The sequence below is a fragment of the Streptomyces sp. Je 1-4 4N24 genome (assembly GCF_026239515.1).
GTDB lineage: Bacteria > Actinomycetota > Actinomycetes > Streptomycetales > Streptomycetaceae > Streptomyces > Streptomyces nigrescens.
The window spans coordinates 3,940,718-3,997,835 of the sequence record NZ_CP110836.1 but is presented as its reverse complement, the minus strand read 5'-3'; the positions used below and the strand labels follow the sequence as shown (position 1 = coordinate 3,997,835).

49 protein-coding genes (1 of these 49 only partly in view) are annotated in these 57,118 nt (G+C 71.4%); 34 read left to right on the top strand and 15 right to left on the bottom strand.

The window, feature by feature from the left end:
• The 5 genes from SLV14N_RS17140 to folE form a co-directional block, all read left to right on the top strand.
• Positions 1-233, top strand: the 3' portion of a protein-coding gene (locus SLV14N_RS17140; protein WP_018092952.1) for a zinc-dependent metalloprotease. Its footprint begins 913 nt before the window's first position; the window shows 233 of its 1,146 coding nt (coding positions 914-1,146); the start codon falls outside the window, past its left edge; the stop codon is at positions 231-233.
• A gap of 191 nt (positions 234-424) precedes the next feature.
• Entirely contained in the window at positions 425-1,483 is a 1,059-nt protein-coding gene (gene tilS, locus SLV14N_RS17135) for a tRNA lysidine(34) synthetase TilS (protein ID WP_208681756.1), read from the top strand.
• A gap of 86 nt (positions 1,484-1,569) precedes the next feature.
• Complete coding sequence (gene hpt / locus SLV14N_RS17130) at positions 1,570-2,109, top strand: hypoxanthine phosphoribosyltransferase (protein WP_030077134.1); 540 nt, start codon at positions 1,570-1,572, stop codon at positions 2,107-2,109.
• Between the two features lie 281 nt (positions 2,110-2,390).
• Entirely contained in the window at positions 2,391-4,403 is a 2,013-nt protein-coding gene (gene ftsH, locus SLV14N_RS17125) for an ATP-dependent zinc metalloprotease FtsH (protein ID WP_208681755.1), read from the top strand.
• Between the two features lie 120 nt (positions 4,404-4,523).
• Entirely contained in the window at positions 4,524-5,129 is a 606-nt protein-coding gene (folE, locus tag SLV14N_RS17120) for a GTP cyclohydrolase I FolE (protein WP_018092956.1), read from the top strand.
• Positions 5,130-5,270: 141 nt separating this feature from the next.
• Here folE and SLV14N_RS17115 read toward each other — a convergent pair whose 3' ends face one another.
• Entirely contained in the window at positions 5,271-6,386 is a 1,116-nt protein-coding gene (locus SLV14N_RS17115; protein ID WP_208681753.1) for an esterase family protein, read from the bottom strand.
• A gap of 141 nt (positions 6,387-6,527) precedes the next feature.
• Here SLV14N_RS17115 and SLV14N_RS17110 point away from each other — a divergent pair, with 141 nt between their 5' ends.
• From SLV14N_RS17110 to SLV14N_RS17085, 6 genes are all read left to right on the top strand, one after another.
• Positions 6,528-8,375, top strand: a complete 1,848-nt coding sequence (locus SLV14N_RS17110) for a phosphatidylglycerol lysyltransferase domain-containing protein (RefSeq protein WP_208681752.1) — start codon at positions 6,528-6,530, stop codon at positions 8,373-8,375.
• Positions 8,376-8,498: 123 nt separating this feature from the next.
• The gene (folP, locus tag SLV14N_RS17105; protein WP_263269967.1) at positions 8,499-9,437 is read left to right on the top strand and encodes a dihydropteroate synthase; all 939 of its coding nucleotides are present in this window, start codon (positions 8,499-8,501) and stop codon (positions 9,435-9,437) included.
• Positions 9,438-9,442: 5 nt separating this feature from the next.
• Entirely contained in the window at positions 9,443-9,922 is a 480-nt protein-coding gene (locus SLV14N_RS17100) for a nuclear transport factor 2 family protein (RefSeq protein ID WP_208681750.1), read from the top strand.
• A gap of 419 nt (positions 9,923-10,341) precedes the next feature.
• Positions 10,342-10,701, top strand: a complete 360-nt coding sequence (gene folB, locus SLV14N_RS17095) for a dihydroneopterin aldolase (RefSeq protein WP_208681749.1) — start codon at positions 10,342-10,344, stop codon at positions 10,699-10,701.
• Positions 10,698-11,345: a 2-amino-4-hydroxy-6-hydroxymethyldihydropteridine diphosphokinase gene (gene folK / locus SLV14N_RS17090; RefSeq protein ID WP_259670379.1), complete on the top strand. Its 648-nt coding sequence runs from the start codon at positions 10,698-10,700 to the stop codon at positions 11,343-11,345. The genes folB and folK overlap by 4 nt, the downstream gene beginning before the upstream one ends.
• A gap of 123 nt (positions 11,346-11,468) precedes the next feature.
• Entirely contained in the window at positions 11,469-11,954 is a 486-nt protein-coding gene (locus tag SLV14N_RS17085; RefSeq protein ID WP_208681747.1) for a DUF3180 domain-containing protein, read from the top strand.
• 110 nt (positions 11,955-12,064) lie between these two features.
• Here the strand turns inward: SLV14N_RS17085 and SLV14N_RS17080 are convergent, their stop codons facing one another.
• Positions 12,065-13,303 (bottom strand): ABC transporter ATP-binding protein, encoded by a 1,239-nt coding sequence (locus SLV14N_RS17080; RefSeq protein ID WP_263269964.1) that lies wholly within the window; start codon positions 13,301-13,303, stop codon positions 12,065-12,067.
• Between the two features lie 176 nt (positions 13,304-13,479).
• On the opposite strand from SLV14N_RS17080, the gene SLV14N_RS17075 reads away from it, so the two are divergent.
• From SLV14N_RS17075 to SLV14N_RS17060, 4 genes are all read left to right on the top strand, one after another.
• Positions 13,480-14,214: an ABC transporter permease gene (locus SLV14N_RS17075; RefSeq protein WP_263269963.1), complete on the top strand. Its 735-nt coding sequence runs from the start codon at positions 13,480-13,482 to the stop codon at positions 14,212-14,214.
• A gap of 3 nt (positions 14,215-14,217) precedes the next feature.
• Complete coding sequence (locus tag SLV14N_RS17070; RefSeq protein ID WP_263269961.1) at positions 14,218-14,970, top strand: ABC transporter permease; 753 nt, start codon at positions 14,218-14,220, stop codon at positions 14,968-14,970.
• A gap of 69 nt (positions 14,971-15,039) precedes the next feature.
• Positions 15,040-16,002 (top strand): ABC transporter substrate-binding protein, encoded by a 963-nt coding sequence (locus tag SLV14N_RS17065; RefSeq protein ID WP_263269959.1) that lies wholly within the window; start codon positions 15,040-15,042, stop codon positions 16,000-16,002.
• 64 nt (positions 16,003-16,066) lie between these two features.
• Complete coding sequence (locus tag SLV14N_RS17060; protein ID WP_263269957.1) at positions 16,067-17,299, top strand: hypothetical protein; 1,233 nt, start codon at positions 16,067-16,069, stop codon at positions 17,297-17,299.
• Positions 17,300-17,489: 190 nt separating this feature from the next.
• Here the strand turns inward: SLV14N_RS17060 and SLV14N_RS17055 are convergent, their stop codons facing one another.
• Together SLV14N_RS17055 and SLV14N_RS17050 are read right to left on the bottom strand one after the other, a co-directional pair.
• Positions 17,490-18,632 (bottom strand): NADH-quinone oxidoreductase subunit D, encoded by a 1,143-nt coding sequence (locus tag SLV14N_RS17055; protein ID WP_018092969.1) that lies wholly within the window; start codon positions 18,630-18,632, stop codon positions 17,490-17,492.
• A 44-nt stretch (positions 18,633-18,676) separates the two neighbouring features.
• Positions 18,677-19,711, bottom strand: a complete 1,035-nt coding sequence (locus tag SLV14N_RS17050) for an SAM-dependent methyltransferase (RefSeq protein WP_263269955.1) — start codon at positions 19,709-19,711, stop codon at positions 18,677-18,679.
• A gap of 172 nt (positions 19,712-19,883) precedes the next feature.
• Between SLV14N_RS17050 and SLV14N_RS17045 the strand changes: the two genes are divergently transcribed.
• Entirely contained in the window at positions 19,884-21,089 is a 1,206-nt protein-coding gene (locus tag SLV14N_RS17045; RefSeq protein WP_263269953.1) for a sensor histidine kinase, read from the top strand.
• Positions 21,090-21,199: 110 nt separating this feature from the next.
• Complete coding sequence (locus SLV14N_RS17040; RefSeq protein ID WP_018092972.1) at positions 21,200-21,883, top strand: response regulator transcription factor; 684 nt, start codon at positions 21,200-21,202, stop codon at positions 21,881-21,883.
• Positions 21,884-21,953: 70 nt separating this feature from the next.
• Here SLV14N_RS17040 and SLV14N_RS17035 read toward each other — a convergent pair whose 3' ends face one another.
• Positions 21,954-23,063 carry a DUF5937 family protein gene (locus SLV14N_RS17035; RefSeq protein ID WP_208681733.1) on the bottom strand — a complete coding sequence of 370 codons (1,110 nt, stop codon included), beginning with the start codon at positions 23,061-23,063 and terminating at the stop codon, positions 21,954-21,956.
• A 100-nt stretch (positions 23,064-23,163) separates the two neighbouring features.
• Here SLV14N_RS17035 and SLV14N_RS17030 point away from each other — a divergent pair, with 100 nt between their 5' ends.
• Positions 23,164-23,409: a hypothetical protein gene (locus SLV14N_RS17030; RefSeq protein WP_208681731.1), complete on the top strand. Its 246-nt coding sequence runs from the start codon at positions 23,164-23,166 to the stop codon at positions 23,407-23,409.
• Between the two features lie 68 nt (positions 23,410-23,477).
• Here SLV14N_RS17030 and SLV14N_RS17025 read toward each other — a convergent pair whose 3' ends face one another.
• On the bottom strand, positions 23,478-24,614 hold the full coding sequence (locus SLV14N_RS17025) for a low specificity L-threonine aldolase (protein ID WP_263273197.1): 1,137 nt from the start codon (positions 24,612-24,614) through the stop codon (positions 23,478-23,480).
• Positions 24,615-24,993: 379 nt separating this feature from the next.
• Here SLV14N_RS17025 and SLV14N_RS17020 point away from each other — a divergent pair, with 379 nt between their 5' ends.
• From SLV14N_RS17020 to SLV14N_RS16975, 10 genes are all read left to right on the top strand, one after another.
• Positions 24,994-25,986, top strand: a complete 993-nt coding sequence (locus tag SLV14N_RS17020) for a Rossmann-like and DUF2520 domain-containing protein (protein ID WP_208681729.1) — start codon at positions 24,994-24,996, stop codon at positions 25,984-25,986.
• Between the two features lie 95 nt (positions 25,987-26,081).
• Positions 26,082-27,239, top strand: coding sequence for a pantoate--beta-alanine ligase (gene panC / locus SLV14N_RS17015; protein ID WP_263273196.1), 1,158 nt, complete (start codon positions 26,082-26,084; stop codon positions 27,237-27,239).
• Positions 27,236-29,062 carry an L-aspartate oxidase gene (locus tag SLV14N_RS17010; protein WP_208681727.1) on the top strand — a complete coding sequence of 609 codons (1,827 nt, stop codon included), beginning with the start codon at positions 27,236-27,238 and terminating at the stop codon, positions 29,060-29,062. Before panC ends, SLV14N_RS17010 begins: the two co-directional genes overlap by 4 nt.
• A gap of 71 nt (positions 29,063-29,133) precedes the next feature.
• Positions 29,134-30,201 carry a carboxylating nicotinate-nucleotide diphosphorylase gene (gene nadC / locus SLV14N_RS17005; protein ID WP_263269951.1) on the top strand — a complete coding sequence of 356 codons (1,068 nt, stop codon included), beginning with the start codon at positions 29,134-29,136 and terminating at the stop codon, positions 30,199-30,201.
• 5 nt (positions 30,202-30,206) lie between these two features.
• On the top strand, positions 30,207-31,004 hold the full coding sequence (locus SLV14N_RS17000) for a type III pantothenate kinase (protein WP_042150267.1): 798 nt from the start codon (positions 30,207-30,209) through the stop codon (positions 31,002-31,004).
• 152 nt (positions 31,005-31,156) lie between these two features.
• Positions 31,157-31,774 (top strand): hypothetical protein, encoded by a 618-nt coding sequence (locus SLV14N_RS16995; protein WP_263273194.1) that lies wholly within the window; start codon positions 31,157-31,159, stop codon positions 31,772-31,774.
• Between the two features lie 46 nt (positions 31,775-31,820).
• The gene (locus tag SLV14N_RS16990) at positions 31,821-32,000 is read left to right on the top strand and encodes a hypothetical protein (protein WP_127152394.1); all 180 of its coding nucleotides are present in this window, start codon (positions 31,821-31,823) and stop codon (positions 31,998-32,000) included.
• A 148-nt stretch (positions 32,001-32,148) separates the two neighbouring features.
• A complete protein-coding gene (locus SLV14N_RS16985) occupies positions 32,149-32,652 on the top strand; it encodes a BlaI/MecI/CopY family transcriptional regulator (RefSeq protein ID WP_259670377.1) in 504 nt (167 codons plus the stop codon).
• Between the two features lie 9 nt (positions 32,653-32,661).
• A complete protein-coding gene (locus SLV14N_RS16980; protein ID WP_127152396.1) occupies positions 32,662-33,180 on the top strand; it encodes an amino-acid N-acetyltransferase in 519 nt (172 codons plus the stop codon).
• Between the two features lie 156 nt (positions 33,181-33,336).
• Positions 33,337-33,675 (top strand): Lsr2 family protein, encoded by a 339-nt coding sequence (locus tag SLV14N_RS16975; RefSeq protein WP_018092985.1) that lies wholly within the window; start codon positions 33,337-33,339, stop codon positions 33,673-33,675.
• On the opposite strand, the gene SLV14N_RS16970 is transcribed toward SLV14N_RS16975, so the two are convergent.
• Positions 33,606-34,286: an SCO3374 family protein gene (locus SLV14N_RS16970; protein ID WP_221174692.1), complete on the bottom strand. Its 681-nt coding sequence runs from the start codon at positions 34,284-34,286 to the stop codon at positions 33,606-33,608. The two genes, SLV14N_RS16975 and SLV14N_RS16970, sit on opposite strands and share 70 nt — an antisense overlap.
• 498 nt (positions 34,287-34,784) lie before the next feature.
• On the opposite strand from SLV14N_RS16970, the gene SLV14N_RS16965 reads away from it, so the two are divergent.
• The gene (locus tag SLV14N_RS16965; RefSeq protein WP_127152398.1) at positions 34,785-37,310 is read left to right on the top strand and encodes an ATP-dependent Clp protease ATP-binding subunit; all 2,526 of its coding nucleotides are present in this window, start codon (positions 34,785-34,787) and stop codon (positions 37,308-37,310) included.
• A gap of 173 nt (positions 37,311-37,483) precedes the next feature.
• On the opposite strand, the gene SLV14N_RS16960 is transcribed toward SLV14N_RS16965, so the two are convergent.
• Both SLV14N_RS16960 and SLV14N_RS16955 read right to left on the bottom strand, forming a co-directional pair.
• Positions 37,484-40,189, bottom strand: a complete 2,706-nt coding sequence (locus SLV14N_RS16960) for an NACHT domain-containing NTPase (RefSeq protein WP_263269946.1) — start codon at positions 40,187-40,189, stop codon at positions 37,484-37,486.
• 60 nt (positions 40,190-40,249) lie between these two features.
• Positions 40,250-43,492 carry an NACHT domain-containing NTPase gene (locus SLV14N_RS16955; protein ID WP_263269944.1) on the bottom strand — a complete coding sequence of 1,081 codons (3,243 nt, stop codon included), beginning with the start codon at positions 43,490-43,492 and terminating at the stop codon, positions 40,250-40,252.
• Between the two features lie 720 nt (positions 43,493-44,212).
• On the opposite strand from SLV14N_RS16955, the gene SLV14N_RS16950 reads away from it, so the two are divergent.
• Positions 44,213-44,884, top strand: coding sequence for a M23 family metallopeptidase (locus SLV14N_RS16950; RefSeq protein ID WP_208681718.1), 672 nt, complete (start codon positions 44,213-44,215; stop codon positions 44,882-44,884).
• On the opposite strand, the gene SLV14N_RS16945 is transcribed toward SLV14N_RS16950, so the two are convergent.
• Positions 44,866-45,477 carry a TetR/AcrR family transcriptional regulator gene (locus SLV14N_RS16945; protein ID WP_208681717.1) on the bottom strand — a complete coding sequence of 204 codons (612 nt, stop codon included), beginning with the start codon at positions 45,475-45,477 and terminating at the stop codon, positions 44,866-44,868. The genes SLV14N_RS16950 and SLV14N_RS16945 overlap by 19 nt on opposite strands.
• A gap of 255 nt (positions 45,478-45,732) precedes the next feature.
• On the opposite strand from SLV14N_RS16945, the gene SLV14N_RS16940 reads away from it, so the two are divergent.
• Positions 45,733-47,262, top strand: coding sequence for an MDR family MFS transporter (locus SLV14N_RS16940; protein WP_263273192.1), 1,530 nt, complete (start codon positions 45,733-45,735; stop codon positions 47,260-47,262).
• Positions 47,263-47,587: 325 nt separating this feature from the next.
• Here SLV14N_RS16940 and cseC read toward each other — a convergent pair whose 3' ends face one another.
• The 5 genes from cseC to SLV14N_RS16915 form a co-directional block, all read right to left on the bottom strand.
• Positions 47,588-48,892, bottom strand: a complete 1,305-nt coding sequence (gene cseC / locus SLV14N_RS16935; RefSeq protein ID WP_208681716.1) for a two-component system sensor histidine kinase CseC — start codon at positions 48,890-48,892, stop codon at positions 47,588-47,590.
• A gap of 8 nt (positions 48,893-48,900) precedes the next feature.
• The gene (gene cseB, locus SLV14N_RS16930) at positions 48,901-49,611 is read right to left on the bottom strand and encodes a two-component system response regulator CseB (protein ID WP_208681715.1); all 711 of its coding nucleotides are present in this window, start codon (positions 49,609-49,611) and stop codon (positions 48,901-48,903) included.
• Positions 49,612-49,620: 9 nt separating this feature from the next.
• A complete protein-coding gene (locus SLV14N_RS16925; RefSeq protein WP_259670376.1) occupies positions 49,621-50,208 on the bottom strand; it encodes a hypothetical protein in 588 nt (195 codons plus the stop codon).
• 286 nt (positions 50,209-50,494) lie between these two features.
• On the bottom strand, positions 50,495-51,049 hold the full coding sequence (locus tag SLV14N_RS16920) for a SigE family RNA polymerase sigma factor (RefSeq protein WP_208687937.1): 555 nt from the start codon (positions 51,047-51,049) through the stop codon (positions 50,495-50,497).
• A 407-nt stretch (positions 51,050-51,456) separates the two neighbouring features.
• On the bottom strand, positions 51,457-52,416 hold the full coding sequence (locus SLV14N_RS16915) for an A/G-specific adenine glycosylase (RefSeq protein WP_259670375.1): 960 nt from the start codon (positions 52,414-52,416) through the stop codon (positions 51,457-51,459).
• Between the two features lie 546 nt (positions 52,417-52,962).
• Here SLV14N_RS16915 and SLV14N_RS16910 point away from each other — a divergent pair.
• The 3 genes from SLV14N_RS16910 (at position 52,963) to SLV14N_RS16900 (ending at position 56,596) form a co-directional block, all read left to right on the top strand.
• Entirely contained in the window at positions 52,963-53,781 is an 819-nt protein-coding gene (locus SLV14N_RS16910; RefSeq protein WP_263269940.1) for a hypothetical protein, read from the top strand.
• A gap of 471 nt (positions 53,782-54,252) precedes the next feature.
• Entirely contained in the window at positions 54,253-55,074 is an 822-nt protein-coding gene (locus SLV14N_RS16905; RefSeq protein WP_263269939.1) for a hypothetical protein, read from the top strand.
• Positions 55,075-55,609: 535 nt separating this feature from the next.
• Complete coding sequence (locus tag SLV14N_RS16900) at positions 55,610-56,596, top strand: SDR family oxidoreductase (RefSeq protein WP_263269937.1); 987 nt, start codon at positions 55,610-55,612, stop codon at positions 56,594-56,596.
• Positions 56,597-57,118: the final 522 nt, after the last annotated feature.

Sequence of the window (57,118 nt, the reverse complement as noted above, 5' to 3'; positions counted from 1 at the left end):
CCAGCGGTGCCGGCCGGCTGGACCAGGCGCTGCGCAAGCTGCTCGGCCTGGACGCCAAGCTGCGGCAGTACCGTGACGGCGAGCGGTTCGTCAGCGCGGTCGTCGAGGAGGTCGGCATGGACGGCTTCAACCGGGTCTGGACGTCGCCGAACACCCTGCCGACCAAACAAGAGATCGCCAAACCGGCGGACTGGATCGCGCGGGTGCACCGCAAGGCGGACGGGGCACCGTAAGCGAACGGCGTGAGCTGGGCACGCCGCGTGGCAGTAGAGCGCCCCTTCAATCACCCGTCTGAGGGACCGATACCGATGGATAGGCGTGCAATGCTCGGGGAACCGCTCGCCTCTGTCACCATCTAGGCACTCTGTGTGACGAAGTGCCGTCCACGGCCCGAGGCTCCCCAGCTGAACGATTGGAAACGGACATGGGTCCCCATCCAGCGGTCGCCGCGATACGCCTGGCGGTCCGCCGCGTACTCCACGACGTGCTCAACCACCACTGCGCGCAGGACCGGCACGAGCCCCCGCTCGTGCTCGTCGCGTGCTCCGGCGGCGCCGATTCCATGGCGCTCGCCTCCGCCCTCGCCTTCGAGGCCCCCAAGCTGGGGGTCCGTGCCGGGGGCGTCACCATCGACCACGGCCTCCAGGAGGGCTCGGACCTCCGCGCCTCCGAGGTCGCCCTGCGGCTGCGGGCCCTGGGGCTCGACCCCGTAGAGGCCGTCGCCGTCGACGTGGGCGAACCGAACAAGGTGGCGCACGGCACCGCGTACCGGGGGAGCGGCAGCCGCCCGGCCGGCGGCCCGGAAGCCGCCGCCCGTGACGCCCGCTACGCCGCCCTGGACGCCGTCGCCGAGCGCCATGGCGCCACCGCGGTCCTCCTCGGCCACACCCGCGACGACCAGGCGGAAACGGTGCTGCTCGGTCTCGCCCGCGGCTCCGGGACCCGCTCGCTCTCCGGTATGGCCGCGACCAGCGGCCGGGACGGGCGCTATCGCCGGCCCTTCCTCGACGTGGACCGCCAGACCGCCCGTAAGGCCTGTCTGATCCAGGCGCTGCCCGTCTGGGACGACCCGCACAACGCCGACCCCGCCTACACCCGCTCACGGCTGCGCCACGAAGGTCTGCCCGCCCTGGAGAAGGCGCTCGGCAAGGGCGTCGTCGAGGCGCTGGCCCGTACCGCCCAGCTCTCCCGCGACGACGCCGACGCCCTGGACGCCTGGGCCGCCGACGCCGAGGGCTCGGTGCTCGACGACAGCGGCTCCCTCGACATCGCCGCCCTGTTCGCCCTGCCCCCCGCGGTGCGCCGCCGGGTGCTGCGCCGGGCCGTCATCGGCGCCGGCGCACCGGCCGGTTCGCTCTTCGCCCGCCACATCGAAGAAGTGGACCGGCTGATCACGGCCTGGAGGGGGCAGGGGGCCATCAACCTCCCCGGGCGCGTAGGTGTGCGACGGCAGGGTGGCAGACTGGTGATTCGGCAGGGCTGAGCCGCAGACGCTGCCCCGCATCCGAAGTCTCACGACTGACGCGAACACCGAACAGAGCGAGAGTGGCACGGGTGGACGACAAGGACATGGGTTCCGACCTTCAGTCGGTACTCATCAGCAAGGAAGAGATCGACGCGAAGCTGGCGGAGCTGGCGGCGAAGATCGACGCGGAGTACGCGGGCAAGGACCTGCTCATCGTCGGTGTCCTCAAGGGCGCCGTGATGGTGATGGCGGACCTGGCGCGCGCGCTGTCCACCCCCGTCACGATGGACTGGATGGCCGTGTCGTCGTACGGCGCGGGCACCCAGTCCTCCGGTGTGGTCCGCATCCTCAAGGACCTCGACACCGACATCAAGGGAAAGCACGTCCTGATCGTCGAGGACATCATCGACTCCGGTCTGACGCTGTCCTGGCTGCTGTCGAACCTCGGCTCGCGGGAGCCGGCCTCGCTGGAGGTCTGCACGCTGCTGCGCAAGCCGGACGCGGCCAAGGTCGCCATCGACGTGAAGTGGATCGGCTTCGACATCCCCAACGAGTTCGTCGTCGGGTACGGGCTCGACTTCGCGGAGAAGTACCGCAATCTGCCGTTCGTCGGTACTCTCGCGCCGCACGTCTACGGCGGCTGAGGGCGTCCCCGCGCTCGTCCGGCCGGTGTGGCCGGGCGAGCCTCGGACCGTCCGCTGCGGCCCGGCGGGAACCCTTCGGGGCCGCCCGGCGTTGGAGCAGGGAGAACGGAATCCTCGGCTGCATGTTCACCGTCGGCGCAGGCGCCGGGTGACAATGCTGGGGTACCGTCCGAAGGCAGTTCTTTTTCGGGCCAGTAATACACCGTACGCACGACCAGCCCTCCCAAGGGCGTTGTGCCTCACTGTGGCAGGAGGGACGGGGCCTCAGCGGCTCCGTATGGATGGACGTGAAGCGATACTTCCGTGGGCCGGTCATGTGGATCGTGCTGGCCGTCCTCGCCGTGGTCGTGTTGATGCAGGTCGTCGGCTCGTCCGGCGGCTACAAGACGGTGGACACCGGTCAGGTCGTCAAGGCGATCGCTGACAACAAGGTGAAATCCGCCGAGCTGACGACCGGTGACGAGAACAAGATCAAGATCGAGCTGTCGGGCTCCAACAAGATTGAGGGCTCCAACAAGCTCCAGGCGAGCTACATCGGCGACCAGGGCGTCGACGTGGCCAAGAACCTGCAGGCCAAGTACCAGACCGGCGAGATCAAGGACGGGTACACCGTCTCCCCGTCGAAGCAGAACCCGTTCGTCGGTGTGCTGCTTTCGCTGCTCCCCTTCGTCCTCATCGTGGTCGTCTTCCTGTTCCTGATGAACCAGATGCAGGGCGGCGGCTCCCGGGTGATGAACTTCGGGAAGTCGAAGGCGAAGCTGATCACCAAGGACACCCCCAAGACGACCTTCACGGACGTCGCGGGGTCGGACGAGGCCGTCGAGGAGCTCCACGAGATCAAGGAGTTCCTCCAGGAGCCGGCGAAGTTCCAGGCCGTCGGCGCCAAGATCCCCAAGGGCGTGCTGCTGTACGGCCCGCCCGGAACGGGCAAGACGCTGCTGGCGCGCGCCGTCGCCGGCGAGGCGGGCGTCCCGTTCTACTCGATCTCCGGTTCCGACTTCGTCGAGATGTTCGTCGGTGTCGGTGCCTCCCGGGTCCGTGACCTCTTCGAGCAGGCCAAGGCGAACGCCCCGGCGATCGTCTTCGTCGACGAGATCGACGCCGTCGGCCGGCACCGCGGTGCGGGCCTGGGCGGTGGCCACGACGAGCGTGAGCAGACCCTCAACCAGCTCCTGGTCGAGATGGACGGCTTCGACGTGAAGGGCGGCGTGATCCTGATCGCCGCCACGAACCGTCCGGACATCCTCGACCCGGCGCTGCTGCGCCCCGGCCGTTTCGACCGGCAGATCGCCGTCGACCGTCCGGACCTGCAGGGCCGTCTGGAGATCCTCAAGGTCCACCAGAAGGGCAAGCCGGTCGCCCCGGACGTCGACCTCTCGGCCGTCGCCAAGCGCACCCCCGGCTTCACCGGTGCCGATCTGTCCAACGTCCTCAACGAGGCCGCGCTGCTGACGGCCCGGAGCGACGAGAAGCTGATCAACAACCACTTCCTGGACGAGGCGATCGACCGCGTCGTGGCCGGCCCGCAGAAGCGGACCCGGATCATGTCCGAGAAGGAGAAGAAGATCACCGCGTACCACGAGGGCGGACACGCCCTGGTCGCGGCGGCCTCACCGAACTCCGACCCGGTGCACAAGATCACGATCCTGTCCCGCGGCCGGGCCCTGGGCTACACCATGGTCCTGCCCGACGAGGACAAGTACTCCACCACCCGCAACGAGATGCTCGACCAGCTGGCGTACATGCTGGGCGGCCGCGCGGCGGAGGAGCTGGTCTTCCACGACCCGACCACGGGCGCCGCGAACGACATCGAGAAGGCCACCGCCACGGCCCGCGCGATGGTCACGCAGTACGGCATGACCGAGCGGCTCGGTGCGATCAAGTTCGGCACCGACAACTCCGAGCCCTTCCTGGGCCGTGAGATGGGTCACCAGCGCGACTACTCGGAAGAGGTCGCCGCGCTGGTCGATGAGGAAGTCAAGAGGCTCATCGAGACCGCGCACAACGAGGCGTGGGAGATCCTGGTCGAGAACCGCGATGTGCTCGACAACCTGGTGCTGACGCTGCTGGAGAAGGAGACCCTCAACAAGGAGGAGATCGCCGAGCTCTTCAAGCACGTGGTCAAGCGCCCGGCCCGCCCGGCGTGGACCGGCTCGTCGCGCCGTACGCCCTCCAGCCGCCCGCCGGTGCTGTCGCCGAAGGAGCTGGCCCCGGCCAACGGCTCGGTGACCACGACCGCCACCGTTTCCACGGAGAAGGTGGAAGCACCCGAGGAGCGGCGCCCCGAGAGCTGATCCCGGCGGTCCTCCCGGGGCCCCGGAATAAATGCCGCGCCCCCCAGGTTTAGCCTGGGGGGCGCGGCATTCCGCGATTCCACCGCGATTCGAGCGGGCGCAGAAGGAACGAGGCACCACATGACGGACCCTGTGACGCTGGACGTCGGCGGCAAGATCGGCACATTCGACGAGAAGCGCGCCGAGAACGCCGTACGCGAGCTGCTCATCGCGGTGGGCGAGGACCCGGACCGTGAGGGGCTGCTGGAGACGCCGGCACGGGTGGCACGGGCGTACAAGGAGATCTTCGCCGGCCTGTGGCAGAAGCCGGAGGACGTGCTGACGACCACCTTCGACCTGGGCCATGACGAGATGGTGCTGGTCAAGGACATCGAGCTGGTCTCCAGCTGCGAGCATCACCTGGTGCCGTTCGTGGGTGTGGCCCATGTCGGCTACATCCCGTCCACCGACGGCAAGATCACCGGCCTGTCCAAGCTGGCCCGGCTGGTCGATGTGTACGCCCGGCGCCCACAGGTCCAGGAGCGGCTGACCACGCAGATCGCGGACTCGCTGATGGAGATCCTGGAGCCGCGCGGCGTGATCGTCGTCATCGAGTGCGAGCACATGTGCATGACCATGCGCGGAGTGCGCAAGCCGGGCGCCAAGACGACGACCTCGGCCGTGCGCGGCCAGCTGCGGGACGCCGCCACCCGCGCCGAGGCGATGAGCCTGATACTGGCCCGCTGAGGCACCGGGCCCCCGAGGCCCGTACGGCCGGCCCGTCGAGTGCCCTCGGACGGCCGGCTCCGCACACGTAACCGGACGGCCGGGCCCCTCGCAGGAGGGACCCGGCCATTGCCGTGTCCGGGGCGTGCGGGCGCCGGCCCGTCAGGCCTTGAGGTGGTTGCCCAGCCACTCCAGGGCGGCGGGGATCTCCCGGCGCCAGGTGTTGAAGTTGTGGCCGCCGCTGTCGAGGATGATCGACGAGACCCGGCTCGGCGACTTCGTCTGCTCGATGAACCGCAGCGTCTGCTGGTAATTCCCCTCACCCTGCTTGCTGCTGGTGACCAGCAGGTTCACCGGGGGCGCGGGCAGGTTCCGCTGACGCCACAGCAGGTTGTTCTCGCGCTCCAGCTGCTGGTTGCCGCCGAAGAGGTCGCCGGTGGTGGCGTCGCGCGGGGCCTTGTAGGCGCCGGAGAGGGCGACGGCGCTGGAGTACGCCTCGGGGTGCCGCATGGTCATCTTCAGCGCGCAGTAGCCGCCGGTGGAGTCACCGATGACACCCCAGCTCTTCGCCTCGCGGCCTATTCGGTAGTGCTCGGAGATATCCGCGCGCAGGTCCTTGGTGAAGAAGGTCTCGGTCTGCGGGCCGTTCGGTATGTCCATGCACTCGGTGTCGCGCGGCGGTGCGACGGTCGGGCGCATCATGACCAGGACGGTCGGACGCATCTTGTTCTGCTTGAGCAGCTTGTGCTGGGTCTGCGGGAAATGCAGCTTCTTGTAGAGCGCCTCGGCGGTGCCGGGGTAACCGGTGAGCACCAGGGCCGCCGGGAATTTCTGGTGGGCGAATTTCTTCTGGAAGTACTGCGGCGGCAGATAGACATATGCGGGGCTGGCGATCCGCGAGTGTTCGCCGCGGACCAGCACCTTGTCGATGCGGCCGCCGGCCGCCGGCCGGGCGCCGTTCTGGACGCTGACCCGCTGGGTGCCCAGCATCCGCAGCTTGGTGCCGTCCGGACCGGTCTGGTATTCGGTGACCACGCCCGGCTCCTGCTCCTGACCGAAGAGGTCGGCCCAGGACGCGTAGAAACCGAAGGAATTGTTGGCGTACAGACCGATCGTGGCGAAGAGGGAGAGCTGCGTCGCCACCAGGAGCCCGATACGACCGAGAACGGCGCGCCAGTTCTTCCTGGACAGGCGCGGCCAGAGCCAAATGGTGAGGACGAACAGTGCCACCGCGACGAGGACGGCAAGAAGCAGCACTTTCTTGCTGGTGAGACCCATGTGGTGCTTTCTTCCGGGCGGCCGGGCCATCCGTACCGCTAGTGGAACCCCGAGCCCTGAAACGCCGTCATACAGGGCGCAAAAAGTCCAGATGCTGCGACAAGGCTCGCACGTTCTCTCGACCGGGGCGACGGGAAAGTGATGTCTGACAGGCTAGATGGCGAAAACTCGGAGACGGTTGCGTGGCGAACACCACGCTGGCTCCGCGGCCCGCGGCCCGAAGCGGTGCCCGCGTGCGTCGGTACGGCCGGCGCGGTCGTCGGCCTGCTGAACCTGGCGGCAGGGGTGTTCCCGCGGTTCCGGCACAGCCGGATGCACGCCCTGGCGGAGGTGCTGCCGGGCGCGGTGAGCCCCTTGGCGGCCGCCGCCTCCATCGTCGTCGGCATCCTGCTGCTCCTTCTGGCCCACGGGCTCAAGCGGCGTAAGCGGCGGGCCTGGGGAGCGGCCGTGGCGCTGCTTCCGGTGGGGGTCGCCGCCCAGCTCGTGTACCGCCACTCCGTCTTCGGAGCGGTGCTCTCGCTGGCGCTCCTGGTGTTTCTGGTGTGGCACCGGCGCGAGTTCGCGGCGCTGCCCGACCCGCGCAGCCGCTGGAAGGCCGTGGCCAACCTCGTCGTCCTCGGCGGGGTCAGCTTCGCCATCGGCATGGTCATCGTCAGCTCCCACCCCCACAAGACGGTCGGCTCGCCCTCCGTCTGGGAGCGCGCCCAGCACGTCCTGTGGGGCCTGTTCGGCTTCGAGGGCCCGATCGGCTACACCCACCACGTCGACTACACCGTCGGCTACTCGCTCGGCGCGCTCGGCCTGCTGACCGTCGCCACCACCGCGTACCTCGCCTTCCGCCCCGAGCACCCGGCGGCCCGGCTGACCGACGACGACGAGCAGCAGCTGCGGGCGCTGCTCGAACGGCACGGCGCCCGGGACTCGCTCGGCTACTTCGCGCTGCGCCGCGACAAGGGCGTGGTCTTCTCCCCGACCGGCAAGGCCGCGGTCTGCTACCGGGTGATCTCCGGTGTGATGCTCGCCAGCGGTGACCCGATCGGCGATGTGGAGGCCTGGCCGGGCGCCATCGAGCGCTTCATGGCGGAGGCGAAGGCGCACTCCTGGACCCCGGCGGTCACCGGCTGCAGCGAGACCGGCGGCCAGGTGTGGACCCGGGAGACCGGCATGGACGCGCTGGAGCTCGGCGACGAGGCGATCGTGGACGTCGCCGACTTCACCCTCACCGGCCGCGCGATGCGCAACGTACGGCAGATGGTCAAGCGCATCGAGCGCAACGGTTACGAGACCCGGGTGCGGCGGGTGCGCGATCTGGCGCCGGCCGAGCTGGAGCGGATCCAGAAGGCCGCGGACGCCTGGCGGGACACCGACACCGAGCGCGGCTTCTCCATGGCACTGGGCCGGATCGACGCGGTGGCCGACGGCGACGCGGTGATCGCCACCGCGCATCAGCCGGCGGCCGAGGGCGAGGAGCCGGGCCCGTACGGCGACCTCAAGGCGATGCAGCACTTCGTGCCGTGGGGCGACAGCGGAATCTCCCTGGAGCTGATGCGGCGCGACCGCAGCGCCGACCCCGGCATGAACGAGCTGCTGATCGTCGCCGCGCTGCAGGCCGCCCCGGACCTCGGGATCAAGCAGGTGTCGCTGAACTTCGCGGTCTTCCGCTCCTCCCTGGAGCGCGGCGAGAAGCTCGGCGCGGGGCCGGTCATCCGCATCTGGCGCGGGATGCTGATCTTCCTGTCCCGCTGGTATCAGATCGAGTCGCTGTACAAGTTCAACGACAAGTTCCGGCCGCGCTGGGAGCCCCGCTTCGTGGTCTTCCGCAACAGCCGCGACATCCCCCGGATCGGCCTGGCGGCGCTGCAGGCCGAGGGCTATCTGGAGCTGGGCCTGCCGCGCGTGCTGCGGCGCAGGAAGGCCGTGGAGCCCCGGCCGTGCGCGCATGTGCCGCGGCCGGTCACCTCGCCGGGCACCGTCGAGCGGGCCGCCTGACGGGGGACCGGACGGCCGGGCGGGCAGACCGTCCCGTAGGGCGTCCGGCGGGCCGGCGCCCCTGACGTCCCCGCAAGCGGTGGCCGCAATCCGGCCGGTCGGCACACGGCCTACGCTGGTGCCATGAGTACCTTGCGTGGCCGGGTGGCCGGACTGCCGGACTGGGAACGCTGCGCGGTGATGGGCGTCGTCAATGTGACGCCCGATTCGTTCTCCGACGGCGGCGACTGGTTCGATACCGAACTCGCCGTCAAACACGGTCTCGACCTGGTGGCGCAGGGCGCCGACATGGTGGACGTGGGCGGCGAATCGACCCGGCCGGGCGCGGCACGGGTGGACGAGGCCGAGGAGCTGCGCCGGGTCGTTCCGGTCGTCCGGGAGCTGGCCGCCGCCGGTGTCACGGTCTCCGTGGACACCATGCGCGCCTCGGTCGCCGAGCAGGCCGTGGCGGCCGGTGCGCGGCTGGTCAACGACGTCAGCGGGGGCGCCGCCGACCCGGCGATGGTGCCGGCGGTGGCCGCGCACCACGTGCCGTTCGTTGTGATGCACTGGCGCGGCCAGTCCATCGACATGAACAACCGTGCCGTCTACGGGGACGTGGTCGCCGAGGTCGTCGATGAGCTCGGGCGGAGCATGGAGCGCGCGGTGTCCGGCGGGATCGACCCGGACCGGATCGTCATCGACCCCGGCCTGGGCTTCGCCAAGGAAGCCGGGCACGATCTCGCCCTGGTCGCCCAGCTGTCGCGGCTGCGGGCGCTGGGCCGGCCGCTGCTGGTGGCCGCATCGAGGAAACGGTTCCTGGGCAGGGTGCTGGCGGGTGGCGAGGGAGCCGCCCCACCGCCGGCCCGGGAGCGGGATGCCGCGACGGCGGCGGTGTCGGCGATCGTGGCGCGAGAGGGGGCCTGGGCGGTGCGGGTGCACGAGGTCAGGGCGAGCGCGGATGCGGTACGGGTGGCCCGTGCCGTGGAGTGCGCGGCAGCGGCCGGCAGTGGTGGCACGGCGGTGACGGCCGCCGGCAGTGAGGCGAGCGGGACGACGGCGAAGACGACGGGAACGGTGTGAGCGGCTTGGGCCCACGGACGGACATCGAGCTGGTCGAGCAGGCGAACACCACCCTGTACGAGACCATCGAGCGCGGTGATCACGAGGCGCTGTCCGGACTGTGGCTGGACGGCCAGGTGAGCGTGGTCCACCCGGGGTGGCCGGTGTTGCGGGGGCGCGGCGAGGTGCTGCGCTCGTACGCCCTGATCATGGCGAACACCGAGTACATCCAGTTCTTCCTCACGGACGTGGAGATCGACGTCATCGGTGACACCGCGCTGGTGACCTGCACCGAGAACATCCTCAGCGGCGGGCCCGCCGAGGACGACGGTTCGGTGGGGCCGCTGATCGGCCAGCTGGTCGTGGCGACCAATGTCTTCCGGCGTACGGAGGACGGCTGGCGGGTGTGGTCGCACCACGGCTCGCCGGTGCTGGCGGACCGCGAGGACGAGGATGAGGACGAGGGGAACGGGGGAGCCGGCGAGGGCGGCGAGGAGGCCCTCTGAGCGCTTTCCGGGAGGCGGCGCCGGACCGGGGGCGGATCCGGGCGCGGGCGGGGTGTGAGCCTTGCCATGGCCACGCGCCCTTGCATCGGGAGCAAGGGGCTGCGCCACCGTCAGTGGTCGGCGTCAGCCATTTGGGTGAGGGCGCACCCGTTCGAGCCAAGTGCGGCACGGGTAGGGGTGGGGCGTGGGCAGGGGGGTAAGAGGGCCGCGCGGACGATCTCCCGGCCTGCTGGCTGCTGTCCCGCGGGGCAGCGCTTAGCAGCAGGACGGGGTCTTGTCCATAGCCCCCGTGGGCGAGGACTGTCGGTACTCGAAGGTAGATTCGACGGCGGGGCAGTGTTGCCGGATCGCTCCGGCGGCTGCCCGGATCCGACGAACAGTGGCGCCAGAGGTGCCGTGGACCAGTGGGAGTGATTCGCGTGGATCGTGTCGCGCTGCGTGGGCTGAAGGCCCGGGGCCACCACGGGGTGTTCCCCCGGGAGCGCGAGGAAGGCCAGACCTTCATCGTCGACCTGGCGCTCGGTCTGGACACCCGCCCGGCGGCCGCCAGCGACGATCTCGCGAAGACCGTGCACTACGGCGTCGTGGCCGAGGAGGTGGTGGCCGTCGTGGAGGGCGAGCCCGTCGACCTCATCGAGACCCTGGCCGAGCGCATCGCCGACCAGTGCCTCAAGCACGAGGGCGTGCAGGAGGTGGAGGTGGTGGTGCACAAGCCGGACGCACCGATCACCGTCCCCTTTGACGACGTGACCATCACCATCACTCGGAGCCGAGTATGAAGCCCACCCGCCACCCGACCGCCACCCCGCACGGCGCCGCCGCGCACCGCCCCGGCCTGGGTGACCCGACCGTGCAGCCGGTGCCCGCCTCCGTAGTGGAGCAGGTGGACGCCGCCGATGTGACGCTCTCCAACCCCAAACGCGCCGTGATCTCCCTCGGCAGCAATCTCGGCAACCGCCTGGAGACACTCCAGGGCGCCGTCGACGCGCTGGAGGACACGCCCGGTCTGCGGGTCAAGGCGGTCTCCCCGGTCTACGAGACCGTGCCGTGGGGCGTGGACCCCGGCTCCCAGCCGACGTACTTCAACGCCGTGGTGCTGATCAAGACGACGCTGCCGCCGGACTCCCTCCTGGAGCGCGGGCAGGCGATCGAGGAGGCCTTCGAGCGGGTCCGTGACGATCGCTGGGGCCCCCGTACGATCGACGTCGACATCCTGGCGTATCAGGACGTGATCTCCGACGACCCGCGGCTGACGCTGCCGCACCCGCGCGCCCACGAGCGGGCGTTCGTGCTGGTGCCGTGGCACGACATCGACCCGGAGGCCGTGGTCCCCGGGCGGGGCGCGGTGGCCGAGCTCCTGTCCGCGGTCGGCCGCGACGGTGTGGAACCGCGGGCGGACCTGGAACTGCGGCTGCCGGAGTAGTCGTTAGGGTTGCGGGCCGGCTCCCTGCGGGATGCATCCGTACGGAACGGACACGGCGGCCATGACGACAAGGATGGTTGTGACGGCAGGGAAGGGCATGACGGCGCGAGGGGCGATCGCTCGGTGAAGCAGCTACACATCAAGGTGCTGGTCGGGCTGTTCCTGGCGGCCGGGGTGCTGGCCTGGGGCGGCGCCCGGCTGTGGGACTCGTTCGGCACCCTGCCCAGCGTTCCGGTGGCCGCCCCGATCGTGCTGGCGCTGATCGCCGCGGTGCTCGCCGCCACCGCGTTCTCGCTCCGGTCGCGGCTGCGCGCACAGCGCGAGCGCCGGCCGGGCGCCAAGGGCGTCGATCCGCTGGTGGCCGCCCGTGCGGTGGTCTTCGGGCAGGCCAGCGCGCTGGTCGCGTCGCTGGTCGCCGGGCTGTACGGCGGTGTCGGCGTCTTTCTGCTGACCGCCGGGCTGGAGGTCACGGCGCGCCGGGACCAGGCGATCTACGCCGGGCTGTCCGTGTTCGCCGGAGCGGCGGTGGTCGCCGCGGCGATCTTCCTGGAGCGGGTGTGCAAGCTGCCGGACGATGACGGCAACGGCGGGGTGGACGCGGCGGTGTGACGCCGGTCCGGGCCCGCGGTCCGGGCCCGCGGCGCGGGCGGTGACGCCGTGCGCCGTGGCGGACCGCGGTGTCCTGGCGGGCCGGGGGCCGCGGCGGGCCGCCGCCCCGGTCAGCCGGCCGGGTCCGGGGCCGGGACGCCGGGGCCCGGGACCGTATCGAGCGACACCTCGCCGCGCGGGACGTTCGCGGCGTCCGCGGTGGTGGCACGGCGCAGCGCGGTGTGCAGCCGCGCGGGGGTGAGGACCCCCAGGAAACGGTCGCCGTCCTGGACCGCCACCCAGCCCGCATCGTGCTGCAGCATCGTGCTCAGCGCCTGCCTGAGCGGGGCGCCGAGCGGCAGCCGGGCATCCATCCGCCGGGCGTGATCGCGGACGGTGGCGCCCTGCGGGGCGCGCTTCTTCAGGCCCGGCCCGGCGCCGTCCGCCGGCGCCGCGGGGGCGGCCGTGAGCGCCGCGGCCGGGACCCAGCCGTGCAGTGCGCCGTCGGCGTCCAGGACGACCGCCCAGGAGGCACCGTCGGCGGAGAGCCGGCCGGCGGCGCGGTCCGCGGGGTCGTCGAGGCGGACGACCGGGGGCCGTTCCAGGTCGCCGGGTTCGACGGGCGTGACGGAGAGCCGTTTCAGGCCCCGGTCGGCGCCGACGAACTCGGCGGTGTACGGGGTCGCGGGGGCGCCCAGCACCGTCGCGGGGGTGTCGAACTGCTCGATGCGCCCCGCCCCGTAGACGGCGATCCGGTCGCCGAGCCGCACGGCCTCCTCGATGTCGTGGGTGACGAAGAGGACCGTCTTGCGCAGTGTGGACTGCAGCCGCAGGAACTCGTTCTGGAGGTGCTCGCGGACGACCGGGTCGACCGCGCCGAACGGCTCGTCCATCAGCAGGACGGGCGGGTCGGCGGCGAGCGCACGGGCCACCCCGACCCGCTGGCGCTGGCCGCCGGAGAGCTGCTCGGGGTAGCGGTCGCCGTAGGTGGACGGGTCCAGGCCGACCAGGTCGAGGAGTTCGGCGGCGCGTGCTCTGGCTTCCCTGCGGGGCCGGCCGAGGAGGTGCGGGACGGTGGCGGTGTTGTCCAGGACGGTCTTGTGGGGGAACAGGCCGACCTGTTGGATGACATAGCCGATACGGCGCCGCAGCTGAACGGGGTCGAGGGTGGATATGTCCTCGCCGTCGAGGAGGATGCGGCCGCCGGTGGGCTCGATGAGCCGGTTGACCATCTTCATCGTCGTGGTCTTGCCGCAGCCTGACGGCCCGACGAGCGTGACGAGTTCGCCCTCGTTGACCTCGAAGGTGAGGTCGTCCACGGCCGTGGTGCCGTCGGGGTAGCTCTTGGTGACGTGCTCGAAGCGGATCATGCTTCCCCCCAGTGGTGTGCGGCCCATTGTGGCCGGGCGGTCGTGAACGCGGTGTTGCGGGTGGATGGCGAAGTGGCCGGTGAGCTGCGGGAGCGGGCCGATTGTCAGTGGTCGGGCTTAGGGTCGCAGACAGTCACCGGATCGGTGAGCGACCGGGGCGGGGGAGGTGACGGGCCATGCCGGGCAGTGCTGCCGGGCCGAGCTGTCTGGAGACGAACGACTGGATCTGCGGTGAGTATCTGCGCACCCGCAGCCAGGAATTGGTGGACGCGACGGTCCAGCATCTCGGCATCACGGCCGTGTCCGTGGCGATCGGCCTGCTGATCGCCTTTCCGCTGGCGCTGGTGGCCCGGCGGTGGCGGGGCGCCGCCGGACCGGTCCTGGGGCTGACGACGGTCCTCTACACGATCCCCTCGCTGGCGATGTTCGCCCTGCTGACCCCGGTGTTCGGGGTCTCGGCGGCCGTGGTCGTGACGGGTCTGGTGCTGTATTCGCTGACGATCCTGGTGCGCAACATCCTCGCCGGTCTGCAGGCCGTGCCCGCCGAGGTGCGGGAGGCCGCCCGGGGGATGGGGTACGGCCCGGCGCGGCTGCTGTGCGAGGTGGAAGTCCCGCTCGCGCTGCCCGCGTTGGTGGCCGGGCTGCGGATCGCCACGGTCTCGACGGTGGCGATGACGACCATCGGCTCCGTCGTCGGCTACGGGGGACTGGGCAATCTGATAGCCAGCGGTATGGCGGGCTTCTTCAAGGCGGAGGTGCTGACGGCCTCGGTGCTGTGTGTGCTGCTGGCGCTGCTCGCCGATCTGCTGCTGATGGGGCTGCAGCGGCGGCTGACGCCCTGGACGAGGGCGCAGGGGCGGGCGACGGCCCGTGCGCGGCGCGGCGCCCGTGTGGCGAAGGCGGGGGGCTGAGCGATGGGGGCGATCGCGGGCGCATGGCAGTGGCTGACGACGGCCGCCCACTGGGCCGGGGAGAAGGGGGTGTGGCACCGGCTGGCCGAGCATCTCTGGCTCAGCGGGCTGTGCCTGGCCCTCTCCTGCCTGATAGCCCTGCCGGTGGCGCTCTGGCTGGGACACCTCGGCAAGGGCGGAGCGCTGGCCGTCAATCTCTCCAACGTGGGGCGCGCGGTACCGACGTTCGCGGTCCTGGTGCTGCTGACGATCGGTCCGCTGGGCACCCGGGGCGACTGGCCGACGATCATCGCGCTGGTGCTGTTCGCGGTGCCGCCGCTGCTGACCAACGCCTATCTGGGCATGCGGGAGGCGGACCGCGATGTGGTCGAGGCGGCACGCGGGATGGGCATGTCGGGGCCGCAGCTCCTGCTGCGGGTCGAGATACCGCTCGCCTATCCGCTGATCATGACCGGTCTGCGGTCGGCCACGGTGCAGGTGGTGGCGACCGCGACGCTGGCCGCGCTGGCCGGCGGCGGAGGCCTGGGCCGGATCATCACCGCCGGCTTCGGCAACTACGACACCGCTCAAGTCGTCGCGGGCGCACTGCTGGTGGCCGTGCTCGCCCTGACCGTGGAGGGCGTCCTCGTCCTGGCGGAGCGGCTCCTCGACCCGATGCGGGGCCGACGGCGTGCCGCGCGCAGGGCCCCGTATCCGGCCAAGGGCACGGGGCCTGGCGGGACCCGTGCCGCTCCGGCCTCGGCACCCGTCCCGTAGGCGACGACCCGACCCTGATCCGGCACGACTGGGCCGGACCCGATCCGAACGGACTGAATGGTGGCATCCATGAGCAGCAGGTCGCGTGTGGCGCGCACCGCGGTGGCCGCGGCCACAGTGATCACCCTGGCGGCCGGTCTGGCCGCCTGCGGGGGCAAGAGCCTGGAGGAGAAGGGCGGCGGCAAGGGCGGTGGGAAGGGCGAGCTCGTCATCGGCTCGGCCGGTTTCACCGAGTCGAAGGTGCTCGCCGAGATCTATTCCGGGATCCTGGCCGATGCCGGTTACCGCACGCGGGTACAGACCCTGGCCAATCGCGAGCTGTATGAACCGGCCCTGGAGAAGGGCCAGATCGATGTCGTTCCGGAATACGCCTCCACCCTCGCCGAATTCCTCAACGCGAAGAAGAACGGCAGCAAGGCGAAGCCCGTCGCCTCCAGTGACATCGACAAGACGGTGACGGCCCTGGAGATGCTCGCCTCCCCGCGCGGGCTGAAGGTACTGCCGGCGGGCCGGGCGACGGACCAGAACGCGTTCGCGGTGAGCAAGGAATTCGCCGCCGAGAACAAGCTGAAGACCCTCTCCGACCTCGGCGCATCGAAGCAGAAGATCAAACTCGCCTCGGGTGAGGAGTGCGAGACCCGGGTGTTCTGCAAGCCGGGCCTGGAGAAGACGTACGGCATCGACATCACGGCGCTGGACCCCAAGGGCGTCGGGACCCCGCAGGCCAAGCAGGCGGTCAAGGACGGCACCGACCAACTGGTGCTCACCACCACCACGGACGCCACGCTCGACAACTTCGGTCTGGTGCTTCTGAAGGACGACAAGAAGCTGCAGAACGCCGACAATGTGCTGCCGGTGGTGAATGCCAAGAGCGCCGGTGGCAAGGAGATAGCGGCCGCTCTCGGGAAGCTCACCCGTGCGCTGACGACGGAAGACCTGATCACCTTGAACCGCAAGGTCGATGCCGAGCGGCTCAAGCCCGCGGATGTCGCGCAGGCCTATTTGGAGTCCAAGGGACTGGTCAAGAAGTAACCAGCGGGAAACGGATCGGCGTGCGGGGCCCCATAGATCCCGCACGCACGGTAAGTTTCTGGCCATGCCACGAGGACGCCACCGTCATTCACCACCCCTCCACCGGCTGCTTCCTCCCTCGACGGTCGCCGGTGCGTCAATCGCCTGCGCCGCGGGCGCGTGGTTTGTCGGCGACGACCTGGTGCAACGGGTGCTCGCCGCGGGCGCGGCGGCCGCCGCGCTCACCGGCGCCGTCCTTCTGCGGGTCTGGGACCGCAAGGCCGGCCGGCAGGTCGCCGAACTCAACCGCGCCCGGGTGCGCGACGAGTGGCGCACCGAGGAGCGGATAGCGGAGCTCGAAACGGACGTCGAGGAATCCCGCGAGCTCCGGGCCGGCCTGGAGACCAAACTGCGCGCCAAGCGCGCCGAATTGGCCCGGCTGCGCAGCGAACACGCCGAGCTGCTCCGCCGTTACGCCACCGCCGAGACCGAGCGGGCCAGCGCCCTGGAGGGCCGCCGCCTCCTCGCCATCGAGGCCGCCGCCCCGGCCAAGGCGCTGCCGGCCGTCGCCGGACTCTCCCCGGCGCTCCAGCCGTCCCTCAAGCTCTCGGCTCCTCCCCCCAGCTCCCGGCTCCGCTCGGACAAGGGCGAGGGCCCGGCCCAGGGGGAAGCGCCACGCACGGAGGAAGCCACCGTCCCGGCCCGGCGCGAGCCCACCACCGCGGACCGCCCCGCCGCCACCTTCGCGCAGGCCGACCAGGCGCTGCGCCGGCTGGCACGCAACGCCGCCCGGCAGCGCGCCGCCCAGAAGTCCGGGCGCTCGCCGAAGGACGGTGCCGGGGCCGCCCGTTCCGGACCGTCCGCCGGCCGCGATGCCCAGGGCGGCCAGGACGGTGAGAAGGGCCGGGGGAAGGCCCCGGCGGCAGCCGCACAGCGCACGGGCGGGACCGACCACGCCCGTACGGCCACCGCCGCCGGACCCGCGCTCCGCCCGGTGCCGGCCACCGCCGCTGCCCTCGCCCCGTCCCGCCCCGCCGCGTCCCGTGCGATGGGCGGTTTCGACTTCTTCGGCAATGCGACCGCCGCCGGCCCCCGGCAGCTGACCGGGCCGCTGGAGGAGGATCTGGCGGACGTCGTCGGGGACGAGGCCCTCGCCGAACAGTCGGCCCGTACGCAGCCGTCCGCGGAGCAGGCCGCGGACCAGGCCGTGCAGACCGAGGGGGAAACGACCACCGGCAGCGGCGAGGTCATCGACCTGACCGCGCACGACGAGACCGAACAGCTCGACCTCGGCGCCCTGCGCACCGCCATCTCCTGACCCGATCGGACAGCGGTCCGGCCCCGGAGCGTTCCCCGGCTCCGGGGCCGGACCGCGTTCCGGGCAGCGGCACCGCGCCCCGGGCCGGCGGCCGGCCGTGCCCGACGGCCATCCGTGCCCGACGGCCCCTCGTTGTCCACAGGGTGTGGATACCTGTCGCGGCAGGACCGCCGCCCGCCCGGACCGCCGCCTACTTGTCGATGTCGCCGACGACGAAGAACAGCGAGCCGAGAATGGCGACCATGTCGGCGACCAGCGTCCCCGGCAGCAGCTCCACCAGCGCCTGAATGTTGTTGAACGACGCCGACCGCAGCTTGAGGCGGTAGGGGGTCTTCTCGCCCTTGGAGACGAGGTAGTAGCCGTTGATGCCGAGGGGGTTCTCGGTCCAGGCGTACGTCGCGCCCTCGGGCGCCTTCAGGACCTTGGGGAGCCGCTGGTTGACCGGCCCAGGCGGCAGCTCCGCGATCCGGTCCAGACACGCGTCGGCCAGATCGAGCGCATTGTGGCTCTGCCCGAGCAGGCACTCGAAGCGGGCCAGGCAGTCGCCCTCCTCCCGGGTGACGACCCGGAGCGTGGACTGCAGCTCCCCGTATGCCAGATACGGCTCGTCGCGCCGCAGGTCGAAGTCCACACCGGAGGCGCGGGCGATCGGCCCGGACACCCCGTACGCATGCACCGTCTCCGGCGCGAGCACACCGACCCCGCGGGTCCGGCCACGGAAGATCTCGTTGCCCAGGACCAGGTTGTCGTAGACGTCCATCCGGGACCGCACATCGGCCACGGCCTGCCGCGCCCGGCCGAGCCAGCCCGCCGGCAGGTCCTCCTTGAGGCCGCCGACGCGGTTGAACATGTAGTGCATCCGGCCGCCGGAGATCTCTTCCATGACGGTCTGGAGCTCCTCCCGCTCCCGGAAGGCGTGGAAGACGGGGGTGATGCCGCCCAGCTCCAGAGGGTACGAGCCGAGGAACATCAGATGGTTCAGCACGCGGTTCAGCTCGGCCAGCAGGGTCCGCAGCCAGACGGCGCGCTCGGGCACCTCCATGCCCAGCATCCGCTCGACGGCCATGACCACGCCCAGCTCGTTGGAGAACGCCGACAGCCAGTCGTGCCGGTTGGCGAGCATGATGATCTGGCGGTAGTCGCGCGCCTCGAAGAGCTTCTCGGCGCCGCGGTGCATATAGCCGATCACCGGCTCGGCGTGCTGAATGCGCTCGCCGTCCAGGACGAGGCGCAGCCGCAGCACGCCATGCGTCGAGGGATGCTGCGGGCCGATGTTCAGCACCATGTCGGTGCTCTCCGCCGCGCCGCCGATGCCGACCGTCGTCTCCGTCATGGGAACAGTCTTGCAGCACGCCCTCCCGGCGCCCGCCCTGGCCCTCAGGCGCCCCCGGCCCCCAGCAGCCCCGCACACGCCCCGCCCACCGGCTCCAGCAGCCAGCCGAAGCCGCCGAGGCCCGCCGGATCGGTCAGCTCCGCCGCCGACCCGGCCGCGCTGAGGGCCCGTACGTACCCGGACGGGTCGGTGGCGGCCAGGGTGAGCGGCGGGCGCCGGCCGTCCACCCCCAGGGCGTGCAGCGCCGCGCGCTGGGTCAGCCGCTCGGCCGACGGCCCGGCGCAGGCGTCCAGCGCCACATGCGCCGTGATGTCGCAGCTGCCGTCGGGGACGGGGCGCACCTCGCGACCGTCGCGGAAGCCGGTGAGGGTGCCGAACAGCGGACGGTCGCCCCGTTCGTGCGCATAGTCGGCGGCGACGGCCAGACCGGCCCGCAGTGTCCCGACGGCCCGTGCCCAGGCCTCGTCCCGGGGGCGGCCGATTTCGGCGCGCAGCCCGGGGGAGCCGCCTCCGGTGGCGTCGGGGGCCAGGGGCGGCGCCCACCAGCGGCGGAGCCACTCCGCGTCCGCGCCGTCCACCGGCGTGCCCAGCCGCTCCGTGCCGTCGGCGCGGACCAGCACCCGGCGCGGCACCCCGTCGTCATCCGTCTCGACGACCTCGACCGGCACATTGTCGAGCCACTCGTTCGCGAACAGCAGCCCGGTGACCGAGCCCGGCGCGGGCAGCTCGCTCCGCCAGTCGATCCGCTGATCGAGCCCCTGGGGGCGCGCGGCGCGCTCGACCGCGTACGGGTGCACCCGCGCGGACACCTCCGCGGGCAGCGCGGCCAGCACGCCGGTGAGCAGTTCGCCGCGCCCCGCGCCCACATCGACCAGCGCCAGCTCGTCCCGATGGCCGAGAGCGGCGTCCACACGGCACAGGAGGGTGGCGACGGCGCCCGCGTAGAGCGGGGAGACATGCACGGAGGTGCGGAAGTGACCGGCCGGGCCGGGGCCGCCGGGCCGGGTGTAGAAGCCGTCATCCGGGCCGTACAGCGCCCGCTCGGTGGCCTCGCGCCACCCGCACCACTCGTTCATCATCTGCCCCACGGTACGGGCGGGCGCCGGACCGGCCGGCGGCACGAGGTGCCGCCCCTCCAGCGGTCCGCCACATTTGGCGCAGGGATTCTCCACCTTGGGGAGTAGGCCCGGCGCACAGGATCGCTCGCTCGGTTGACTCGTACACGTATTCACGATGCCTACGCTGGGTTACGTGCAGCGCCTCTACGACTTCCTCCGCAGGCACCCGACAGGGGTGGACACCTTCTGGGCCCTCCCCCTGTTCGGGATCACCAGCCTGTGGGTCGGCAGCCGCACCGATGGGTACCAGCAGCTCATCGCCGCGATCTTCACGATCGGCCTGTGCCTCGTCGTCGCGCTGCGCCGCAAGGCCCCCGTGAAGATGCTGCTGCTGACGGCCGCCATCGGCGTCGGCCAGCTGGTCTTCCGCATCGAGACCAACCCCGGCGACGCCGCGATGTTCGCGATCACCTACACCGTCGCGTCCGGGCCCACCGTGCCCCGCTGGGCCTCCCGCTGTGCGCTCGCCGGCGCCGTCTTCGGCCCCGCCCTCTCCTTCTGGCGCTTCAGGGACGAGGAGGGCGGCCAGCCGGTGGGGGAAAGCCTGTTCATCACCGTGCTGCTCACCGTGCCCTTCGTGCTCGCCTGGGTGCTCGGCGACTCCATGCGCACCCGCCGCGCCTACTGGGCGCAGCTGGAGGAGCGGGCCGCCCGGCTGGAGAAGGAGCGCGAGGCGCAGTCCCGGATCGCGGTCGCGGCCGAGCGCGCCCGTATTGCCCGCGAACTGCACGACGTCGTCGCCCACAACGTCTCGGTCATGGTCGTCCAGGCCGACGGCGCCGCCTATGTGCTCGACGCCGCGCCCGAACAGACCCGGCAGGCCCTGGAGACGATCTCCGGCACGGGGCGCCAGGCGCTGGCCGAAATGCGCCGCCTGCTGGGCGTACTCCGCACCGGCGAACAGCCCGAGGGCGGCGAATATGTCCCCCAGCCGGGCGTCGAGCAGCTCACCGACCTCATGGACCAGGTACGCAGCGCGGGACTGCCGGTCGACTTCCGGACGGAGGGCGAACCCCGCGAACTGCCCAGCAGCGTCGCCCTGACCGTGTACCGCATCGTCCAGGAAGCGCTCACCAACACCCGCAAACACGGCGGCCCCGACGTCGGTGCGACCGTCCGGCTCTCCTACCGGGACGACGATCTCGATCTGCTCGTCGAGGACGACGGACGGGGCGCACAGCGCGAGCTCTACGAGGACGGCGGGGCGGACGGCCTCGGCCACGGCCTCATCGGGATGCGCGAGCGGGTCGGCATGGTCGGCGGCACCCTGACCGCGGGGCCGCGGCCGGGCGGCGGCTTCCGGGTCAGCGCCGTACTCCCGCTCAAACCGGCCCGGTGAGGGCGCCAACCGGCCAGGACCGGACGGCGTCCTACCGGGGAGGACTACCGACCCACCCGCACCTCACCCCGTACGCTCAGCCCCACTCCTGCTCGAAGGGACCCCTTGCCATGACCATCCGTGTGATGCTCGTCGACGACCAGGTGCTGCTGCGCACCGGTTTCCGGATGGTGCTGGCCGCACAGCCCGACATGGAGGTCGTCGCGGAGGCGGGCAACGGTGTGGAGGCCCTGGAAGTGCTGCGCGGCACCCAGGTCGATGTGATCCTCATGGACGTACGGATGCCGCATCTGGACGGTGTGGAGGCCACCCGGCGGATCTGCGAGGGCGGGCAGAAGGAGGGCGCCCCGAAGGTGCTCATCCTGACCACCTTCGACCTGGACGAGTACGCCTTCTCCGCGCTGAAGGCCGGGGCCAGCGGCTTCATGCTCAAGGACGTGCCGCCGAGTGAACTGCTCGCCGCGATCCGGGCGGTGGAGAGCGGCGACGCGGTCGTCGCACCGTCCACCACCCGCCGGCTCCTCGACCGCTTCACGCCGATGCTGCCCGCCACCTCCGGCGAACCGTCCCGGCCCGAGCTGGAGCGGCTGACGGACCGCGAGCGGGAGGTGCTGCTGCTGGTCGCCCAGGGCCTGTCGAACGGTGAGATCGCGGCGCGGCTGGTGCTCTCCGAGGCCACGGTCAAAACCCATGTGGGCCGCATCCTGACCAAGCTGAGCCTCCGGGACCGCGTCCAGGCGGTGGTGCTGGCGTACGAAACGGGGCTGGTGCGGGCCGGGGGAGCGGGGGCCTAGGCCCCCGCACCGGTCGAGCGCCGCTCCGCCGCGGTCAGCCGCCCGGACCGGCGCCGCCGGGTGGTCGGCCTCAGCGCAGTACGCCCTCAAGGAAGTCGCTGCCCAGCCGGGCCACCACCTGGAGGTCCAGCTGGTGCAGCACATAGCGCCCCCGGCGCCGCGTCTGGATCAGCCCGGCCTTCTTCAGCGTCGCGATGTGCCGGGACACCTCCGGCGAAGTGATGCCGAACGCGATCGCCAGCTCCCCCGTCGTGTGCGGTCCCCGCGACAGCGTCCGGCACAGCTGCATCCGCATCGGGTGGCCCAGCGCCTCCAGCCGCTGCTGGACGAGTTCCAGCGCGGCCGGAGCCGGCAACTCCGGGCCGGCGACCGGGTACTGGAGCACCGGGCGCCAGCCGGGGGCGTGGCTGAACAGCAGATGCGGCCAGCCGAACGACGTCGGCAGGAAGGTGACGCCCGGATCCCCCGGGCTCGCGAAGGCCGTCGTACGTCCCCGGGCCAGCTTGTCGACCAGGATGCGGGTACCGCCGCTGCCGTCCTGCGCGTCCTCCAAGGACAACGCCTTCGACGTCGCGGACAGCGTCTCGGCCAGGCCCTTGCGGCGCAGCAACTCGGTCTTGTGCCGGGCATCGGCCGCCAGCTGGATGCCCACCCGCCGCCAGATGTCCCCGAAGAACGCCTCCTCACAGTCCTCGAACAGACGCCGCAGCCACACCCGCAGGCCGTCGGGGTCGGTGAGCATCCGGTCGGTGAAGGCCGCCTGCCGCGGGCCGCGCGCGGCGGCCATCTCCCGTACCCGCGCCCGCTCGTCCGCGTCGACCAGGGGCGAGGGGGTGGGGCGGGTGTAGCGCGCGGAGCAGGTGATCTCGAACGCGGCGGCCACGAACCGTTCGTCGTCGATCCTGTCCAGCTCGTCCAGCTCCTCGGCCAGCGTCGCCCCGGGGCGGGCCGGCAGCAGGATGTCCGAACGGGAGGACCGCCACAGGAAATCCGCCTCACACAGCCGGTCGGCGAGGTCGGTCTTCAGCGCCGCGTTGGTGGCGGTGACCCAGCCGTGCAGCCCGGGGTGGTGCCCCGGCTCGGACAGCGCATGCAGCGCGGCGCCCAGCTCCGCCAAGGGGGACGGGGAGAAAACGACGCGCTCCGGCGGCAGCCCGGTGATGTCGATGACGTTGGCCATGCGCCCATCATGCGCGAGGCTCCCACCTGCACGGACGTCGTTTGACGGCTCCCGTCAAACGACGCGCCACGAACGGCCGGACCGTCGCACAGTGAGGGACATGAACGCCGGTCAGCAGCACCTCCTCGACACCTACCGCGCCGCCCAGCGAGGCGAAGCCGCACCGCCCGCCCCGGGCCCCCACACCGTCCGCACCGCCCGCGAGATCCAGCAGTGGTACCGCTTCCGCGCCGTGGTCACGGCCCCCGCCGACCGCCTCCCGGCCCGTCTCCGCCGCGCCGTCCACTCAGCGGCCGCGGGGCTACTCCGGCGGAGGGCGGCGGAGCCGGTTGACGGGGCGATGTGACTGCCTGGTGTACGGAGGGGGCCCGCCCCCTCCGCCCCCGCCCCCTCCGCCCCCCGCCCCACCCCGTATCACCCCACGCGCCGCACGCCGTCCACGAAGTCCGCGAACTCCCGGGCCGCCGACCGGATGGCGTCATCCGTCCAGCCCAGGGCGGACGTGCCGACCGTGATCTCTGTCAGCGCCACCCCGGGCGGGCCGGCCGGGCCCGGCTCGTACCAGTTCCCGAACAGCGCCGTCCCGGTTTCCTCCGCCTGGCGCACCACGGCCTCGTTCAGCAGCTCGGCCGGGTGCGGCAGCCACACCTGGAACTGGTGGGTGTGCGGTACCGCGGGGTGCACCCGGAACCACGGCACACCGGCCTCGGCCAGGCCCTCGTCCAGCGCACGGGCCACGGCCTCCGCACGGGCCACGTACTCCGGCAGCCGTGGCAGCTCACGGTCCAGCCCGGCCAGAGCGGCCAGCGCGGCCGGCCACTGCTGGAACAACTGGCCGCCGTACCGGTGCCGCCAGGCCCGCGCCTCCTCGACGAACTCCTCGGTGCCCGCGAGCGCGGCGCCCGATATGCCGCCCAGAGACTTGTAGTAGGAGACGTAGACGCTGTCCGCGAGGGCCGCGATCTCCGGGAGGGTGCGGCCGAAGTGCGGGCCGCACTCCCACAGGCGCGCGCCGTCGAAGTGCACGACCGCCTCACGGTCCCGCGCCGCCTCCACCGTCGCGGTCAGCTCGTCCCACGCCGGCAGCACGAATCCGGCGTCCCGCAGCGGGAGTTCGAGGGCGAGGGCGCCGAAAGGCTCCGGCAGGTCGTATATCTCCGCGGCGGTCGGAGGCCGTGGGGCGCTCGTCGGATGCACCATGCGCAGCCCGCTGACCACCGCCCAGGCATCGCGCTCATGTACCTCCATGTGCGACAGCGGATGGCCGGCGACCGTCGCATTGCCCGTACGCCCCGCCCAGCAGCGCAGCGCCACCTGCTGGGCCATCGTGCCGGTCGGGAAAAAGGCGGCGGCCTCGGTGCCCAGGGCGCCGGCGGTCCGGCGCTCCAGCTCGCCGATGATGCCGTCGTCGTTGCCGTAGACGTCCGTCCAGCTGTCCAAGTCGTAGGCGGCCGGGGCGTCGGCCGCCAGGCGGTCCAGCCGCTCGCGGACCGTCTCCTTCCGGACGCCCTCCGGCAGCACACGCCGTGCGCCGCGGTACGCCGCGCGCATCCGCTCCCGCTCGACACGAGCGACCTCCACCCCGCCCGAAGCGCCGTCCGACACATCCGCGGACGCACCGCCCGAAGCGCCGTCCGACACATCCGCCGACGCGCCCCGCGAAGCTCCCCACGAGCCCCCGTCCATGCCGCGTCCGTCTGTTTCCCTCATCCGCCTCACACCCCCCGTGCTGCCCTGGCCCGCGCCTTCGCGTGCCGTTGCATCGATCCTCGCCCAGCCCCGCGCGGCGCCGCGACCCCTGTGGATAACTCGCGGGCGAGACCCCGGTCTCACCTTCCGCACAGCTCTGAAAGTCACCGGAAACACTCGCGTAGCATGGCGAGGAATCGTCCGGTACCCCCCGCGGACTGGAACGGAAGGCCATTGCCGCGTGAACGCAATCCCACCCCTTGAGGCCCAGGACCGCCCCGCCCGGCTGACCGTCGGGGTCGTCGGCGCGGGCCGTGTCGGGCCCGCTCTCGCCGCTGCGCTGCAGCTCGCAGGGCACCGCCCGGTTGCCGTGTCGGGCGTGTCCGACGCCTCCGTACGCCGCGCCGCCGAGCTGCTGCCCGACGTTCCGCTGGTCACCCCGGCCGAGGTCCTCGCCCGCGCCGACCTGGTCCTGTTGACCGTCCCCGACGACGCCTTGGGCGACCTGGTGAGCGGCCTCGCCGAGACCGGCGCCGTACGGCCCGGCCAACTGCTGGTGCACACCTCGGGGCGGTACGGAACGGCGGTCCTGGACCCGGCCACCCGCGCCGGCGCCCTGCCGCTCGCCCTGCACCCGGCCATGACGTTCACCGGTACCTCCGTGGACGTCCAGCGGCTGGCCGGCTGCTCGTTCGGCGTGACCTCGCCCGACGAGCTGCGGATGGCCGCCGAGGCGCTGGTCATCGAGATGGGCGGGGAGCCCGAGTGGATCGCCGAATCCGCCCGCCCGCTCTACCACGCGGCGCTCGCCATCGGCGCGAATCACCTGGTCACGCTCGTCGCCCAGTCGATGGAGCTGTTGCATGACGCGGGGGTGCAGGCCCCGGACCGGATGCTGGGCCCGCTGCTCGGCGCCGCCCTGGACAACGCCCTCCGCTCCGGTGACGCGGCGCTGACCGGCCCGGTCGCACGGGGCGACGCCGGCACCGTCGCCGCCCATATCGCCGAGCTGCGCCGGCACGCGCCGCAGAGCGTCGCCGGGTACGTCGCCATGGCCCGTACGACCGCGGACCGGGCGCTGGACCACGGTCTGCTGAAGCCGGAACTGGCCGAGGACCTGCTCGATGTGCTCGCCGACTCCGATGACGGCCCCGGCCCCGCCCCGGGCAGCCCCGACGCCTCCGGCCCGGATCCCGACGCCCCCGGCCACGGCCCCGAGGGAGACGACCGATGACCTCCTCGCCCCTGAGCCCGCCCCCCGAACCGGGCCCCCACCCGGACGCCACTGCGGCACCGGACGTGCCCGTGAACCAGGAGCCGGACCAGCCCATGGACGAGAGCCGCCCCACCCAGCCCGGCCGCCCCTCCCGCCCCGTGCACCTGCTCCACACCGCCGCCGCGCTCCGCGATCTGCCCCGCGGCACCGGGGCCCGCGCCGTCGTCATGACCATGGGCGCGCTGCACGAGGGCCACGCCACCTTGGTCCGCGCCGCCCGTCGCCGGGTCGGCCCGCAGGGCCAGGTCGTCGTCACGGTCTTCGTCAACCCGCTGCAGTTCGGGGCGGGCGAGGACCTCGACCGCTATCCGCGCACCCTGGACGCGGACAGGGAGCTGGCGGCCGCCGCGGGAGCGGACGTCGTCTTCGCCCCGTCCGTCGACGAGGTCTACCCGGGCGGGGAACCGCAGATCCGGATCACCGCGGGCCCCATGGGCACCCTCCTGGAAGGCGCCAGCCGCCCCGGGCACTTCGACGGGGTGCTGACCGTCGTCGCCAAGCTGCTGCATCTGACCGCGCCGGACATCGCCTTCTACGGGCAGAAGGACGCTCAGCAGCTCGCGGTCATCACACGGATGGCCGCCGACCTCAACTTCCCCGTCGAGATCGTCGGGGTCCCCACGGTGCGCGAGGAGGACGGCCTCGCCCTCTCCAGCCGCAACCGCTACCTCTCCGCCCCGGAGCGGCGCACCGCGCTCGCGCTGTCGGCGGCGCTGTTCGCGGCCCGCGACCGGCTCGCCGCCGAGGAGGCGCTGCGCGCCCGCGCCGCCTCCACGGGCCACCCGGCACAGGACCGTGCCGCGGCGCTGGCCGCCCTCGGCGAGGACCGGGCCGCCGCCGACGCCCACGCCGTCGCCTACGCCGCCGCGGGGCTCGGGCACGGCCCGTCCGTGGCGCGCGCCGCGGCCCGTGCGGTGCTCGATGACGCCGCCCGCCTCGACCCGCCGCTCACCCTCGACTACCTGGCGCTGGTCGACCCGTCCGACTTCACCGAGATCCCGGACGCCTATGAGGGCGAGGCCATCCTCGCGGTCGCCGCCAAGGTCGGTACCACCCGGCTGATCGACAACATCCGTCTCGTCTTCGGAGCCGGGAGAGCCGGACCGACGGCCGCCCACCAGGGCGGCACTCTCACCGGCGCCGCCCCTTCGGACGGCCCCGCCGCCACACCCCCCACCACCCCCCAAGGCCCCCTCGGAGTGACCCGATGACCGTCACCGGAACAGGTACCGGACCCGGCCCCGCAGCAGGCACCGGCATACGTCTGACCGCCCCCGCCCCCGGCTGGTCCATCGAAGCGGATGTCGTCGTGGTGGGCTCCGGGGTGGCCGGGCTGACCGCCGCGCTGCGCTGCGCCGCGGCCGGCCGCCGGACCGTCGTCGTCACCAAGGCCCGTCTGGACGACGGCTCCACGCGCTGGGCACAGGGCGGGATCGCGGCCGCACTCGGCGACGGCGACACCCCGGAGCAGCATCTGGCCGACACCCTCGTGGCGGGCGCCGGACTCTGCGACGAGACCGCCGTTCGCACCCTGGTCACCGAAGGCCCGGACGCCGTCCACCGCCTGATCGGCGCCGGCGCCCGCTTCGACACCGCATCCGGCAGCGACGAGATAGCGCTCACCCGCGAGGGCGGCCACCACCGCCGTCGTATCGCGCACGCCGGCGGCGACGCCACCGGGGCCGAGATCTCCCGTGCGCTCGTCGAGGCGGTCCGCGCCGCCGGGCTGCGCACCATCGAGAACGCCCTGGTCCTCGATCTGCTCACGGACGCCGAGGGCCGTACGGCCGGTGTCACCCTGCACGTCATGGGCGAGGGTCAGCACGACGGCGTCGGGGCCGTCCACGCCCCGGCGGTGGTGCTCGCCACCGGCGGTATGGGGCAGGTCTTCTCCGCGACCACCAACCCGGAGGTCTCCACCGGTGACGGGGTGGCCCTGGCGCTGCGCGCCGGCGCCGAGATCTCCGACCTGGAATTCGTCCAATTCCACCCCACCGTCCTGTATTTGGGGGCGGAAGCGGAAGGCCAGCAGCCGCTGATCTCCGAGGCCGTACGGGGTGAGGGCGCCCACCTCGTCGACGCCGACGGCACCCGCTTCATGGTCGGCCGGCACGAACTCGCCGAACTGGCGCCGCGGGACATCGTCGCCAAGGCGATCATGCTCCAGGCGCACGAACAGGGCGTCGAGCACATGTATTTGGACGGCCGTCACTTCGGCGCCCAGATGTGGGAGACCCGTTTCCCCACCATCCTCGCCGCCTGCCGCAACCATGGCATCGACCCGGTCAGCGAGCCGATACCGGTCGCCCCGGCCGCGCACTACGCCTCCGGCGGCGTACGCACCGATCTGCGCGGGCGCACCACGGTCCCCGGCCTGTACGCCTGCGGCGAGGTCGCCTGCACCGGCGTCCACGGTGCCAACCGGCTCGCCTCCAACTCCCTTCTGGAGGGCCTGGTTTTCGCGGAGCGGATCGCCGCGGACATCGCCGCGCCGCCCGCCCCGGAGGCCGCGGCCGGCGACACACCCGGCACTCCGGCGCACGACGCGGCGGAGCACACCGCGCCCCCCGCCCCCTCCACGCCCCGCACCACCCTTCCGCTGATCGCCCCGGAGACCCGTACGGCCGTGCAGCGGATCATGACTGCCGGCGCCGGGGTGCTGCGCAGCGCGGAGAGCCTCGCCCGGGCGGCCGCCGAACTGGACCGCCTCCACCGTGAGGCGACCGCGGCGGCCGGTCCGGCGGGCCGTGACGAACCGGCCGGTGCGACCGCCACCGGGAGCGCCGCCGAGCGCAAGGCCCCCGAGCCCGGCGTGGAAGCCTGGGAGGCCACCAACCTCCTGTGCGTCGCCCGGGTGCTGGTCGCCGCGGCGCGGCGCCGGGAGGAGACCCGCGGCTGCCATTGGCGCGAGGACCACCCGGACCGGGACGATGCCTCCTGGCGCCGCCACTTCCGCATCACCCTGGAAGCGGACCGCGCGCTGACCATCCGTACGACGGCGACCGCCGAGTTCCCGCCGACGGTCACCCCGTAGCCACCGATCCCACCGCCTGCCAAGACAGACCGCACCGCACACCCCACCTCCCCGAATACGGAGCCCACCCCGTGAGCAGCACCCCCGACGACCTCCCCCTCCTCCAGATCGGCGGGCCCGCCGGCAGCGACGGCCCCAGCGGTGGCTGCGGCGACGCCTGCGGCTGCGGCGGCGACGAGAGCGCGTACGAGATCGACCCGCTGACCTGCGGCCTCGACCCCGACCTGGCCGCGCTTTTGGTGGCCGCCGGACTCGACCCCGTCCAGGTCGAGGACATCGCGCATCTCGCCGTCGACGAGGACCTCGACCAGGGCGTGGACGTCACGACCGTGGCGACCGTCCCCGAGGACGCGGTCGCCACCGGCGACTTCACCGCCCGCGAGGCCGGTACGGTCGCCGGTCTGCGGATCGCCGAGGCGGTGCTGTCCATCGTCTGCACCGACGAGTTCGCGGTCGAGCGGCACGTCGAGGACGGCGACCGGGTCGAGGCCGGCACCCCGCTGCTGAGCGTCACCACCCGCACCCGTGACCTGCTCACCGCCGAGCGCAGCGCGCTGAACCTGCTGTGCCGGCTGTCCGGTATCGCGACCGCGACCCGGGCCTGGGCGGATGTGCTCGACGGCACCAAGGCCAAGGTCCGCGACACCCGCAAGACGACGCCGGGCCTGCGCGCCCTGGAGAAGTTCGCGGTGCGCTGCGGTGGCGGCGTCAATCACCGGATGTCGCTGTGCGACGCGGCGCTGATCAAGGACAACCACGTGGTCGCGGCGGGCGGCGTCGCCGCGGCGTTCACGGCCGTACGGAACGAGTTCCCCGGGGTGCCGATCGAGGTGGAGGTCGACCGGATCGACCAGATCCCGCCGATCCTCGCCGAGGGCGCCGATCTGATCCTGCTGGACAACTTCACCCCCGAGCAGACCCGGGAGGCGGTGGCCCTGGTCGCCGGCCGCGCGATGCTGGAGTCGTCGGGCCGGCTGACCCTCGACAACGCCCGCGCCTACGCCGAGACCGGTGTCGACTACCTCGCGGTGGGCTCGCTCACCCACTCCTCCCCGATCCTCGACATCGGCCTCGACCTGCACGAGGACGACGGGCAGGGCGGCCGGGGCGCGGCCGACGACGTGCGTGAGGACCGCTGACCGCCATGCTGCTGACCATTGACGTGGGAAACACCCACACGGTTCTCGGCCTCTTCGACGGCGAGGAGATCGTCGAGCACTGGCGGATCTCCACCGACGCCCGGCGCACCGCCGACGAGCTCGCCGTCCTCCTCCAGGGCCTGATGGGGATGCATCCGCTGCTCGGCGACGACCTGGGCGACGGCATCGAGGGCATCTCCATCTGCTCCACGGTGCCCTCCGTCCTGCACGAGCTGCGTGAGGTCACCCGCCGCTACTACGGCGATGTGCCGGCCGTCCTGGTGGAGCCGGGCGTCAAGACAGGCGTGCCGATCCTCATGGACAACCCCAAAGAGGTCGGCGCCGACCGGATCATCAACGCCCTGGCGGCCGTCGAGCTCTACGGCGGCCCCGCGGTGGTCGTCGACTTCGGTACGGCCACCACCTTCGACGCGGTCAGTGCGCGCGGCGAGTACGTCGGCGGCGTGATCGCACCGGGCATCGAGATCTCCGTGGACGCGCTGGGCGTCAAGGGCGCCCAGCTCCGCAAGATCGAACTGGCCCGCCCGCGCAGCGTCATCGGCAAGAACACCGTGGAAGCCATGCAGTCCGGCATCCTCTACGGGTTCGCGGGCCAGGTCGACGGTGTGGTGCAGCGCATGGCGCGGGAGCTGGCCGACGACCCGGACGACGTGACCGTGATCGCCACCGGCGGACTGGCGCCGATGGTGCTCGGTGAGTCGTCGGAAATCGACGAGCACGAGCCGTGGCTCACCCTCATCGGTCTCCGGCTGGTCTACGAGCGGAATATCGCCCGCTCCTAGACGGAACACCGCCCGGTGCGCGGAAGCCTTTCCCGCACCGGACGCTCGGTGGTGCGGCTCGCTGCCGCGCCACCGTTCACGAATTAAGCGGCTTTTGTCGGAAATGGTCGTAAAGTCGCCACATGCCAATGCCAAACGGAACCCGCGGCGGCATGGCGTTCAGCGCCGATGAGTTGCGTGTGCTCCGTCGCGCCCTCGCCCATGCCCTGCAGACGACGTCCCACCCCGCCCCGCTCGGCGCCCTCGGCTCCGAGTGGTCCCAGGACATCCAGGAATACCTCCGGCTGGCCGAGGCGGTCGACGAGGCGGTCCGCGAAGGCGGCCGGCTGCGCGCCTTCCTCCTCGCCGACCTCGCCCGCTACCGCGAAACCCTGCCCGGCTCGGCCACCGGCTATCTCGCGCGGCTGAAGGAAGCGCTGGCAGCGGGCCATGTCCCCGGCCCCGACGATCTCGCCGCCCTGCGCTCACTGCCGCGGTCCGGCGCAAAGGCCGAGTGCGAGCGCCGCAGCGCCCTGCTGCGCCACTGCGAGCAGCTCGCCGAACAATCCGTACGGACCCGGCTGCGCGCGCTGCCAGGCGGCCGCTCAGCCGGCCGTGGCGGCGGGCGGGAACCGGAGCCCGAGCGGGAGCCGAAGCCGGAGCGCAAACCGCAGCCCGCGCCGGCGCCGCGCCCCAAGGGCCCGCAGCGGGACCGGCCGATCCCCACACCGGGCGAGGTGTTCCCGCCCCGCCGCAAGCCCGCCCCGCCCCCCGAGAGCCGCACCGCCTGAGCGCTGCGTACTCTGGACACTCACGCCCCAAAGGAGGCCATACGCCATGGATTACGTCGCAGCGCTGCTCCCGCCCGTAGTGATGGCCGTGGCCTTCACCGCCCTGATCGTGACGATCATCAAGAGCCAGGGCGGGGCGAACAAGGCCAAGGAGGACGCCGCCGTGGACGCGGCCCTGGCGCGTGCCGAATCCGCCGGTCAGGGGCCCACGGCGCACGGCGCCTGAGCCGCCCGCCGCCCTTTCGGCGGCCCGCGCGCACCGTACGACCCGGGATTGACCGTTCCGGGTCGTACATCCTTTTTCCGACCCAAACGCAACGAGATCAACGGGCATACGCGACATCTCCCACTATTGTTCTTGTGTGCCGAGACGCTTGGGTGATCTGGAAGACGCGGTCATGACGCGGGTCTGGGAGTGGAACCGCCCGGTCACCGTTCGAGAAGTCCTGGAAGATCTGCAGAAGGAACGGTCCATCGCCTACACCACGGTCATGACCGTATTGGACAACCTTCACCAGAAGGGCTGGGTGCGCCGCGAAGCAGAAGGCCGCGCCTATCGATATGAGGCGGTCTCCACTCGCGCCGCCTACGCGGCCGCACTGATGAACGAGGCATGGTCCGCCAGCGACAACCCCGCGGCCGCTCTTGTCGCCTTCTTCGGCATGATGTCGCCGGAACAGCGACATGCCCTGCGTGATGCCGTACGGATGGTCCAGATCGACGACCCCGCGGAAGACCCGGAACAACAGGCACAAGAGGCGGAAGAGACCGCGCCGGCGGAAGAACGCACGGCAGAAGCGGCACCGGAAGGGGCCGGTGAAGCCGGGCCCGCCGAAGGGGATGAACCCGGAGCGAGTGCCACCGGCAAGGGGCGATAGCGTCCCGGCATGCCTCCGCATTCAAAAGGCCTCACCGTCCGCCGTGCCAGGACCAGCGATGTACCGGCCGTACGCCGCCTCATCGATGCCTACTCACGCGACGGGATCCTGCTCGACAAAGCCACCGTCACGCTTTACGAGGACATCCAGGAGTTCTGGGTGGCCGAGCGCGACGAAGACGCCGAGGTCGTCGGCTGCGGAGCGCTCCACGTCATGTGGGAAGACCTGGCCGAGGTGCGCACCCTGGCCGTGGATCCGCGGATGAAGGGGTCCGGAGTCGGCCACCAAGTCCTCGGGAAGCTGCTGCGCACCGCGAGCTGGCTCGGAGTGCGGCGCATTTTCTGTCTCACCTTCGAAGTCGACTTCTTCACCAAGCACGGCTTCGTAGAGATCGGCGAAGCGCCGGTAGACGGTGATGTCTACAGTGAGCTGCTGCGTTCCTATGACGAGGGCGTTGCGGAGTTCCTGGGCCTCGAACGAGTGAAGCCCAACACCCTGGGTAACAGCCGGATGCTTCTGCACCTGTGATGAGTGTTCTATGTCCGAATCGCTCCCCTATCTCATGGGTACGGAAGCATGCGTTCCCCGCTCTGTGGGCAAGTGAACCCTACCCAAGGGTTTGTGTTTTTCCCGGAAAAGCGGTTTGCTTTCCGTCGTAATCCGCATTCGATGAAAGGGAAACCGGTGGCACAGAAGGTTCAGGTTCTTCTTGTCGATGACCTCAACGGTGGCGAGGCGGACGAGACGGTGACGTTCGCTCTCGACGGCAAGTCCTACGAGATCGACCTCTCCGACAGCAACGCCCAGAAGCTGCGCGACTCGCTCGCCGACTTCGTGAAGGCGGGGCGCCGTACCGGTGGCCGCGCTTCTTCGGGCCGTGGCAAGGCGCGTGGTGCGGCTTCCGGTGGCAGCCAGGACACTGCGAAGATCCGTGCCTGGGCCAAGGAGAACGGCTACAACGTCAATGACCGTGGCCGTGTCCCCGCCGACATTCGTGAGGCATTTGAGAAGGCCAACGGCTGATCGCCCCACGCGCGGTCCGATTGGGCATTACCAGCACGCATCAACCGGGCACGGTGGCACTCCGTCGCCGCCGCGCTCACGAGTCGTACGAGGTCGGGGGCGTCCCCATCGTCCCCGTTTCCTGCTCCCAACCCCGTGGTGGGCAGGGAATTCTCCGCCTCGTAGCCGGGCCGGGGAGGTCGCACCCATCGCGCGGCCTCCCGGGAACCGAATCCGTTTGACGGTGCTGCGCCGGTGGGGAACGACGGCGCGGGCATCCGGTCTCCGGTCCCACGCGCCGTGAGATCCGGGACGAGTGCGCCCCACTCCAGCCATTCCAGGATTCCCGGGAGTTCCTCGGCGCCGCCGGCCGCGATGAGCATGAGCAATTTCGGCCGATCACCGGGGTGATTCCCGTCGCATCCGGCCCGAAGGAGTGCCACCGGGCCGGTGTGCGGCAATCGCCGCAGTACGGCACTTCCCGCCCCGGCCGGCATCTCCAGGACATCGAAACGCAGCCCCGTCAGAAGCTCCACCGGCTCCGTTCCGGTGGCCGGCCAGCCCAGCTCCTCCTCGTACCACCGGCGCACGGCGGCGAGGGGGCTGCGGGGGCGCGGAAGCACGCGGGCCATGCCCGGAGCAACTCCCGCAAACCCAGGAAGTTACGCTGAGTAGAGGTATGGATACGCACCGCACCTGCGGGAGGGGCGTGGAGGTGTATTCGACGGCGTGCGGATGTTCGCCCGTAGCGGATGGAAGCGGCCCGCGCCGCATGGAGTGTCAGTGGCAGCGGGTAAGACAGTCTCAGTGGGAAGAGACGGTGTGACCGGCGCCCGAGGCGTTCCGCCCCGCCTGAGGGCCGACGGCGAACGGCGTGTCGGCACCGGGTGCGTTCGCCACGGGCGTAGTGGCAGAGGGCGTATATGCCTGGCCTGCGGGAACATCGTCTCGCACCATCGAGTTGGAGCAGATGTCAGCTGTTCGGCAGTAAATTTCCCCGCCGGAGCGGGGGTGATCCGGACGGGTGTCGGCAGTTGGAATGAGCTGTCCCGCCCCGCGGGACTAGCATGCGGAAGGACAGGGAGGGGACCGACCCCTAACTGCCTGACCGCTCTGAGGAGCGATTAACGATGTTCGAGAGGTTCACCGACCGCGCGCGGCGGGTTGTCGTCCTGGCTCAGGAAGAAGCCCGGATGCTCAACCACAACTACATCGGCACCGAGCACATCCTCCTGGGCCTGATCCATGAGGGTGAGGGTGTCGCCGCTAAGGCCCTGGAGAGCCTCGGGATTTCGCTCGAGGCGGTCCGCCAGCAGGTGGAGGAGATCATCGGGCAGGGCCAGCAGGCTCCGTCCGGGCACATTCCCTTCACCCCCCGTGCCAAGAAGGTCCTGGAGCTGTCGCTCCGCGAGGCCCTCCAGCTCGGCCACAACTACATCGGTACGGAGCACATCCTGCTCGGCCTGATCCGCGAGGGCGAGGGCGTCGCCGCCCAGGTCCTGGTGAAGCTGGGCGCCGATCTCAACCGGGTGCGGCAGCAGGTCATCCAGCTGCTCTCCGGCTACCAGGGCAAGGAAGCCGCCACCGCCGGCGGCCCCGCCGAGGGCACGCCCTCGACCTCCCTCGTCCTGGACCAGTTCGGCCGCAACCTGACGCAGGCCGCTCGCGAGACCAAGCTCGACCCGGTCATCGGGCGCGAGAAGGAAATCGAGCGGGTCATGCAGGTCCTGTCCCGCCGTACCAAGAACAACCCGGTCCTCATCGGCGAGCCCGGCGTCGGCAAGACGGCGGTCGTCGAGGGCCTGGCGCAGGCCATCGTCAAGGGCGAGGTGCCCGAGACCCTCAAGGACAAGCACCTCTACACCCTGGACCTCGGTGCCCTGGTCGCCGGCTCCCGCTACCGCGGTGACTTCGAAGAGCGCCTGAAGAAGGTGCTCAAGGAGATCCGCACCCGCGGCGACATCATCCTGTTCATCGACGAGCTCCACACCCTGGTGGGTGCGGGCGCCGCCGAGGGCGCGATCGACGCCGCCAGCATCCTCAAGCCCATGCTGGCGCGAGGCGAGCTGCAGACCATCGGTGCCACGACGCTCGACGAGTACCGCAAGCACCTGGAGAAGGACGCGGCCCTGGAGCGCCGCTTCCAGCCGATCCAGGTCGCGGAGCCGTCGCTGCCGCACACCATCGAGATCCTCAAGGGCCTGCGGGACCGCTACGAGGCGCACCACCGCGTCTCCATCACGGACTCCGCCCTGGTCGCCGCCGCCACTCTGGCCGACCGCTACATCTCGGACCGCTTCCTGCCGGACAAGGCGATCGACCTGATCGACGAGGCCGGCTCCCGGATGCGGATCCGCCGGATGACCGCGCCGCCGGACCTGCGCGAATTCGACGAGAAGATCGCCGATGTGCGCCGGGAGAAGGAGTCCGCGATCGACTCGCAGGACTTCGAGATGGCCGCGGGCCTGCGCGACAAGGAGAAGCAGCTCCTGGCCGCGAAGGCGAAGCGGGAGAAGGAGTGGAAGGCCGGCGACATGGACGTCGTCGCCGAGGTGGACGAGGAGCTGATCGCCGAGGTTCTGGCGACGGCCACCGGCATCCCGGTCTTCAAGCTCACCGAGGAGGAGTCCTCGCGGCTGCTGCGGATGGAAGACGAGCTGCACAAGCGCGTCATCGGCCAGAAGGACGCCATCAAGGCGCTCTCCCAGGCCATCCGCCGTACCCGTGCCGGCCTGAAGGACCCCAAGCGTCCCGGTGGCTCGTTCATCTTCGCCGGCCCGTCCGGTGTCGGTAAGACCGAGCTGTCCAAGACGCTGGCGGAGTTCCTCTTCGGCGACGAGGACGCACTGATCTCCCTCGACATGTCGGAGTTCAGCGAGAAGCACACGGTCTCGCGGCTGTTCGGTTCGCCTCCCGGCTACGTCGGCTACGAAGAGGGCGGCCAGCTCACCGAGAAGGTGCGCCGCAAGCCGTTCTCCGTCGTGCTCTTCGACGAGGTCGAGAAGGCCCACCCGGACATCTTCAACTCGCTGCTGCAGATCCTGGAGGACGGTCGCCTGACCGACTCCCAGGGCCGGGTCGTGGACTTCAAGAACACGGTCATCATCATGACGACCAACCTCGGCACCCGGGACATCTCCAAGGGCTTCAACCTGGGCTTCGCGGCCCAGGGCGACACCAAGTCCAGCTACGAGCGGATGAAGAACAAGGTCAACGAAGAGCTCAAGCAGCACTTCCGCCCCGAGTTCCTCAACCGTGTCGACGACACCGTCGTCTTCCACCAGCTGACCGAGGAAGACATCATCCAGATCGTCGACCTCATGATCGCCAAGGTGGACGAGCGGCTCAAGGACCGCGACATGGGCATCGAGCTCAGCAGCGAGGCCAAGTCGCTGCTGGCCAAGCGCGGGTACGACCCGGTGCTCGGCGCCCGTCCGCTGCGCCGCACGATCCAGCGCGAGATCGAGGACGCCCTCTCGGAGAAGATCCTCTTCGCCGAGCTGCGTCCGGGCCACATCGTGGTCGTCGATGTCGAGGGCGAGGGTGAGACCGCCAAGTTCACCTTCCGCGGTGAGGAGAAGTCGGCCCTGCCCGACGCCCCGCCGATCGAGTCCACGGCCGGCGGTTCGGGTCCGAACCTCAGCAAGGACGCCTGAGCGGCACAGCGCAGCACGCGCATAACCGCCTACGGCACTGCCCCGGAATCGTTTCTTACGGTTCCGGGGCAGTTCTGTAGGTGCCGCCGTCTTTAGCGGAACGGAAATGCAGCGCGTATTTGGCAATGGGCTGTTTTCGGCCGTTCACGCGGTGCGCGGCAGGCGTCCGCACGCTACATCTGCACGAGGCGAATGCCCTCGGGAACACCGCTCACCGGCGGAATACGGCGGCCGATCCGCAGAGTGTCCAGATTCGGAAAGGCGGACAGCCACTCCATGGAAACGCCCAGGTCGTAGGCGAGCCACAGCCGCGTCAGACCCTCGGCCGGAGCGATGCCCTCGACGAGCTGGTCCGGTGTGAAAGGCCCGGCGATCCGCAGATGCGGCCGGCCGCCCAGCCGGCGCAGCGCATGCAGCTCCTCCAGGTCGGAGACCGGAAGGTACAGCTCGGCCGGTTCGAGGTGGGCGATGATCTCGCGGGCGTAGCGGGCGGTGTCATGGCGCCGCCAGGCCCCGGCGAGCTGCGCCCGTACCTCGTGATGCGCCCGGTGGCGCAGGCCCGTCAGATAGTCGATCGCCATGTCGTCGGAGATCGAGGTGGCGGTGATCGCGAGGAGATAGGCCTCGTGGTCGGAGACCTCGGTGGGGTCGGGCAGCATTTCCAGCACGATCGGCCCGATCCAGCCCAGGGCACGGGCCGCGGACGGGGTGCTGGGCCGCACCATGGAGCGGGTGAAGCGCTGCACCCGCGCCCGGACCGCCGGGTCCAGCTCGGTGGCATGCTCCAGACAGGCAGCCGCGAGGAGCTTGCGGTGGCGGGCCTCGGCGGCGCGTACACCGGGGTGCGGGGCGAGCAGCCCGTCCAGGAGCGCGGCGCACTCATCGGGGCGGGCCAGCGCCACGGCCATCCGGATGACGTCCTCCCAGGCGTCGTGGTGCGCATGGTCGAGGAGCAGCGCGAAATCGTGCCGCTGCACGGCCGCGCGGGCGGCGAGATAGTCCTGGAAGGTGCGGTGGACGAAGTCGACGGTGCCGGGGGTGGGCTCGCGCAGCAGCCCGGTCCGGTTGAGCAGATGCCGGAAGACGTCCTCGGGCCCGCCCTGGCGGGCCGCGTCCGGTATCGCGGGCAGATGCCGGCCGAGGGTGTCCACCGCCGTCGCCTGGTCCATCTCCGAGCGGCCGTTGACCAGCATCCAGTGAGCGAGCTTCTGCAGCAGCTGGATCTTGGGCTGCCGGGTCAGCTCCACCCCGTCGGTGGGGACCATGGCCCGCTCCCGGTCCCGGCGCTCCAGCAGCATCGACAGCGCCGCGTCGTAGAGCTCCTTCCGGCCCTGTGGCAGATAGCCCCGGCGGTCGCGGTGCAGGGCGCACAGCAGCCCGCACATCAGCGGATTGGTCGCCAGCCGCCCCAGATCGCGGGTGATCCGTACGGCATTGAGCAGGGTCCGCTCGTAATGGCCGAGCCGGTCGAGATCGGCCGGGGACCGCTGGGCCGCGGCACGGTGCCAGCGCTGGATGAACGCGGCGACGTCCTCGCGGCTCATCGGCGCCAGCGACACCTCGCCGAACCCTTCGCCGGCGAGCCAGCTGCCGGGGACCGCGGACGGCCGGGAGGTGACGATCCAGACGTTGCCCGGGTAGCGCACGGTCCACTCGCCGAGCTTTTGGCGCACCTGCTCGCGCTCGCTCTCGGGGGCCTCGTCGATCCCGTCGATCAGCAAGAGCGCGCGCCCCGCATCGAGCACCCGCTCCGTCCAGCCGGCCGGCGCCTCCCCGGCGTCCCGGTGGCCGACGGCGCTCAGGAACGTGCCCGGGGAGGGGAGTCCCTCACGGGCGAAACGGCGTACGGGCAGCAGGAACGGCACCCGGCCGCGCAGCCCCGCCAGCGCCTCGGGCAGCTCATCACGGGCGGTGGCGACGGCCAGCCACTGCAGCAGGGTCGTCTTGCCCGACCCCGCCACACCGCGGACCAGCACCTGGCCGCCGCCGGACAGCGCCTGCTCCGCGGGGAGCGGCGGCTCGTCCTGGCCGGCGGGGTCCGGTGTGCCCTCGGCGTCCTGGGGAACGGGCTCGCACTGCAGCCCCAGATAGGCGGCGTCCAGCGGCCAGCTGTCGGGGGAGTGCGTCAGATCGATCCCGAAGATCGTCAGGTGGTTGTGGAGGGCGGCGGTGTCCTGGGCGTAGCGGGCTTCGAACGCGGCGTCGGGGGAGGTGGTGTCCTTGGAGGCGGTGGCCTGTCCGGAGGAGTGGGGCGGGGAGGCGGCGTCCTGGACACGGAAGGTGACTTCGTCGGCGGCGGCTTCCTTGGCGGCGGGGTCGTCGGCGGTACGGGGCGGCAGCAAGACGGAGGAGGCGGCGGCGCTCGGTCCGTGGATCAGCTCGGTGAGGGTCCGGGTCTGCTCCACGAGCGTCCGGGCGACGAAGGCCGACCGCTGGGTGAAGAGGTACAGCAGGTGCAGGGCGGCGACGTCCAGCAGCAGGCCGTGCAGCCGGACTCCGTCGTGCGTCAGCTGCCGGGTGGCGCCGGGCACCGTCTCGCACAGGCGCCGGGCGAACTCGGCCGGGAGGAGCCGGGCGGCATCGAGATCGTCCATCTCGATCTCGGCGAGGGCGTGCAGGGTACGGGCCAGGGCGCTGGCGACGGCCTGGTCCGCGGCATCCGGCCGGCTGTCCGACACCGTCTCGACGAGGGCCGCGGCGAGCCCGTACAGCTCCCCTTCGCTCAGCGTCGGCTTCTCGCCGGTGAAGGAGAGCAGCCGGGAGATCCGCACCGGCCGGTCGACCGGCTCGGCGACCGGCCCGTCGGGTGCCAGGAGCCTGCGGATCAGCGGAGCGACGGCATGGGGCGTGAGGCGGGCAATGATGTTCGTGGGATCCATGGGTTCCCCGTAACTGCGGTGCTGAATATGGGGGGTTGAGGGGCTGCGCTGCTCGTAAGCCTATGTGCGGGGGCGGGGGTAACGGGTGAGTTTGATGTGGGGAGGGAGGGAGTAGTCGGGCTCCGGGCGGAGGTAGGAGAGATAGACCTCCTGAAGTTCCGGCAGGACCGACGTGGGGGAGAGGTCGATGGAGCCGTCGTTGAGGCCGTAGAGCTGGAGTTTCCGGACACTGGGGAAAGCAGGGAGGGCTGAGCTCAGCATGCGGCTCATTGCGGACACGGGAAGGCGCGCCGTGTTGATGACGCTGAGCGTTTTCACCTGCGGAAGCTGAAGACCGTCCGGCAGGTGCAGGGTGACGCCTTCTTCCGCCAGACCGAACGAGAAATGCTCCAGTTCGCTCAGTGACGCCAGTGCACTCCATTGGTTCTCGCCGAAGTCATGGGTGAGGCGCAGCAGTTGGATGTCTCGGATACGGGGCCAGCGCGTGATGCCGGTGAATTCGGCGCCGACGGGCCAGTTGAGAATCACTTCGCGCAACGGGGCATCCGAGGGCAGCGCCGCCAGGCCCTCCGGCGGGTGCATGCAGTGGAGCAGCAGGGTGCGGAGGTGGCACAGGCGGTGAAGTCCGTGTGGAATCGCTACGTTCTTCTCGGGTGGCCCGGAGACGCTCAGGCTGCGGAGGCGAAGGTCCGCGAGCGGGGCGACGCTCTCGACCGCCGGGCAGTCCCAGAGTGCCAGCCACTCCAGTGAGGGGACCTCACGGAGGAAGGCGAGGTCGGAGATCTCCGGGTTCTCCATGATGCTCAGACTTTCGATCCGGCCGAGCGGCAAGGCGCCGAGAAGTTCGGCAGCCGTGAAGGGGCCGCGCACCGAGACGCGTGGCCGGCCGAGTGCCCGGAGTGCGTGCAGTTCGGCGTAAGACGTCGCGGTGACGGTCACCTTGGTGTCGAGGCGCTGGAGGATCTCCCGGGCATACGTGGCGGTGTCGAATTGCGTCCATGTCGAGGCGAGTTGCGCGCGAGCACCGATCGCCGGGTGATCCCGGAAGCGCTTCATCACCTCCAGCGCCGCATCCGACCCGATGAGCGCGGCGGTCGCCACCACCTCCTGCGCCTCATCGTCCGCCAGCCCCTCCGGCCCGGGCAGCAGCTCCAGCACCAGTGGTCCCACCCTGGCGAGCAGCTGCGACTCCTCACGGCTGCGCGGCGGCAGAATCGCCCGCGCGCGCCCGTTCACCTCGTCCCGCACCCGCGGATCGACCTCCGTCGCATGCTCCAGACAGGCCATGGCGAGGAGATGGACCCGCAGCCACGTGGGGCGTTCCTCGATACCGTCCCCCCGCTCCATCAACCCCCGCAGGATCTCCGCCCGCTCCCGCGGCCTCGCATGGGCCACCGCCATCCGGATCACGTCCTCCCACTGGGAGTCCTCCGCATGCGCCACCAGCAGTCCGAAGTCGCCGTCCTCCACGGCCGCCTTGGCGCCGAGGTAGTCCTGGAAGGTCCGGTGGACGAAGTCGACCGCGCCGGGGGCCGGTTCCCGCAGCAGTCCGCTGCGCAGCAGCAGATGGCGGAAAATGGCCGTTGCGTCGCCCTGCTCCGCCGCGGCGGGCACGGCGGGCAGCGCCTCGCCGAGGATGCGTTCGGCGCGCTCCCGGTCGAGTTCGCTGCGCCCGTTGCGGATCAGCCAGTAGGCGAGCCGCTGGAGGAGCTGGATCTGGGGCTCGTCGCTCAGCTCGATACCCGTGGGGGCGGCCATATCGCGTTCGCGGTCGCGGCGGGAGAGCAGCATGCCGAGCGCCGCGTCGTACAGCTCCTTGCGGCCGGTGGGCAGATAGCCGCGGCGGTCCCGGTGCAGTGCGCAGATCAGGCCGCACATGAGCGGGTTGGTGGCGAGCCGGGCGAGGTCCTGTTTGGTGTGCACGGCGGCCAGGAGGGACTGCTCGTAGGCGTCGAGGCGTTCGGGGTCCTCGGCGTCGCAGCGGGCCGCGTCGTGCCAGCGGCCGATGAAGGCGGCGACCTCGGCGCGGCTCATGGCGGAGAGCGTGAGCTCGCCGAAGCCGTCGGCGGTGAGCCAGTCGTCGCGTACGGCGGAGGGGCGGGAGGTGACCAGCCACAGGTTGTCAGGGAAGGCGTCGGTCAGATCGCGCAGCCAGCGGCGGGTCAGCTCGCGCTCGCGGTCGGGGATCTCGTCCAGGCCGTCGATCAGCAGCAGCGCCCGCCCGGAGGTCAGCACGCGGTCGGCCCAGCCCTCGGGCTGTGAGCCGGTTATCGGGCAGCCGACGGACGTCAGGAAGCGGTCGGGGGTGGGCAGCGGCGCACCGTCGCGGGCGAGGGTGCGCAGCGGGAGGACGAAGGGGATTCGGCCGTAGAGGTGGGGGAGGGCCGTCTCGCCGGGGGGCTTGGTGCAGGAGACGGCCAGCCACTGGACGAGGGTGCTCTTGCCGGAGCCGGCGACGCCGCGCAGCAGGACGCGGTCGCGGCCGGCCAGGGCCTGGTCGGCGGGGAGGGGCACGGGGGCCGGCGGCCCGTCCCAGGGGCCGGCCTGCTCGGCGAAGGGGCTGACGGCGGTCACCTCGCGGGCGGCCGGGGCCGTCGCCTCCAGGCTCATGTACGCCGCGTCCAGCCGCCACCGGTCCGGGGAGTGGGCCAGATCGATGCCGTAGATGGTCAGCCGGCCGTGCTTACGGGCGATGTACGCGAGGTAGCCGCGCTCGAAGGCGGCGTCCGCGGCCCGCGGGGACGGATGCCGCTCCAGGAACTCGTCGATGAGCGTGATCAGGCTGTCCAGGCTCCTGCTCTGCTGGACCAGGGTGCGGGCCACGAAGGCCGACCGCTGGGTGAAGAAGTGCACGATGTGCAGGCAGGCGGTGCCGAGCAGGGTGGCGTGCAGCAGCTCGGCGTCCCGGGAGAGGCCGTGGACGGCGTGCGGGCGCGCCGCCTGCAGGCGTGCGGCGAGGGCGGTGGCGCCCAGGCGGACGGCCTGGACGTCGTCCATGTCGAGGTCGCCCAGGCCGTGCAGCGTGGTGGCCAGGGCGTCGGCCACCGCCCGCTCCTCGTCCGCGGCCAGGGGGCCCTCGCCGGGCCCGGCGGTCCGTACGGCCCGGTCCACCAGCTCCGCCGCGAGTTTGCGCAGGTCCTTGTCGGACAGGGTCCGCTGCTCGCCCTTGAAGCTGACCAGCCCGGAGATCCGTACCGGCTTCGCCACCAGGCCGGCGCCCGGCCCTTCCCTGACGAAGAGCTTCCTGACGAGCGGTGCGACCACGCCGGAGGCGAGTCGGACACCCACTGCTGACGGGTCCATCGTGCGGTCCGCCCTCCCCCGTGGCCGGTGCTGCCGTCGGGCCAGGCTAGGGCGGCCGTCGGGGCGTGGGTCAGGGATCGGCCAGGTGCGCGCGGGACGCGGAACGGTGTGGCGGCGGTCACGGATATCGAGCCCCCATTCCCTTCCAATTCGGACATTTGGCGGGTCTGGGTAACCCCGGTCACAAGGGGCGAGTAACCCGGGTCACAAATGCCGGGTAATCGGGGTCACAAAGGCCGGGTAAGCCACGTCACAAAGGAGTGAGTTGTCTGCGTCACAAGCGCCCGGGGCTCCGAATCGGGCGTCTGAAAGGGCGCGACAAGGGGTTGGATCTTGGTTATCGGTGACATGGCACACAGGCGATTTGGGCCCTACTAAAGAAATTAGGGGAAGTGGGCCGCGGAGAAGCGGGGGTTTCCGGGGTCATGGGCGGGGGTGGCGGCGGATGAGCGGCGCGGGGGATGTAAGGCCCGTGCGGCATATGGAGGAAAGGCCTGTTCAAGGGGTGCGTGGCGGGCCCGGACGGCGATGCGAGATGTCCGTATTTGGGGGTTTCGCGCAGAGGTTCGGCGGGCACGCAAGGGCCTCGATCACCCGGCTTCTCGTACGGGCCGGGTTAGTAGAAAGGCCCCTTGGCGGGGCGGCGAAGGCGGGTTACCAAGGAATGGCGATCCCGGTCCGCAGCCGGGAAACCAATCAATTCATTGGAGGAAAACCCGCATGTCGAAGTTCACCGCTCTCCGCAATTCGAAGAAGCTCGCCCTGCGCAATCGCGTCGCCGTTGTCGCCGCCGGTGTCGGCGTTACCGCCGCACTCGGTGCCGGTATTGCCACCGCCGCCGACGCGGGTCTGCAGAACCTCACCTCGGGTGTCGGTTCGACCGTGTCCGCACAGGCCGACGCGCAGGCCAAGTCCGCCGCCGACGCCAAGGCCGCCGCCGCCAAGGCGAAGAAGGACGCGGCCAAGAAGGCCAACGCCTGGGTGACCCCGGTCGACAAGTACACCCTGGGCTCGACCTTCGGTCTGGCCGGCAACATGTGGTCGAGCAGCCACAGTGGCCAGGACTTCGTCGTGCCGAGCGGTGTCGCGGTCAAGGCTGCGCACTCCGGCACCGTCGTCAAGGCCGGTCCCAACGGTGGCGGCGACGGCCCGGCGTACGGCAACGCCATCGTGATCAAGCACGACAACGGCATGTACACCCAGTACGCGCACCTGTCACAGATCAACGTGAGCGTCGGCCAGCAGGTCGGCACCGGTGAGAAGGTCGGCCTGTCCGGCAGCACCGGTAACTCCTCCGGCCCCCACCTGCACTTCGAGGTCCGCACCGGCCCCAACTACGGGTCGGGCATCGAGCCGACCGGATTCCTGCGGGCTCACGGCGACACCGTCTGAGCTGAGTCCGGCCGGGCTGGCCGGCGGTGCGGCGGGTTTGCCGCCGTGACCAGTTCTGTGGCGACCTCGAGGATGGCCTTGCGCTTCTCCTCGGGGTCGCCCTCCAGGTTCTGCATCGCGAACATGCCCGCGTGCATGGAGAACAGTGCGGTGATGCAGCGCACCTGATCCGTCAGCTCCGAATCGGGCTCCCTGAGCAGGCCGAAGAGGGTCAGCATCCGCGACTTGAAGCTCTCGCCGATGCTCAGATCGCGCACCGCTGCCTGGTTCTCCTGCATGAAGCGGAAGAGGGGCTCGGCCGAGCGCAGCGACTCGCTGTAGCGGCGGATCAGCTCCTGCTTCGTCTCCAGGGTCCGCGGCTGCCCCTCGGCCCAGGCGATCAGCTCGTCGATCGGCCGGCCCAGGTCCTGGAACAGGCTGATGACGATGTCTTCCTTGGTCTTGAAGTGGTAGTACAGCGCCGCCTTGGTGACGTCGAGCTTCTCGGCGATCTCCCGCAGGGAGGTCTTGTCATAGCCCTGCTCGGAGAACAGCTCCAGAGCGACGTCCTGGATGCGCTGGCGGGTGTTTCCCCTGCGCGCCTGTGTGCTCATGGTGCTCTCCTGCGTCGTCGGTACTGGTCAGAGGGCTGCCCAGTGGGGCACCAGAGAAACTTACTTGACGCCCGGCTAGTTAGCCGCCTACCTTCCTCACTGTACTGAACTAGCCGGGCGGCAAGTAAGTGGGAGTGAGTGATGGGGAAGTCGCAGCATGCGACCCCGACGGGGGACGGACAGGCCTCGGTGAAGAAGGGGAGAGCGGACGCGGCACCGGCCGCCGGCCAGGAGAAGCAGCCGGCCAGTGTTCGGATGGTGCTCTTCGCGCTGATGATCGCGATGCTGCTCGCGATGCTGGACAACATGATCGTCGGCACCGCGATGCCGACCATCGTCGGTGAACTGGGCGGACTGGAACATCTGTCCTGGGTCGTCACCGCGTACACGCTCGCGACCGCCGCCTCGACACCGATCTGGGGCAAGCTCGGCGACATGTACGGACGCAAGGGCGTCTTCCTGACGTCCATTGTGATCTTCCTGATCGGCTCCGCGCTGTCCGGCATGGCACAGGACATGGGGCAGCTGATCGGCTTCCGCGCCGTCCAGGGCCTGGGCGCGGGCGGACTGATGGTCGGCGTCATGGCGATCATCGGCGATCTGATTCCGCCGCGGGAGCGCGGCAAGTACCAGGGCATGATGGCCGGCGTCATGGCCGTCGCGATGATCGGCGGACCGCTGGTCGGCGGCACCATCACCGACCACCTGGGCTGGCGCTGGAGCTTCTACATCAACCTGCCGCTCGGCGCGATCGCGCTGATCATGGTCACCGCGGTGCTGCATCTGCCGAAGAAGCGGTCGCAGACCCGGATCGACTACGTCGGCGCCACGCTGCTCACCGTCGGCATCACCGCGCTGGTGCTGATCACCACCTGGGGCGGCACCGAGTACGACTGGCTGTCCAGCCAGATCATCGGCCTCGGCGTCCTCGGCGTGGTCGCGCTCGCCCTCTTCGTGCTCGTGGAGCGCAAGGTCAGCGAGCCGGTGCTGCCGCTGCACATCTTCCGCAACGGCAACTTCTCGCTCGTCACGCTCATCGGCTTCCTGGTCGGCTTTGTGATGTTCGGGTCGATGACCTTCCTGCCGCTGTTCCAGCAGACCGTGCAGGGCGCCTCGGCCACCAACTCCGGTCTGCTGCTGCTGCCGATGCTGCTGGCCATGATGGTGGTGTCGCTGTTCGCGGGCCGGGTCACCACCCGGACCGGCAAGTACAAGATCTTCGTCGTGGTCGGCGGCGGGCTGATCACGCTCGGCCTGACGCTGCTGTCCCTGATGGACACCGACACCACACGCTTCACCTCGGGCGCCTACATGGCGGTGCTCGGCGCCGGTATGGGCTTTCTGATGCAGACCACGATGCTGATCGCGCAGAACAGCGTCGAGATGAAGAACATGGGCGTCGGCTCGTCCTCGGCCACCCTCTTCCGTACGATCGGCGGCTCCTTCGGCGTCGCGATCCTCGGCGCGATCTTCACCCACCAGGTGCAGGCCACGATGGTCGAACGGATCGGCAAGGCCGGCGAGAAGATGACCAGCGGCGGGGCCCAGATGGACCCGAAGGGCCTGGCCCAGCTCCCGCCGATGATCAAGGACGCGTATATGCACGCGGTCGCCACCGGCACCCACCACGTCTTCCTGTGGGGCGCGGTGATCAGCATCGCCGGCTTCGCCGCGGCCTGGTTCCTCAAGGAGGTCCCGCTACGCGGCGGCCCGGCCACACCGGCCGAGACCCCGCAGAACGGCGACGCTCCGGCGGACCGAATAGCGGTGGCGGAGACCGTCTGAGCCATCGGCCGGTGGGGGTGCACATGAGTGATCACGTGCACCCCCACCGGCCTTTTCCCACCCACCCACGGGAGGGGACGGGCCGGAGGGGCCGGTGTCCAGGACGTAAAGCGCAGCAGTCCTGGACACCGGCCCCGGAGGCCCGTCACCGCACCCCGACAGCCCCGCGCAGCGGCCCGGCCCGCCGCAGGCGCAACGGCGGGGCACCCGCAAGCATCGGCCGAGGCACAGCGCACCGGCCGGCTCGCCGCCAGGCGCAACGGCGAGAAACCCTCACGGTGGGAAAGCCAAAAACGTGGGAAGCGCCCCCAAGCGCAACGGCCTACTACCGATCCGGAAGATGAATGACCGGAAAGCTGCCCGTATTGGTGGGCGCGTTCTCCGGCAGCCAGAGAACGGAGACCGCGCCGGTCGAACCATCGGTGAGCTCATCGGCGTTACGGAAGGTCAGACGGGCGCCCAGCACACGGGCCTGGCCGGCCGCGATCGTCAGCCCCAGACCGTGGCCCCGCCCGGCCCGGTCGCTGCTGCCCGTACGGAAGCGGCTCGGGCCCTCCCGCAGCAGCGCCTCGGGGAAACCCGAACCGTGGTCGCGTACCCGCAGCACCCGGCCCTCGACGGTGACCTCGATCGGCGGCCTGCCGTGCCGGGAGGCATTGGCGATGAGATTGCCGAGAATCCGCTCCAGGCGGCGCGGATCGGTGGTGACGTCGGCGTCCCGTACGACCTCGACGGCGATGTCCGGGCCGAGCGCCCGCACCCGGCGGGTGACGAACTCCCCCAGCACCACGTCCTGCAGCTCGGCGCGCTCCGCATGGCCGTCGAGCCGGGCCACCTCCAGTACGTCCTCGACGAGGGTGCGCAGCGCCTGCGCCCGGTCCCGTACCAGCTCGGAGGGGCGGCCGGGCGGCAGCAGTTCGGCCGCGGTCAGCAGACCGGTGACCGGGGTGCGCAGCTCATGCGCGATATCGGCGGTGACCCGCCGCTCGGCCTCGATGCGTTCCTGGAGGGCGTCCGACATGGCGTCCACGGCCCACGCCAGATCGTCGGTTTCATCACGCACCCGGCCGGTGCCGACCTCTTCGCGGATACGGACCGAGGTGTCGCCGTCGGCGAGCTTGCCGGCCGCCGCTGCCGCCTTCCGCAGCCGCTGGGAGAGCCGCCCGCCGACCAGCACCCCCAGCGCGCAGCCGCCGACCACCACCGCCGTCGAGCCGATGACCAGCGCCTGGTCCAGGTCGTCCAGGACGGCGAAACGGTCCGGGAAACGGTCGTGCATGGACAGCACCCGGCCGTTGCTGAGCGGTGAGGCCGCCCACACCTCGGGGGCGGTCTGCCCGGTGTCCTGGAGGTAGGTGGCGCGCTTGTTCTTGGCGACCTCGTCCCGTAGCGGCGGCGGCAGCGACGGATCGTCGATCTTCGCGCCGAACTGCAGCCGGTTGGTGGACTCGAAGATCTTCTGCGTGAAGTTGAGCCGCTCGATCTGCACATCCCGGCTGTTGTCGAGCATGGAGTGCCGGGCGGCGTTGTGCACGACAAGGCTCAGCGCGATCGCGACCAGTGCTCCGACGAGCGCGATCGCGGCGCTGAGCTTCCATCTCAGCCCCGTCCGCAGGGCCAGCCTGACCACCGGAGGTGTCAGCCTCTCAGCTTGTATCCGAAGCCGCGGACCGTCTCGATCCGGTCCTGGCCGATCTTGCCGCGCAGCCGCTGGACATGGACGTCCACCACCCGGGTGTCACCGCCCCAGCCGTAGTCCCAGACCCGCTCCAGCAGCCGGTCGCGCGAGAGGACCGTACCCGGTGCGTTGGAGAACTCCAGCAGCAGCCGCATCTCGGTGGGCGTCAGCGCGACATTCTGGCCGCCCTTGCGCACCTCCATGCCCTCGGTGTCGACCTCCAGATCACCGAAGCGCAGCACCGCCTCGGCCGGATCGTCCGCATCGGCCGCGGCGCCGCCGGCCCGGTCCGGGCCGCTGGCGTGACCGAAGCGGCGCAGCACGGCGCGGATACGGGCGACCAGCACCGCACCGTCGAACGGCTTGGTGACATAGTCGTCGGCGCCGGCCTCCAGGCCGAGCACCACATCGATGGAGTCGGCACGCGCCGACAGCATGATGACGGGAACCGTCGACTCGTCACGGATCCGCCGGCACAGGCTGACCCCGTCGAGCCCCGGCACCATCACATCGAGCAGGGCGATGTCGGGACGGTTGGCGCGGAACGCCTCCAGACCCGCGAGTCCGTCGGGCATCGCGGTGACCACGAATCCGTCCCGCTCCAGAGCGAGCTGAGTGGCCTCGCGGATGACGTCGTCGTCCTCGACGAAAAGCACATGGGTCTCGGCCATGCGGTTGTCTCAACCCTCCGATCCCGTGCCGTCGTCCGGCGTGGCGCCGTCGACGGTGGTCTTGCTGTAGTCGGTGTGATAGCCGTCGTGCTCGACGAAGCGGCTGCCCTCCCAGCGGTAGGGCATCACATCCTCACCGGAGGGGCAGCACACCTTGTCGCCGGTGTCGTAGGTCTGCTTGGAGACCTCCAGCTCGCCCTTGTTGACCGCGGCGGAGACCGATGGCTGCTCGTTCGTGTACACGTTGTCATACCCGGCCTTCGCACCGCTGCGTTTGCGATAGACGTACGAGCCGATCCCGACGGAATCCGCGCAGGTCATGACGTTGACGATGACATCGGGGGACTTGCCGCCGGTCAGCGACGCATAGGTCACCTCGACCGGGTACTCGTCGGCGGCGCACGGCTTGTAGAGGGACTTCTTCACCAACGCGCCGACCTTCGGGTCGTCCTTCAGCAGCTGGACCGCGTCGACCTTCTTGTAGTCCGCGGTCGAGGTCGGGCTGGGGGTGCTGCTCACCGGGCCCTTGGGTGCGGGGGTGCTGCTGGCGGAGCCCTCGCTGCGCACGCCCTCGCCCCCCGGATTGCATCCGGCCATCAAAAGGCCGACGGCGGCCACTCCTGCCGTGGCCGCGCCGCCTCTGGTCAACCCGATCCTGGTCAACCTGTTCCTGGACAATCCGCTCCCGCTCACCGTGCTTCTCGCACAGCCGCTGATCCCGCTGCTGTTCCTGAACTGATTGTCGCGCGTCGGGCCCGGAGCCGTAAGGCACCCGGCGTTCTGCCCGTTTTCACCGGTAAGGATATTTTTCGTCTGGTATCTGGTGTGGTGCCGGGTTCCGCGCCGTGTTCCGTGCCCTGTACCGCGTGCCGTGCGCCGCCCGTCAGGCCGCCGCGCACCGCTCCCGCTCCCGCTCGCCGCGCTCCAGCATCCGCGCGTCGATGTCACGCATCTGCAGCTCCTGACGGAGCCGCGCCAGCGCACGGTGCAGCGTGCTCTTGACGGTACCCGTCGACATACCGAGCGCCGCCGCGGTCTCCTCCGTGCTCATCTGCTCCCAGTGTCGCAGCACCACAACGCTGCGCTGCTTGGGAGCCAGCACCCCGAGGATGTCCATCAGGAGGGCACGGTCGGCGCGCTGCTCGGTGCCGTCGTCCACGCTCGCGTCCGGAAGCTGCTCGGTGGGCACCTCCTCCAGCTTGCGCGCCCGCCACCACTCGGTCCGCGTGTTGATCATGACGCGGCGGAGGTAGGCGTCGGCCAGCGACTTGTCCGCGATGCCGTCCCAGCGGCCGTAGGTGCGGACCAGGGCCGTCTGCAGCAGATCCTGAGCGTCGACCGGGTCGGGCACCAGGCGCCGGGCGCTCCGCAGCAGGGCCTCCTGCCGCGTACGAACGTACTCTTCGAAGTCCAGTACCTTGCCGCCGCTGGTCGCCATCTCGACGCCTCCGATCCGCTTTCGTTTCCCCACGTTGACCGTGCTGACGGTCATCTCCAGCACGAGGAAGACGCTACGGAGAGGGTGTTGCGACGTAATGTGCGTCGGCCCCACAGGGAGTGCACGGAAAACCCTCGGTTGTGTAACAGCGCGCCAGGGGTCATACCTCGGACGGACGGCGGGCCTGTGCACGTCATACTCCGGGGGGAGAAGCACCCCCACCACAAGACCTATCGGCCGTGACACGACGGCAACGCGGCCCGGCGAGGGACTTCTTCAGGCCGTATCGGGGCACCTTCCGGTCATGATGCCCGAAAGGTGACACCACATCAGGCGGACGGCCGTCACGCCAGGAGGCGCGGCCGCCGAAGCAGCCGCGCCTCCTCGATCCGTATGTGACAGCCGCGCTACGTCAGCGGCAGCCGGTACCGGCCCCCGCCCAGCGGCTCGACCAGACCGTCCGAAACCAGCCCGTCCAGCGCCCGCGCCCGCTGCACCGGCTCGTCCCACACCGCGTCCAGCACCTGCTGCGGCACCGGCGCGACCGCCTCGCGCAGCACGGCCAGCAGCTTGCCGCGCACCTGACGGTCGGTACCGGCGTAGGTCTGGGTACGGCGCGGCGGACCGTCGTGCGCCGGGGACCCGGCCTGCCGCCACGCGCACTGCGCCGCGATCGGACAGCGGTGGCACTCCGGCGTGCGTGCCGTGCACAGCAGTGCACCCAGCTCCATCGTGGCCGCCGCCCAGCGCGCCGCCAGCTGCTCCTCCTCGGGCAGCAGCGCACGGGCGAGCTTGCGCTCCGCCGCGGTGGTGGCGTTCGGCGGGAACTGGCGGCCGGCCACCGCGCGGGCGAACACCCGCCGCACATTGGTGTCCAGCACCGCATGCCGCTGCCCGTACGCGAAGGAAGCGACCGCCGCGGCGGTGTACTCGCCGACGCCGGGCAGCGCCAGCAACTGACTGTGCTCACGCGGCACGTCGCCGCCGTGCCGCTCCTGTATCGCGGACGCGGCGGCGTGCAGCCGCAGGGCGCGCCGCGGATAGCCGAGCCGGCCCCAGGCCCGGACCGCCTCACCCGGCGCCTCGGCGGCCAGGTCGGCAGGGCGCGGCCAGCGGGCCAGCCACTGCTCGTACACCGGCAGCACTCTGCTGACCGGGGTCTGCTGCAGCATGAACTCGCTCACCATCACACCCCAGGCGCCCGCTTCAGGGCGGCGCCAGGGCAGATCGCGGGCGTGCTCGTCGAACCAGTCGGTGACCGGGCCGTGCAGCGCGGTCCCGTCGGCGGCTTCCGCGGCCGCGTCGGCGGCGGAAGCGGTCTCGGCGGCGGCGGTCGTGGCAGTGGTGGTGACAGGCGTCGAAGTCATGGCACTGCCGATCCTGGCACGTCCGGCGTCGCCCAGGAAACGCACCGGGCCCGCCCCGCCGCACGCCCACCCACACGCAGGACGGCCGGGTGCCAACGGGGGGTGGTTGGCGGGGGGTGGGGAGGGGTGTGGAGAGGGGGGAGGGGGAGAGATGGGAGAGGGAGAGATGGGAGAGGGGGAGAGGGGGTGGGGCGGGCTCGGTCGGGGTGTTGCGGGGGCGGGGGTGCGATCGGGTGGTGGGCCGGAACGGTGGTGGGCGGTGGACGGTGGGTCTGGATCGGTGGTGGGGCGGTGGGTCGGGGCCGAGGTCGGGGTCGAGGTCGGGGCCGGGGCCGGGGCCGGTGGCCGGCGCGGCGCGTCGGAAGCAGTGGCCGGGCGGTGGGCTGGGACCAGTGGGCCGGGCGGCCGACCGGGGGAGGGGCACGCGCTGTGGCGCACCGGCGCGGGGTACCGGCGTGAGGCACCGACGGTCACACCTCGGCGGGAACTGGCTACTCTCTGTAATCGTTGCTGGAATAGAAGGAGGCGGCAAGCGAGGATGCGGGCATGGCGGAGATGACCGGAGCGGAAGACACGGGCGGCGAGGCGGGACCAGGCGAGGGCGGCGCCTCGGGACCGGATGGGGCCGTGGGGGCGGCCGGCGCTGCGGGAGTGGGCGGCGCCTCGGGGGCGGCGGCCGGCGCTGCGGGGCCGGGCGGAGCCGTGGGGGCGGGCGGAGTCGCGGGCGCGGCCGTTCCGGGCTGCCCGGAGGCGATCCGGCGCGCGCTGGCCGCACATACGACGATGACGCTCGCGTACGTGGACGAGGACGGCCCGCAGGCATGCGCGGTGCTGTACGCGACGGGCGTGGTGGGGGGCGGGATGGCTGACGGGGAGTCGGGTGCGGCGTCGGGTGAGGCGTCAGGCCGGGTGTCCGGCGTGGCGTCGGGCGCGGAGGACGGTGGGGCGTCGGGCGCGGGGGCGGAGGTCGCGTCGGGGGTGGGGTCCGGCGTGGTGGGGGTCGGGGCGGGGGCCGGGGCGGGTGGTGCCGGGCCCGCGCTGTACTTCGTCACCGCGACCACGACGCGGCACGGCCGGGCGCTTGTGGGGCCCGGCGCGCGGGTCGCGTTCACGGCGCAGCGGGACGGCCAGGAGTGGAGCGGGCTGACGGGACTTCAGGGCCGCGGTTGCTGCCGCCCGCTGAGCGGCGCCGAGCGGGCGGCCGGCTGGCGGGTCTATGTCGAGCGCTTTCCGTTCGTCGCGGCGAGCGACCGGCTGCGCGCCGCCCTGGAGCGCACCACGCTGTGGGAACTGCGCCCCGACTGGCTGCGGCTGATCGACAACGGCCAGGGCTTCGGTCACAAGGAGGAGTGGTCGGGGCGGTGAGGTCGCTGTCGTCGTGCGGTCCTGAGCCCCACGGTGGCGAGCCCCCGCAGAGGTGAGCCCCACGGTGGCGAGCCCCCGCAGAGGTGAGCCCCACGGTGGCGAGTCCCCCCGCAGAGGTGAGCCCCACGGTGGCGAGCCCCCCGCAGAGGTGAGGGTCGCCCTCGCGGTGCAGGGTGCGGAGCCAGTCGGGGGAGTGGTGGGCGAGGTCGGTGAGGTCGCGGTAGAGAGTGGCGCTGTTCATGATCAACGACCGTACGGACCGGTTCGGTTGAGTCGCAGCCGATGATCGGCAGGGGTGCATCTGACGAAAGCAAGGCCGGAGCGGACAGGTCCAGACCTAGCGGGGTGTCGGGCCCGTTAGGGCCGGAAACGGGGTCGGGGTGCCGGCTCCGGGCCGATCATGGGAAAAGTTGCAGCCGGAAGCGGCGGGTACTGGCCGGTGCGGGTGCCGATCTCTCGTAGAGTTTCCGCGTGGGATCACTGCGCAATCCGATCGGGCCGCTTCCCTCCTCCATCTACTGGCGGCGGAGGGCCGTTGCGCTGGCCATCGTCGTCCTGCTCGCCCTCCTGGTGGTGTGGGCCCTCAACTGGGGCGGCGACGCCGGCAAGAGCAGCGATGAGGGCAAGGGGGCGCAGGACGGCCCCGCGACGTCCATCACGCCAGGGCCCTCCGCCAGCGGTCCGGTGAGCGACCAAAAGCCGGGCGGGCGCGATGAGTCGGGTGGCGACGGAGGGGCGGACTCCGGTTCGGGCGGTGCGAGCGGCTCGGGTGCTGCGGGCGGTGGCAGCGGAAGTTCCGGTGGTGGTTCCGGTGCCGGTGGTTCCGGTTCCGGGGGCGGGCCGATCGGTCAGGGCTCCGGCAAGAACGCCGTCGTGGCCGGCTCCTCGCTCCCCAACTGCGTCTCCGGAAAAGCGGAGTTGGTGCTGAGCAGCGTCAAGCGCTCCTATGCGCCGGGCGTCCGGCCGAAGTTCGAGCTGACGGTCGAGAATGCGGCCGGGGCGGCCTGCAAGGTGGACCTCGGACAGAAGGCCACGGTGCTCACCATCAGCGACGCCGCGGGCGACGACCGGGTCTGGGCCTCGAACGACTGTCCGTCGGGCACCGAGCCCGCGCTGCTGCAGGTGCCGGCCAAGGGGTCCGTGCAGCGCGTCATCGAGTGGGACCGCCGGGCCAGCGGCCCGCAGTGCGCCACGCCGAGTTCGGCCAAGGTGCCCGCCGGCAAGTACGAGATCGAGGCCAAGGTGCCGGGGTTGGAAGCGGCCCGTACGACGTTCCTCCTGGCCGAGGGCTGAGGCTGGCGTCGTTCCCCTCCCGGGCCACCACCTGCTTCACCTCGTCACCTGCTTCACCTCGTCACCTGCTTCATCCTGCCACCTGCTTCACCTCGTCACCTGCTTCATCCTGCCACCTGCTTCACCTCGTCACCTGCTTCATCCCGCCACCTGCTTCACCCCGCCGCCCGCTTCACCCCGCCACCCGCTTCACCCCGCCGCCCGCTTCACCCCGCCACCCGCTTCGCCGCGTCACCGGCAACGAGCTGACCGGCGACGGACGAACCGGCGTCCAGCGGCCCCTGGCCCTCCGGCGCCCAGTGCCCCCCGGTGCTGATCAGGCCCGACGCCCGACACCCCGACACCCCGGCACCCCGGCACCCCGGCACCCCGACAGCGGACACCCGGCCCGCACCCGCCCAAGAGCCCCGGACCACCGAACCCCCCCCGGACCCGGTTTCCCGGACCCCACCCCTCCGCTTTTTCCGCCCGTAGGGATTCCGCCCAGAGCGTGCATCGCTGGCCTCGGCCACCGGCGTCCGGCACAGTCGCCGTTATGAAGCTACTGATGCTGGGCGGTACGGAGTTCGTGGGACGGGCGGTCACCGAGGCGGCGTTGGCGCGGGGGTGGCAGGTGACGGTGTTTCACCGGGGGAAGCACGCTGCGCCGGAGGGGGTGACCTCGCTGCACGGTGACCGGGGGGACGCGGCGGGGCTCGCTGCCCTGGAGGAGGGGGAGTGGGATGCCGTTGTCGACACCTGGAGCGGTGCGCCGTCGGCGGTGCGGGACACGGCGCGGCTGCTGGCGGGGCGGGTCGGGAGGTACGCCTATGTCTCCAGCGGATCGGTGTACGCCTCTCCGCCCAGTGCCCCGTACGGCGAGCAGGCTCCACTGGTGACGGGCTCCCCCGACGCCACGGACGCCGAGGACTATGCGCAGGCCAAGCGGGGCGGTGAGCTGGCCGCTGCCGAGGCGTTCGGGGACCGGGCGCTGCTGCTGCGTGCGGGGCTGGTCCTCGGGCCGTACGAGAACATCGGGCGGCTGCCGTGGTGGCTGGGCCGGATCGCCCGCGGTGGTCCGGTCCTCGCGCCGGGGCCGCGGGAGTTGGCGCTGCAGTACATCGACGTCCGGGATCTCGCCGTCTGGACGGTCGATGCGCTGGAGGCCGGGCTGGGCGGTGCGTACAACCTGGTGAGTGAGGCCGGGCACGCCACGATGGGGGAGTTCCTGGAGAGCTGTGTGCAGGCCACCGGCGCGGACGCGGAGCTGCGCTGGACCGCTCCGGAGGATGTCCTCGCGGCCGGTATCGAGCCGTGGATCGAGCTGCCGGTCTGGCTGCCGCCCGGCGAGGCGCGGGACGCGGTCTACAGCACCGATGTGTCCAAGGCGCGGGCGGTGGGGCTGCGTTGCCGCCCCGTCGCCGAAACGGTCGCCGACACCTGGACCTGGCTGCAGTCCCTCGGCGGGGTGGCTCCGCAGCGTCCGGACCGGCCGGTGGTGGGGCTCGCGCCGGAGCGGGAGGCGGCCGTGTTGCGTGGCTGACGCGGCAGTCGGGTCGGTGGCTCCGCAGCGTCCGGACCGGCCGGTGGTGGGGCTTGCGCCGGAGCGGGAGGCCGCCGTGCTGCGTGGCTGAGGCCGCGGTCGGGTCGGTGGTTTCGCCGTGTCCGGACCGGCCGGTGGTGGGTCTCGCTCCGGAGCGGGAGGCCGCCGTGCTGCGTGGCTGAGGCCGCGGTCGGGCCGGTGGCTCCGCAGCGTCCGGACCGGCCGGTGGTTGGTCTCGCTCCGGAGCGGGAGGCGGCCGTGTTGCGCGGCTGATGCGGCGCCCGGGCCGCGGCAGGGTGGACCGGTGGACCGGGAAGGGCGCTGAGCACGGGGGAGACCTGGTCGCCCTTCCCGGTCCATCCATGGTGGGGCGCCGGTGTGCCGGGGCCCAGGGCCGAACAGCCCCTCGTACGGGCCCGGGTGGCCCTGTGTGGGGGCCGCCCGGTCGTGGCGAGCGGGGCCCGGGTCCCCTCTGGCCCTCGCGTACGCTGCTGTGCAGGTACGGGACCCGGGGAGCGGCGC

Bases quoted from the DNA above. Each gene is read 5' to 3' on its own strand.
- tilS (WP_208681756.1), top strand. From the start codon at position 425: ATGGGTCCCCATCCAGCGGTCGCCGCGATACGCCTGGCGGTCCGCCGC.
- hpt (WP_030077134.1), top strand. From the start codon at position 1,570: ATGGGTTCCGACCTTCAGTCGGTACTCATCAGCAAGGAAGAGATCGAC.
- ftsH (WP_208681755.1), top strand. From the start codon at position 2,391: ATGGACGTGAAGCGATACTTCCGTGGGCCGGTCATGTGGATCGTGCTG.
- folE (WP_018092956.1), top strand. From the start codon at position 4,524: ATGACGGACCCTGTGACGCTGGACGTCGGCGGCAAGATCGGCACATTC.
- SLV14N_RS17115 (WP_208681753.1), bottom strand. From the start codon at position 6,386: ATGGGTCTCACCAGCAAGAAAGTGCTGCTTCTTGCCGTCCTCGTCGCG.
- SLV14N_RS17110 (WP_208681752.1), top strand. From the start codon at position 6,528: ATGTCTGACAGGCTAGATGGCGAAAACTCGGAGACGGTTGCGTGGCGA.
- folP (WP_263269967.1), top strand. From the start codon at position 8,499: ATGAGTACCTTGCGTGGCCGGGTGGCCGGACTGCCGGACTGGGAACGC.
- folK (WP_259670379.1), top strand. From the start codon at position 10,698: ATGAAGCCCACCCGCCACCCGACCGCCACCCCGCACGGCGCCGCCGCG.
- SLV14N_RS17080 (WP_263269964.1), bottom strand. From the start codon at position 13,303: ATGATCCGCTTCGAGCACGTCACCAAGAGCTACCCCGACGGCACCACG.
- SLV14N_RS17075 (WP_263269963.1), top strand. From the start codon at position 13,480: ATGCCGGGCAGTGCTGCCGGGCCGAGCTGTCTGGAGACGAACGACTGG.
- SLV14N_RS17070 (WP_263269961.1), top strand. From the start codon at position 14,218: ATGGGGGCGATCGCGGGCGCATGGCAGTGGCTGACGACGGCCGCCCAC.
- SLV14N_RS17065 (WP_263269959.1), top strand. From the start codon at position 15,040: ATGAGCAGCAGGTCGCGTGTGGCGCGCACCGCGGTGGCCGCGGCCACA.
- SLV14N_RS17060 (WP_263269957.1), top strand. From the start codon at position 16,067: ATGCCACGAGGACGCCACCGTCATTCACCACCCCTCCACCGGCTGCTT.
- SLV14N_RS17055 (WP_018092969.1), bottom strand. From the start codon at position 18,632: ATGACGGAGACGACGGTCGGCATCGGCGGCGCGGCGGAGAGCACCGAC.
- SLV14N_RS17050 (WP_263269955.1), bottom strand. From the start codon at position 19,711: ATGATGAACGAGTGGTGCGGGTGGCGCGAGGCCACCGAGCGGGCGCTG.
- SLV14N_RS17040 (WP_018092972.1), top strand. From the start codon at position 21,200: ATGACCATCCGTGTGATGCTCGTCGACGACCAGGTGCTGCTGCGCACC.
- SLV14N_RS17035 (WP_208681733.1), bottom strand. From the start codon at position 23,063: ATGGCCAACGTCATCGACATCACCGGGCTGCCGCCGGAGCGCGTCGTT.
- SLV14N_RS17030 (WP_208681731.1), top strand. From the start codon at position 23,164: ATGAACGCCGGTCAGCAGCACCTCCTCGACACCTACCGCGCCGCCCAG.
- SLV14N_RS17025 (WP_263273197.1), bottom strand. From the start codon at position 24,614: ATGCGCGCGGCGTACCGCGGCGCACGGCGTGTGCTGCCGGAGGGCGTC.
- panC (WP_263273196.1), top strand. From the start codon at position 26,082: ATGGACGAGAGCCGCCCCACCCAGCCCGGCCGCCCCTCCCGCCCCGTG.
- SLV14N_RS17010 (WP_208681727.1), top strand. From the start codon at position 27,236: ATGACCGTCACCGGAACAGGTACCGGACCCGGCCCCGCAGCAGGCACC.
- SLV14N_RS17000 (WP_042150267.1), top strand. From the start codon at position 30,207: ATGCTGCTGACCATTGACGTGGGAAACACCCACACGGTTCTCGGCCTC.
- SLV14N_RS16995 (WP_263273194.1), top strand. From the start codon at position 31,157: ATGGCGTTCAGCGCCGATGAGTTGCGTGTGCTCCGTCGCGCCCTCGCC.
- SLV14N_RS16990 (WP_127152394.1), top strand. From the start codon at position 31,821: ATGGATTACGTCGCAGCGCTGCTCCCGCCCGTAGTGATGGCCGTGGCC.
- SLV14N_RS16980 (WP_127152396.1), top strand. From the start codon at position 32,662: ATGCCTCCGCATTCAAAAGGCCTCACCGTCCGCCGTGCCAGGACCAGC.
- SLV14N_RS16970 (WP_221174692.1), bottom strand. From the start codon at position 34,286: ATGGCCCGCGTGCTTCCGCGCCCCCGCAGCCCCCTCGCCGCCGTGCGC.
- SLV14N_RS16965 (WP_127152398.1), top strand. From the start codon at position 34,785: ATGTTCGAGAGGTTCACCGACCGCGCGCGGCGGGTTGTCGTCCTGGCT.
- SLV14N_RS16960 (WP_263269946.1), bottom strand. From the start codon at position 40,189: ATGGATCCCACGAACATCATTGCCCGCCTCACGCCCCATGCCGTCGCT.
- SLV14N_RS16955 (WP_263269944.1), bottom strand. From the start codon at position 43,492: ATGGACCCGTCAGCAGTGGGTGTCCGACTCGCCTCCGGCGTGGTCGCA.
- SLV14N_RS16950 (WP_208681718.1), top strand. From the start codon at position 44,213: ATGTCGAAGTTCACCGCTCTCCGCAATTCGAAGAAGCTCGCCCTGCGC.
- SLV14N_RS16945 (WP_208681717.1), bottom strand. From the start codon at position 45,477: ATGAGCACACAGGCGCGCAGGGGAAACACCCGCCAGCGCATCCAGGAC.
- SLV14N_RS16940 (WP_263273192.1), top strand. From the start codon at position 45,733: ATGGTGCTCTTCGCGCTGATGATCGCGATGCTGCTCGCGATGCTGGAC.
- cseB (WP_208681715.1), bottom strand. From the start codon at position 49,611: ATGGCCGAGACCCATGTGCTTTTCGTCGAGGACGACGACGTCATCCGC.
- SLV14N_RS16925 (WP_259670376.1), bottom strand. From the start codon at position 50,208: ATGGCCGGATGCAATCCGGGGGGCGAGGGCGTGCGCAGCGAGGGCTCC.
- SLV14N_RS16920 (WP_208687937.1), bottom strand. From the start codon at position 51,049: ATGGCGACCAGCGGCGGCAAGGTACTGGACTTCGAAGAGTACGTTCGT.
- SLV14N_RS16915 (WP_259670375.1), bottom strand. From the start codon at position 52,416: ATGACTTCGACGCCTGTCACCACCACTGCCACGACCGCCGCCGCCGAG.
- SLV14N_RS16910 (WP_263269940.1), top strand. From the start codon at position 52,963: ATGGCGGAGATGACCGGAGCGGAAGACACGGGCGGCGAGGCGGGACCA.
- SLV14N_RS16900 (WP_263269937.1), top strand. From the start codon at position 55,610: ATGAAGCTACTGATGCTGGGCGGTACGGAGTTCGTGGGACGGGCGGTC.